Below are 55,367 nucleotides of genomic sequence, written 5' to 3' on the forward strand. Positions count from 1 at the left end.
GCGGCGTGCTCTGCCTGCCGGGCACGCATAGCAAATGGGCCCGGATCGCGGATGGCGCCGTCGCCCGCTTCGCCACCTTCATGACCGGAGAGCTTTTCGCCCTGCTCGCCCGGCAATCCGTGCTGCGCCTGACCCTGGCCGAAGCCACGCCCGACGCCCAGGCGCTGACCCAGGCCGGGGCGCAGGCGCTGGCCGACCCCGCCTCTGTCCCGGCCGGGCTTTTCGCCCTGCGCGCCGGGGCGCTGCTGCACGGGCTGGCGCCGGAACAGGCGGCCGGGCGGCTTTCCGGCCTGCTGATCGGCGCCGAACTGGCCGCCGCCCGCCCGTTCTGGACCGGGGCCGAGGTCGTTCTGATCGGCGCCCCCGACTTGACGACGCATTACGAAACGCTCTTGCTGGCACAGGGCGCCCGGGTCCGGCGACAGGACGGCGCTGCGCTGGTCCTGGCCGGGCTGACCGCCGCCCACCGGCTTCTGCACGAGGACCCATGACCCAGCCCATCATCGCCATCCTGCGCGGCCTGACCCCGCCCGAGGCCCTGCCGGTCGCCCGCGCCCTGATCGAATCCGGCATCACCCGCATCGAGGTGCCGCTGAACTCGCCCGACCCGCTGGAGAACATCCGGCTGATGGCGGCGGCCTTCGGCGGCCAGGCCACGCTGGGCGCCGGCACCGTGTTGACGCCGGAGCAGGTCGGCCGCGTCGCCGATGCCGGCGGCCGCATGATCGTCTCGCCCAATGCCGACCCGGCGGTGATCCGCGAGACCCGGGCGCGCGGCTTGGAAAGCTGGCCCGGCGTCTTTACCGCCACGGAATGCTTCGCCGCCATCGCCGCCGGTGCCACCGGGCTGAAGCTGTTCCCCGCCGACCAGGCCGGCCCGGCGGCGCTGAAGGCGCTGCGCGCCGTCCTGCCGCCCGAGATCCCGGTCTATGCCGTGGGCGGCGCCGGCCCGCAAAATTTCGCCGAATGGCACGCCGCCGGGGCGCAGGGCTTCGGCATCGGCACGGCGCTCTACAAGCCCGGCGATGCCCCCGAAACCGTCGCCACCCGCGCCCGCGAGATCATCGCCGCCATGCAGGCCCTGGCATGAGCGCCGCGGTCTTCGACCCGCGCATCTGCGAACTGGGCGAAGGCGCCTTCTGGCACCCCGAGCGCGCGCAGCCCTTCTGGTTCGACATCCTCGGCCGGCGGCTGATGTCGCAGCTGGACGGTGCACCGCTGGAATGGCAGTTCGACGAGATGGTCTCGGCCTGCGGCTGGATCGACCGCGACCACCTGCTGATCGCCAGCGAGACCGCGCTCTTGCGCTTCGACCTGAGGAATGGCGAGGCTAGGCGGCTGGTGGCGCTGGAGCCCGACCGCCCCGGCAACCGCTCGAACGACGGCCGCGCCGACCCGCAAGGCGGCTTCTGGATCGGCACCATGTCGCGCAGCGCCGAAACCGGCCAGGGCGCGATCTACCGCTTTTTCCGGGGGGAATTGCGCCAGCTTCGCGCCGGGCTCTCGATCCCGAACGCGATCTGCTTTTCGCCGGACGGGCGGCTGGCCTATTTCGCCGATACCGCCGCGCAGACGGTATGGAGCCAGCCGCTGGACCCGGACGGCTGGCCCATGGGGCAGGCGCGGGTCTTTCTCGACCTCGCCGGCACCGACCAGTTCCCCGACGGCGCGGTGACCGACGACCAGGGCCGGTTCTGGAACGCGCGCTGGGGCAGCGGCTCGGTCGCCTGCCATGCGCCGGACGGGCGGCTGCTCAGCCGCCTGACCCTGCTGGCGAGCCAGCCCAGCTGTCCCTGCTTCGCCGGCCGCGACCTGTCGCGGCTGATCGTCACCAGCGCCGCCGAGGGCCGCCACGGCCCGCAGGACGGCCGCACCTGGCAGCTCGACCCCGGCCCCGCGCGCGGCCGCCCCGAGCCGCGGGTTCTGGCATGATGCGCGCGGCCTTCGGCACGCTGCCCGATGGCCGGGCGGTGACGCGGGCGGTGATCTCGGACCACGGGCTGACCGCCTCGATCATGACTCTCGGCGCCTCGCTGCAGGATCTGCGGCTCGCGGGCGTGGCGCATCCGCTGGTGCTGGGCTATCCGCAGCTCGACCCCTATCTGGACGAGGGCCGCTATTTCGGCGCCATCGTCGGTCGCTATGCCAACCGCATCGGCCAGGCCCGCGCGGCTCTCGACGGGCAAGAGCTGCAGCTTGACCGCAACCAGGACGGGCGCCACATCCTGCATGGCGGCAGCGACGGCAGCGGCACCCGCAACTGGATCCTGGCCGAGCAGACCGAGGACATGGTCACGCTGATCGACCTGCTGCCCGATGGTCACATGGGCTTTCCCGGCACCATGCTGGTGCGCGCGACCTATCGCATCCTGCCCGGGCCCACGCTGTCGCTGACCATCCTCGCCACCTCGGACGCGCCGACGCTGTGCAATTTCGCCCAGCACAGCTATTTCAACCTCGACGGCCGCGACAGCGTGGCCGAGCATCGCCTGAGCGTCCCTGCCCGGGACTACCTGCCCGTCGACGCCGACCTCATCCCGCTCGGACCCCCGGCCCCGGTGCGCGGCACGGCGCTGGACTTCCGCCGCCCGGTGCGGCTGGGCGAGCGGCTGGCGGGACCGGCCATCGACCATAACCTGTGCCTCGCCCCGGCCCGCCACGCCAGGCCGCGCCAAGCCGCGGTGCTGCAGGCCGCAGGCCTGCGCCTGACCCTGCGCTCGACCGAGCCGGGGCTGCAGGTCTATACCGCCAATCACCTCGGCCCCGGCGCCCCCGGGCTTGCCGGCCGGCCCTATGGCCGCCACGCCGGAATCGCGCTGGAATCGCAGCTCTGGCCCGATGCGCCGAACCGGCCCGGCTATCCATCCGCCCGGCTGGAGCCGGGTCAGCTCTACCATCAGCAGACCATGATGCGCTTTCAGCGGGCGCGAACGGTTGACGTGGAGTAAATTAACCAATTACAGCGAAGCAGGGGTAAGAGATGAATCCTGCATCGACCATGGCGGCGCCGGTCCCGGCGCCTTTCGCGGCCCAGCTGCACGCCCGGCTGCGCCAGCGCATCGTCGGCTGCGAACTGTCCCCCGGCACCCGGCTTTCGGAACAGGAGATCGCCGACCAGTACCAGCTGTCGCGCCAGCCGGTGCGCGAGGCCTTCATCCGCCTGACCGGCGACGGGCTGATCGAGGTTCGCCCGCAGCGCGGCACCTTCGTCACCCGCATCGACCTGGAATGGGTGCTCTGCACCCGCTTCATCCGCGAATCGGTCGAGGCCGACCTGGCCCGCCGCGCCGCCCGTCGCGCCACGCCGGCCCAGCTGCAGGCGCTGTTCGCCCAGATCGCGCAGCAGGAACAGGCCGCCGATACCGCGCAGCTCGCCCGCTTGGACGAGGAGTTCCACGCCCAACTCGCCGCCATCGCCGGCAAGGCGATGGTCTGGACGCATCTGCAGCAGATCAAGATCCACCTCGACCGCGCCCGCCACCTGCTGACGGCGCTGATCGCCCGCGACGCCATCATCGCGCAGCATCGCGCCGTGGCCGAGGCGGTGGCCTCGGGCGATCCCGACCGGGCCGAGGCGGCGATCCGGCTGCACCTGCGCCGGGTGCTGCGCGACCTGCCCGCGCTGCTCGACCTGTCGCCGGACTATTTCACCAAGACCGCGCTGCTGGCCGAATACCTGGAAGCCGAGGGCTGAGCCCGGCCTTCACTGTTTCACAAATACTCCTGCGACGGCGCGCGCGACGCGATGCCTCAGCCGCGCCCCACCAAGGGCATGTTGGTCGCCATCACCGTCATGTGCAGCACGTTCGCGCCCTCGGGCAGGCTCGCCATGTGGAACACCGCATCCGCGACATGGGCCGCGTCCATCAGCGGCTCGGCCCGGATCTGGCCATCGGCCTGCGGCGCACCGACGTGGCCCACCGCCGAGATCATCCCGGTCGCGGCATTGCCGGCGTCGATCTGGCCGCAGGCGATGTTGAAGGGTCGGCCGTCCAGCGCCAGCGTGCGCGTCAGCCCGGTCACCGCATGTTTCGACATCGTATAGGGCACCGAGCCGGGACGCGGCGCCTCGGCCGCGATCGAGCCATTGTTGATGATGCGCCCGCCCATCGGATCCTGCCGCCGCATCTGGCGAAAGGCGGCGCGGGCGCACAGGAACATGCCGTCGATGTTGACGCGCGCCACGCCCTGCCAGTCCTCCCAGGAAATCTCGTCGATCAGGCGCGAGATCAGGATGGCGCCCGCGTTGTTGAACAGCACGTCCAGCCGGCCCCATTCCGCCACCGCCCCGGCAAAAGCCGCATCCACCGCCTGCGGGTCGGTCACGTCGCAGGGCAGGATCAACGCCCGGGCATCGCCCGCCGCCGTTTCGGCCAAGGCCGATTCGCGCCGGCCGATCAGCCCGACCCGCCAGCCGGCATCAAGGAAACGGCGTGCGGTCAGCCGGCCGATGCCGCTGCCGCCGCCGGTGATCAGGATGGTCTTCATGGTATTCCCCCTTGTCCCGGCGGATGCTAGCGCCGCGCCGGGACAAGGGCCAGCATCACGCTTCGGGATCCCAGCCGCTGATCTGCTTGCTGTCCATGAACTCCTCGAGCCCCCAGACGCCGCCCTCGCGCGCCCGGCCCGAGGCCTTGACCCCGCCGAAGGCCGAGCCGCGTCCGCGCGACTGGCCATTCGTCTCGACCATGCCGGCGCGCAGCTGCCGGGCCAGCCGGTTGCGGCGCTTGCCGTCCTGGGTCTGGACGTAGTTCGTCAGCCCATAGATCGTGTCATTGGCGATGGCGACGGCTTCCTCTTCGCTGTCGAAGGGGATGATCGACAGCACCGGGCCAAAGATCTCCTGCCTTGCGATGGTCATGTCGTTCGTCACATCGGCAAAGACCGTCGGGCGCACGAAATAGCCGCGGTTGACGCCCTCGGGCAGGCCGGGACCGCCAGCGACCAGGCGGGCGCCCTCGTCGATGCCCTTCTGGATCAGGTCCTGGATCTTGTCCCATTGCTGCTTGCTGACCACCGGGCCGATATGCCTGCCGGGCTGGTGCGCGGTGGCGACCGGGGTCTCCTCGGCCACCTTCCTGGCCTGCTCGACGGCGGTGTCGTAGAAGCTGCGCTCGACCAGCATCCGGGTCGGCGCGTTGCAGCTTTGGCCAGAGTTGTAGAAGCAATGCCGCGCGCCGCGCGCCACGGCCTTTTCATCGGCATCGGCAAAGACCAGGTTCGCGCCCTTGCCGCCCAGCTCCAGCACCACCTTCTTGACCGTATCGGCGGCGGCCTTGGTGATGGCGATGCCGGCGCGGGTCGAGCCGGTGAAGCTGATCATCTCGACGTCGGGATGCACCGAAAGCTGGGTGCCGACGCCGACCCCGTCGCCATTCACCATGTTGTAGACGCCCTTGGGCAACCCGGCCTCGTCGATGATCTCGCTCCAGACCACCGAGCTCAGCGGCGCGATCTCGCTGGGCTTCAGCACCACGGTATTGCCGGCCAGGATGGCGGGGATCACCTTCAGCGTGACCTGGTTCATCGGCCAGTTCCAGGGCGTGATCAGCCCGACGACGCCGACCGGCTCCCATGCGACCATGCTGGTGGGCGTGTCGGGATGCAGCGGGCGGATGAATTCGAAGGTGCGGAAGGCGTCGATGAAGGTCTGGATGTGATAGGTGCCGACGCCGACCTGATCCTCCAGCGCCATGTCCTGCGGCGCGCCCATCTCGGCGGTGATGGCATCGGCCATGTCCTGCGCCCGGCGCTTGTAGACCGCGAGGATGTTTTCGACATGGGCCAGCCGTTCCGCCGGCGGCACCGCCGACCAGCCCGGGAAGGCGGCCTTGGCGGCGGCCACGGCGGCATCGGTATCGGGCTGGTCGCCCAGCGAGATCACCGCCACCGGCTCTTCGGTCGAGGGGTCGATGACCTCGAGGTCGCGCGGCGCGGCCGGCTCGACCCAGGCGCCGTCGATGTAGAATTTCCGCTTGTCTGCAATCGCGCTCATGAGCGGCTCCTTTCGGTTTATGGCCGCTAACGTGGCACCGCCGGCCGGGCTTCGCAAGCGGCTCGGGGTGCAGGCCGGCATAACACGACTTGTAAGGTCGTGTTGGCAATCCTTCGCGCATTGCCTATGTTGGGCGGCGAAGCAACTGAAAGGACGGACCCATGTCCCTGCGCATCAACGACATCGCCCCCGATTTCACCGCCAATTCCACCGAGGGAGAGATCCGCTTCCACGACTGGATCGGCGACAGCTATGCGATCCTGTTCTCGCATCCGCGCGATTTCACCCCGGTCTGCACCACCGAATTCGGCGCCGTGGCCCAACTGGTGCCGGAATTCGAGCAGCGCGGCACCAAGGTCCTGGGCGTCTCGGTCGATTCGGTCGAGGACCATGGCAAGTGGAAATCCGACATCGAAAAAGTGGCGGGCGTGCCGGCGAATTTCGCCATCATCGACGACAGCGACCTGACCGTCGCCAAGGCCTATGACATGCTGCCGGCCGACTATTACCTGCCGACCGAGGGCCGCACCCCGGCGCATTCGGCGACAGTGCGCACGGTCTTCATCATCGGGCCGGACAAGAAGGTGCGGCTGACGATGACCTATCCGATGTCGGTGGGCCGCAACTTCGCCGAGATCCTGCGCGCGCTGGACGCGGTGCAGAAGACCGACGGCGTGCCGCTGGCGACGCCGGCGAACTGGGTGCCCGGCCAGGACGTGATCGTGGCGCTGGCGCTGGACGACGCGGCGGCCGAGGCGAAATACGGCGCGCTCGACAAGAAGCTGCCCTATCTGCGCTTCGCGAAGGACCCGGCGTAAGGCCGGGCGACGCCGCGCCTTTCGGGCGCGGCTTTTCACAGGGCAGTCCTGGCGTCTTGCCGCTCGCCGGCGGCAAGCGCGGCGGATGTCGCTGCAATGTTGCCCGGAATGGAAAAGTCCCATATCACGGACCAGTCCCGACCCGGAACGAACGGAGCCCTCGTTGACGACGCCGCCCCGCACGGTCAAGGTTGCCTATGTCACCGACCGCGGCTTTCTCAGGCCGACCCTGGTTTCCGTCTGGAGCCTGCTGCAGCATCTGAAGGGCCCGGCCGAGTTGCACGTCTGGGGCGACGGGTTGCAGGCCGCGGACTGGGCCGATGTCGAAAAGGTCGCTGCGGAAAACCCCCGGGTCGCGCTGCATCGCAGGGACATCGGTAGCGGCTATCTTGATGGCGCGCATGGTCCGCAAAGCTATATCTCGGCCGCCACCATGGGCCGCCTGTTCATTCCGCGCCTCATCGACGGCTATGTGCTCTATATCGACGGCGACACGCTGGTGACCGGCGATGTGTCCGAACTGTTCCGGCTCGACCTGGGCAGGGCCTATGCCGGGGTGGTGCGGGATTACACGGTCGCGCACTGGCTGTCCGATCAGGGTGGACGATCAGGCTCGCGCGAGGAGCGCCTTTCCGAAATCCGGCAGCTGATGGATCCGGCCCCGGTTCAGGATTACTTCAACGCCGGGGTGCTCTTGCTGAATTGCGACGCCCTTCGCGCGGAACCGGCCGTGCTGGAGCGGGTCGCGGATGTCGTCGCCGCCTCCGCCTGCAGCCATGGCGACCAGGACCACCTGAACGCCCTGTTCCGCGGCAATGTCGTCCAGCTGGACCTGGGATGGAACGCATCCTGGGGCCGCATTCGGAAACACCGCGCACATCTGTCGCGCAACGGCACGCCGGCAACCGGCGCCCTGCCCGGCAGGGGATCAGTCATCCTGCACTATCATGGGCCGGAAAAGCCTTGGCGGGCTGCGGGCTGGGATATCTGGTCTTCTCGTGGTCGGGCGACCAGGATCTACAAACGCGCCCTGCGCCGTTTTCTGCGCAGGCATCCCGATCTGCGCCCGACCTGATCGAGACGACACGCATCACGCGCCGCAGAGGCAGGCTTCAGGAGCTGGATTTGACGCAAGACCATCGCCTCCCTTCGCAAGGCAGCCCCGCCCGCGCGCTTCTGGTGGGGCATCTTTCCACCGTGGGCGACGTCGAGGTCCTGCGGCAGATCGAGCGGCGACTCGATGCCCTGGGCATGGATTACGACGTCTCCCCCTATACCGATGCCCGGCTGACCGTGGACCGGTCCTGGCTGGACAAGCACAGGCTGGACCCGCGGCGCTATACGCATCTGATCGTGATCTGCGGGCCCTTCACGCCCCAGATGGCCGTGCAGCACGACAGCATCTTCGGCCGGTTCCAGCATTGCGTGCATATCGGCGTCAACCTGACCATGGTTGAGGGGCTTCAGGACTTCAATCCGTTCGAAGTCCTGCTGGAACGCGACAGCGACAGGACCGTGCGCGCCGACCTGAGCTTCCTTGAAACCCCGGAGCCGATGCCGGTCGTTGGCCTGTGCCTTGCCAGCCCGCAGCGCGAATATGGCGCGCGTCGCCGTGGCGATCTGGCAGCCCAGAGGCTGCGCCGCCTGATCCGGGATGCCGGCGTGGCCTTCATCGAGCTGGACACGTCCGTGCCCGTCGAAACCAACCGCTTCGGCCTGTCCAGCGGCGCCGAGTTCGAGGCGATCTGCCGCCGGCTTGATGCCATGCTGACGACAAGGCTTCATGGCATGGTGCTGGCGCTCAAGAACGGCATTCCGACGCTGGCGATCGACCCGGTGGCCGGGGGCGACAAGGTCACACGCCAGGCGCAGGAACTGGGCTGGCCCGAGGTATTCGACGCTGACGCCGCAAGCGATGACGATCTCGCGGCCGCGCTTGCGCGTTGCCTTTCCCCGGAAGCCCGCGAAAGGGCGGCGCGCATCCGGGACGCGGCGGTTGCGTCGCTTGCGGATTTCGACGCGCAGTTTGCCGCTGCGCTGACGGCTCCCGCCGATCCGGCGCTGCGTGCGGATCTCGTGCCGCCGGTCGGCCGGATGCAGGCCTGGCGCAAGCGGTTCAAGGCCTGGAAGCGCGCGCGAAGAAACCGGCGTCCCTAGGCTCCGATCCGTTCCATTGCGGGCGCAGCGCCGGCAGCAATGAAAAAGGCCCCGCAAACGCGGGGCCTTTTCGGAACCGCCGGCCGATCACTCGGCCTGCGCGTCCTCTTTCTTCTCGGGGGCGATTTCCTCGCCGGTCTCCTGGTCGACCATCTTCATGCCCAGGCGGACCTTGCCGCGGTCGTCGAAGCCCAGCAGCTTGACCTTGACCTCCTGGCCTTCCTTCAGGATCTCGTTCGGATGGTTCAGGCGCTTAGAGGCGATCTGGGACACATGCACCAGGCCGTCGCGCTTGCCGAAGAAGTTCACGAAGGCGCCGAAATCGACCAGCTTGACGACCTTGCCGGTGTAGATCTTGCCCTCTTCCGGCTCGGCCACGATCGAATAGATCATGTCATAGGCCTTCTTGATCGAATCGGCATTGGCCGAAGCGATCTTGATGACGCCGTCGTCGTTGATGTCGACCTTGGCGCCGGAAACCTCGACGATCTCGCGGATGACCTTGCCGCCCGAGCCGATCACTTCGCGGATCTTGTCGGTCGGGATGGTCATGGTCTCGATGCGCGGGGCATGGGCGCTGAACTCGCGCCGGCCTTCGGTCAGGGCCTTCGACATCTCGCCCAGGATGTGCATCCGGCCGTCCTTGGCTTGCGCCAGGGCCTGCTCCATGATCGCCGGGGTGATGCCCGCGACCTTGATGTCCATCTGCAGCGAGGTGATGCCGTTTTCGGTGCCGGCGACCTTGAAGTCCATGTCGCCAAGGTGATCCTCATCGCCCAGGATGTCGGTCAGCACGGCATAGCGGCCGTCGTCTTCCAGGATCAGGCCCATGGCGACGCCGGCGACCGGCGCCTTCAGCGGCACGCCCGCATCCATCATCGACAGCGAGCCGCCGCAGACCGAAGCCATCGAGGACGAGCCGTTCGATTCGGTGATCTCGCTGACCACGCGGATGGTATAGGGGAAGTCGGTCGCGGCCGGCAGCACGGCTTGCAGCGCGCGCCAGGCGAGCTTGCCATGGCCGATCTCGCGGCGGCCCGGGCTGCCGACGCGGCCAACCTCGCCCACCGAATAGGGCGGGAAGTTGTAGTGCAGCAGGAAGTTCGAGCGCGAGTTGCCGTGCAGCGCGTCGATGATCTGTTCGTCGTCGCCGGTGCCCAGCGTGGTCACGACCAGCGCCTGGGTCTCGCCGCGGGTGAACAGCGCCGAGCCATGGGTGCGCGGCAGGATGCCGACTTCGCTGTCGATGGCGCGCACGGTCTTGTTGTCGCGGCCGTCGATGCGGGCGCCGCCGTTGATGATGTCACCGCGCAGGATGCCCGATTCCAGCTTCTTCAGCGCCGAGCCCAGGTTCGGGTCCAGCAGCTCTTCCTCGGTCAGGCCGGCCTTGATCGCGGCCTTGCTGGCCTCGATGGCGTCGTGGCGGTCGCCCTTGTCGCGGATGGCATAGGCGGCGCGCATCTGGTCCTCGCCCAGCGACTTCACGCGGGCGTAAAGCGCGCTGTAGTCCGGCGACTGGAAGTCGAAGGGCTCTTTCGCGGCCACTTCGGCCAGCGCGATGATCAGGTCGATGACCGGCTGCATCTGCTCATGGCCGAATTTCACCGCGCCGAGCATCTCTTCCTCGGTCAGCTCATAGGCTTCCGATTCGACCATCATCACGGCGTCTTTCGTGCCGGCGACGACCAGGTCCAGGCGCTGCTCGGGGTTCGAGCGCAGGTGGTCCATGTCCTGAACCTCGGGGTTCAGCACGTATTCGCCATTGGCGAAACCGACGCGCGCGGCGCCGATCGGACCCATGAACGGCACGCCCGAGATGGTCAGCGCGGCCGAGGCGGCGATCATCGCCACGATGTCCGGATCGTTGACCAGGTCATGCGACAGCACGGTGCACATCACCAGGACTTCGTTCTTGAAGCCGGGGGCGAACAGCGGGCGGCAGGGGCGGTCGATCAGGCGCGCGGTCAGCGTCTCTTTCTCGCTCGGGCGCGCCTCGCGCTTGAAGAAGCCGCCCGGGATCTTGCCGGCGGCGTAGTATTTTTCCTGGTAGTGCACCGTCAGCGGGAAGAAGTCCTGCCCGGGTTTCGGTTCCTTCGCGAAGGTCACGTTGGCCATGACGCTGGTTTCGCCCAGGGTGGCGATGACCGAGCCGTCGGCCTGGCGGGCAACCTTGCCCGTTTCCAGCGTCAGCGTTTCCTGACCCCACTGGATGGATTTCTTGACTTCGTCAAAATGCATCTGATTTCCTCTGGGAGCGACCGGCCCTCCGGCCTCCCGTGTCTATGGCGGCCCCATTGCCGCCCGCCCCTATCCTTGCGCATGTGCCCCGGGGCTGGGGGCGTCACGTCACAGATGGGGCCCCATACAGGAAAACAGGGGCTGTGAAAAGTGTTTTGGCGGGGTCCGCCCGCACCGGCCGTGCCATGGCGGCCCGCCGCCCAGGGCGCTGCGTCCCACCCGGCGCCGGGCGGGACGCGCCGGATCATGCGACCAGCAGCGCGGGGCGCGTGCTGGCTTCGGCGGTCGCTTCGGCGGTCTCGGCGCGCTTTTCGGCCTGAACGGTGGCGTGCTTCTCTGCCGCCTCGGTCAGGGTGGAGGCGAGGTTGAGCATCCGCTCCTGCTGCAACGCCTTGATCGCCATGGCGCGGGCATGGTCCTCATCCGACCAGGCATCCGCGGCCTGCGTGACCAAGCCGCTGTCGGCGGCCTGGGCGGCTTCCGCCGACGCAGAGCCGGCGCTGGTCCCGGACCGGCCGGTCGAGGCAGGTAGGGTCTGCGCGGTCGAGCCCGCGGCGACGGCCGACGCATCCGCGGCCTGCGACGCCGTGTCGAGCTGTGCCTTGGTGCCGGCAGCCGCGTTCGTCCCAGCGGCCGCTTCCTGCTCGGCGACAAGAACCACGGCCGCCGTGGCAGGCGCGGGCTCGGCTTCCACCATCGCCGCCGGCACGTCCGGTATCGCGGCCGGCGGGGGCGGCGGCGGATAGGCAGCCACCGGCGGCGCGGCATCTGCCGCTTTTTCCGGGTCGTTCAGGTCGATGCGGTCCTGGCTGACATCCGTGATCGGCGTGCTGCCTTGCGGCGCCGGCGCCTGGTTCTGCGGGCTGTTCTGGGCCGTGCTTTGGTCGGTGCGCACGCCCGTCAGCCCGGTGAGCGTGGAATTCAAGACACTCGTCAATAATCCTAACGGCATTGGCCATTCTCCTGTTTACGCAGGATTAGCCAATATCGAAATCAGGTCAGCTTCCAGAAGGAACTATGGCGAATTTTATCCTTCGGCCGTTCGGCTCGACTGGCCCCAGCCACAAAGAAAAACGCCCGCGGCATGGCCCCGGGCGTCCGTCTGTCAGCTGCGAGAGACGCCTTAGCGGCGCAGGCCGAGCTTGCCGATCAGGTCGGTATAGCGGGCTTCGTCCTTGCGCTTCAGATAGTCCAGCAGCTTGCGGCGCTGCGCGACCAGCTTCAGCAGACCACGACGCGAATGGTTGTCTTTCTTGTGGGTCTTGAAGTGCTCGGTCAGGGTGGCGATGCGCGACGACAGGATGGCGACCTGGACCTCGGGCGAGCCGGTGTCGCCTTTCTTGGTCGCGAATTCGCTCATCACGCGGTTCTTTTCCTCGACGGTGATCGACATCGGGGTCTCCTTTCGAAGTCAAAGGGTTATGGCTCCGGCCGGGATGTCGTCCAGCGCAGGCCCATGGAGAGATCCACCGGATTCGGTCCAGCGGATGCGCGGCTATAGGCGGAATCGGCGGGAAAGGAAAGGCTTTTCTCGGCCCTGCCGGTCAGGCGGCGGGCCGGATCGCCGTCAGGGTGATGTCGCCGACCCGCAGTCCCTGCACCCCCAGCAGCTTGCCCACGGCCAGCCCGTCCATGCGCACCAGGGTCGAGCCGTCCGGGTGCAGGTCCAGCGTCACCTCGGGCGGGATGCCGTCGCCGTCATCCTCATAGCGCAGTTCAAGCCGGTCCTGGTCCGGGTCGAAGTCGCCGATCACCGGCACGGTCTCGCCCGGATCCTCCAGCGCCGGATCGGGGGCGTCCAGCTGGAACAGGTCCTCGCCCTCGCCGCCCTCGGCGAAATCGCCGGCGCCGGCCATCAGCGTGTCATGGCCGGCGCCGCCATGCAGCCAGGCCGCGTCGGGACGGGCCGAGCCGATCAGCAGGTCGTCGCCCTCGCCGCCGTCCAGGTCGTCGGTGCCGCGGCCGGCGACCAGCGTGTCGTTGCCGGCATTGCCGGTGATCCAGTCGTCGCCCTCGCCGCCGGTCAGGCTGTCGTCACCCTCGCCGCCGAAGATCGTGTCGTCGCCGGCGCCGCCATGCACGGTGTCATGGCCGCCCTGGCCGGCCAGGGAATCGTCGCCGGCGCCGCCTTCGATCGAATCGTCGCCGCCCTCGCCATAATCGCCGTCGCCATAGATCCAGTCGGTGCCGTCGCCGCCCAGCAGCGTGTCGTCGCCCAGGCCGCCGTGCAGGTCGTCATTGCCGCCGAAGCCGCTGAGCCGGTCGTCGTATTCGCTGCCGGCGAGCCAGTCCGAACCCTCGGTGCCCTCGGTCTCGACGCCCTCGGGGTCGTCATCCGGATCCGGCTCGACGGGGCCGGGAGTGTCGGGATCTTCCTCGCCCGGCTCGGGCCGGGTCGAACTGACATCGACCGCCAGCCCGACCACGAGCATGCTCAACAGACTTCCAAGAAGCAACATGGCGGCACCAGACAACCGAATCATACAACCTTTACGGGCAGAGTAGCGGCTGACACCTGGCTCCGCATCCTGTTTGTTAAGAGAGGGTTAATTCCACGCCGCCGCCGTCGCCAATGCGGCCATGGCGCGGGCGCGGCCCGGTCCGGCAACCGCCTCTCGGGAAGCCTTGAACGCAGAGCGCGGCGGATGCTGGCGCAGGGCCATCGGGCGCCGCCGGCCCAGGCGAGCCGATTCACGGACCGCGTGCGTCCAGACCCAGGCGCGGGTCCGGATCTCGCAGCGCAATCGTTTCGGCGCTGGAGAGCGTTCCAGGGAGGCGCCGGCGATGCAACCGCGCGGGCTGCATATGCAGGCCAATGAGCCGCGGAAAGCCGCGCTCGCGTTGGCGGCAGATGAGGCGCGGCTCAGCCGTAGTCGCGCGCGCCGAAGATCGCGCTGCCGACGCGGACATGGGTGGCGCCCTCGGCGATGGCGGTTTCGAAATCGGCGCTCATGCCCATCGAGAGGCCGCCCAGCCCGTTCCGCGCCGCGATGGCGCGCAGCGCGCGGAAATGCGGGGTGGCGTCCTGATCCTCGGGCGGGATGCACATCAGGCCTTGAACGTCCAGGTCCAGCGCCCGGCAGTCGGCGATGAACCCGTCTGCCGCGTCGGGCAGGATGCCGGCCTTTTGCGGCTCGGAGCCGGTGTTCACCTGCACGAAAAGCTGCGGACAGCGCCCGGCCGCCTGCACCTGCCGCGCCAGCTTCTGCGCCAGCGAGGGGCGATCGAGCGTATGGATGGCGTCGAAAAGCTGCAGCGCCGGCTTCAGCTTGTTGGTCTGCAAGGGCCCGATCATGTGCAGCTCGACCCCAGGGAAACGGTCGCGCCAGGCGGGCCATTTTCCTGCCGCCTCCTGCACGTAATTCTCGCCGAAGACGCGCTGGCCGGCAGCCAGCACGGCCTCGACCCGCTCGGGCGGCTGCACCTTGCTGACGGCGATCAGCGTCACCGCGCCCGGCGTGCGGCCGGCGGCGGATTCGGCCGCGGCGATGCGGCGCCTGATGTTATCCAGTCCCATGGGCGGCATGATTCGCAAAAGAAAAGAGCGGGCGCAAGGCCCGCTCTTTCGCATTCCGGTTCTGACGGATCAGAACTTAAACTTCACACCGATGTCGGCGACCGTGTCGTCCAGGTAGTCGGTGTCGATGATGCCACCGGCCAGAACGGCACCGCCGCCCAGGTCGTAGTCGGCGCCGATGCCAAACGAGTCATAGCTCTCGCTGCCGCCACCGATCAGGTCGTATTTGTCTTTGCGGTAGAAGCCCTCGACCAGGATGGCGTCCATTTGATAGGTAGCACCCAGACCGATGGTCTCTTCCAGAGTGGCGTCGACCGCGAAGCCACCGACGATGAACTCGTCGTCGCCCAGAACGGGCCCGCTGACGAAGCGATCATCATACTTCAGGTAGGTCGCCATGACCGAGAAGTTGTTGAAGCTCGCACCACCAGCCAGAGCGAGTTCGCTGGCCGAAGCGGTCACCGAGGTGCTGGTCGGATCGAGGTCGTACACGTCAGCTTCCGAGTACGACAGAGCGGCCCACCAGTTGCTGCCTTCGTATTTCACGGCCAGCGAGTACGCAACGCTGTCCGAAGGGACGTCTTCGCCTTCGTCCGAACCCGCCACGCCGTAGGTGCTGTTATTCGAGCCGTCGGTGGCCGAAGCGAAGAACGAGATGTTGTTGACGGTGTATTCGTACAGGATCGTCGGACCCTGGTCTTCGTTCTCACCGTCACCGACGAGGTAGTTGATTTCCTCGATGTCGCCACCGAATTCGCCGTCGGTGTAGCCGACCTCGGGCAGGTCGCCGATCGCGGCTTCCGCAGCGCCGACCACGTCGCCCATCGACAGTTTGCCATAGGTGCCGGAAATCCAGACCGCACCAGCGGTGCCGCGCGCAGCCGAACGCTCCGACCCAGCGTAGCCAGCGGTGTAGTCGCTTTCCTGGTCAACGCGGAAGGCGCCGCCGAAGGACAGGCCGGCATCCGATTCACCGGTCAGGGTGAAGGTCACGCGGGCACGGCTGCTGAACTGCGCGTCGTTGCCGTCATAGATCATACCCATGCGGCCGTCGCCCGAAACGGCGACTTCGGCAGCGGCAACACCGGCGGTCATGACCAGCGCGGTGGTGGCGAAAAGAACCTTTTTCATGGTTTTCCCTCTTGTCTCTCTCGTGTGCCCCAGCCAGAGAACCGACCGAGGTATAGGCAGTTGTGTCGCCCTTTCCCCCCTGCATTGCAACGGAATCGCATCGGCTTAGCCCGTTTCGGGCCTGCTGTGATGCACAAGGGCCACAGTCCGTTGCAGCCCGGGCAAGCGCGTCCGCAAGGCCGCGCCGGCACGGTTTTCGCAGCCCCTACGCGCGCGTGCCATATCACCCGCCTTGCGGCTCGCGGCACGACCCGGCGGGCGGCGGCGCGGCCTCTCTTGTGGCAAGGGGCGGAATTGCGCTATGGCTCGGCCAAGACGATCCGGGGGACACCAGATGACCAGACGCGCCGCACGGCTGACCGCCGCCCTGCTTCTTTCGGCCGGGCTTGCCGCTTGTTCCGGCGGTGGATCGGGCTCGGCCGGATCCGCGACCTCGGGGCCGGGCGGGAACCGGCCGGCGCAGGCCGCGCAGCCGCAGCGGCAATCGACGATCTGGGACCTGTTCTCGAATCGCCGCAATCCGAACGACACGGTGGCGGTGAACAAGTATCTGTGGAACGCCAGCCTCGAGGTGCTGAACTTCCTGCCCATCCAGTCCATCGACCCGTTCACCGGCGTCATCGTCACCGGCTATGGCACGCCTCCGGGCGGCGGGCGGTCCTATCGCGCCACGGTCAACATCACCGACCCGGCGCTGGACGCCCGGGCGCTGAAGCTGTCCTTGCAGGGCGCCGGCGGCGCGGCGGTCGCCCCCGACACCGTGCGCGCGGTCGAGGATGCGATCCTGACCCGCGCCCGGCAGATGCGCGTGCGGGACGGCAAGCTCTAAGCCTTCTGGACCTGCGCACGCGCAAGGGATATGACCCTGCGGGCAATCTGACGCCCGGAGGTTTCCATGCCCTATGATCCCGCAATCAGCGAGCCGCGCTGGCAAAAGGCGTGGGACGACGCGGAGACCTTCCGCGCGGTGCGGGACGAACGGCCCAAGTATTACGTGCTGGAAATGTTCCCCTATCCTTCGGGGCGCATCCACATGGGCCATGTGCGCAACTACACGATGGGCGACGTGGTGGCGCGGTTCAAGCGCGCGCAGGGCTTTTCCGTGCTGCACCCGATGGGCTGGGACGCCTTCGGCATGCCGGCCGAGAACGCGGCGATGGAGCAGGGCGGCCATCCGCGCGACTGGACCTATGGCAATATCGCCACCATGCGCGGCCAGCTGAAGCCCTTGGGCCTGTCCATCGACTGGAGCCGCGAATTCGCCACCTGCGACGACGCCTATGTCGCCCAGCAGCAGGCGCTGTTCCTGGACATGCTGGAGGCCGGGCTGATCACCCGAAAATCGGCGCAGGTGAACTGGGACCCGGTGGACATGACCGTGCTGGCGAACGAGCAGGTGATCGACGGCAAGGGCTGGCGATCCGGCGCTGTGGTCGAGCGCAAGGAACTGACGCAGTGGTTCTTCAAGATCTCTGATTATTCGGACGAGCTGCTGGCGGCGCTGGACGGGCTGGAGGGCTGGCCGGAAAAGGTGCGGCTGATGCAGGCCAACTGGATCGGCAAGTCGCGCGGGCTGCAATTCCGCTTTGATACCGTGGACAGCCCCGATTTCCCGCAGATCGAGGTCTATACCACCCGCCCCGACACGCTGATGGGCGCGAGCTTCGTCGCCCTGTCGCCGGATCATCCGCTGGTCAAGGCGCTGGCGGCCAAGGACACGGCCGTCGCGGCTTTCGTCGAGGAATGCCGCAAGATCGGCACCACCGAGGAAGCCATCGAGACCGCGCCGAAGCTGGGCTTCGACACCGGGCTGACCGTGCGCCACCCGCTGGACCCGGATTGGCAATTGCCGATCTGGATCGCGAATTTCGTGCTGATGGATTACGGCACCGGCGCGATCTTCGGCTCTCCGGCGCATGACGAGCGCGACCACGAGTTTGCGACCAAATACCGGCTGCCGATCCGCGCCACCTTCGGCGAAAAGGGCATGACGCTGGAACAGGCCGACGCGCTGGTCGCGGCGGCGCCGTTCGTGCCGCTGAAATCCGAAATCGTGACCTATGTCCGCGGCTTTGCAGGCCACGCCGACCAGACCGGCGAGGCGGCGGTGGATGCCGCCATCGCCCATGCCGAGGCCGCCGGCTATGGCGAGGGCGTGACGAAATTCCGCCTGCGCGACTGGGGCATCTCGCGGCAGCGCTATTGGGGCTGCCCGATCCCGGTGGTGCATTGCGAAAAATGCGGCACCGTGCCCGAGGCCAAGGCGAACCTGCCGGTGCTGCTGCCGCAGGACGTCAGCTTCGACGTGCCCGGCAACCCGCTGGACCGGCATCCGACCTGGCGCAGCGCCACCTGCCCGCAATGCGGCGGCCCGGCCCGGCGCGAGACGGATACCATGGACACTTTTGTCGATTCGTCCTGGTATTACGCCCGCTTCACCTCGCCCCACGCAGCGGTGCCGACCGACCGGCCCGAGACCGATTATTGGATGAACGTGGACCAGTATATCGGCGGCATCGAGCACGCGATCCTGCACCTGCTCTATTCGCGCTTCTTCGCCCGCGCCATGGTCAAGACCGGCCACCTGGCCGAAAGCGCCAAGGAGCCGTTCGACGCGCTCTTCACCCAGGGCATGGTCACGCATGAGATCTACATGACCCGCGACGCGCGCGGCCGCCCGGTCTATCACCTGCCCGAGGACGTGGTGGACGGCAAGCTGGCCGACGGCACCGCGGTCGAGGTGATCCCCTCGGCCAAGATGTCGAAATCCAAGAAGAACGTCGTCGATCCGGTGAACATCGTCGCCAATTTCGGCGCCGATACGGCGCGCTGGTTCATGCTCTCGGACAGCCCGCCCGAGCGGGACGTGGAATGGACCGCCGCCGGGGCCGAGGCGGCGAACCGCTTTCTTGCCCGGGTCTGGCGGCTGGCCGACGAGATCCCCGAGGGCGGCGACGACCCCGATCTGCTGCGCGCCGCGCATCGCGCCATCGACGAGGTGACGAAATCCATCGAGGGCTTCGCCTTCAACAAGGCCGTGGCCAAGCTCTATGAGCTGGCCAATACCATCGGCAAATCCAAGGCCGGCGGCGACAGCCGGCGCGCGGCGCTGCGCATCCTGGCGCAGCTGCTGGCGCCGATGGTGCCGCACCTGGCCGAAGAGGTCTGGGCCAAGGCCGGCGGCCAGGGCATGGTCGTCGATGCGCCCTGGCCCAAGGCGGACCCGGCGCTGCTGGTCTCGGATTCGGTGGTGCTGCCGATCCAGATCAACGGCAAGCGCCGGGCCGAGATCGAGGTGCCGAAGGACATGCCGAAAGAGCAGATCGAGGCGCTGGTCATGGCCGACGAGACCGTGCTGCGCTTCATGGAGGGCGCGCCGGTCAAGAAGCTGATCGTGGTGCCGGGGCGGATCGTCAATGTCGTGGTCTAGGCGCAGCGTGATCCTGGCCGCCCTGCCGCTGGCCGCCTGCGGCTTTTCCCCGGTCTATGGGCCCGAGGGCGTGGGCGGCAAGCTGTTCGGCCAGGTCCGCACCGCCGACCCAAAGACGCCGGACGATTTCAGCTTTGCCGGTCGCATCGCCGAGCGGCTGGGACCGGACAGCAACCCGCGCTTCGCGCTGGATTACCGGCTGCGCATCGCCGTGGTGCCGCAGGCCATCACCCCGGACGAGATCACCACGCGCTATGCGCTGAACGGCAGCGCGGATTTCGTGCTGACCGAGCAGGCTTCGGGCAAGGTGGTGACGCGGGGGCAGGTCAGCAGCTTCACCTCCTACTCCACCACCGGCACCACCATCGCCACCATGGCGGCGGAACAGGACGCGCATGAGCGGCTGGCGCGGATGCTGGCCGACCAGGTGGTGACGCGGCTGATGGCCGTGGACCCGGCCGCAGTTCCATGATGCTTGTCCCGTGATCCTGAAGGGCGCCGAGATCGGACGCTACCTGGCGCGGCCCGATCCGACGCGGCCGGCGCTGCTGGTCTATGGCCAGGACGCCATGCGCGTGGCGCTGAAGCGGGCCGAGGCGGTCAAGGCCCTGGTCGGGCCCGGCGCCGAGGAGGAGATGCGCCTGACCCGCATCCCCGGCGCCGATCTGCGCAAGGACCCGGCGGCGCTGCTGGATGCGGTCAAGGCGGTGGGTTTCTTTCCGGGCCAGCGCGTGGTGCTGGTAGATGACACGCCCGACGCGGCTGCGCCGGCGGTGGCCTCGGCGCTGGGCGAATGGCGCGCGGGCGATGCGGTGATCGTGGTGGCGGCGGGGGCCTTGGGGAAATCCTCGGCGCTGAGGAAGCTCTTCGAGCCGCATCCGGCGGCGGTGACCGCGCCGATCTATGACGATCCGCCCGGCGAGGAGGAAATCGAACGCTGGCTGCGCGACGCCGGCCTGCGCGAGGTGCCGCGCGACGCCATGCGCGACCTGATGGCGCTGTCGCGCGCGCTGGACCCCGGCGATTTTCGCCAGACGGTCGAGAAGATCGGGCTTTACAAACATGGCGACGATACGCCCCTGCGCCCGGCCGAAATCGCGCTCTTGGCCCCCGCCACCATCGAGGCCGAGGTGGACGAGCTGATCGACTGCGTCGCCGAGGGCCGGGCCAAGGACTTCGGCCTGCTGATGCGCCGGATCGAGGGCCAGGGCACGGCACCGGTCACCCTGTGCATCGCGGCGCTGCGGCATTTCCGGGCGCTGCATGCCGGCGCCTCGGACCCCGGCGGGCCGGGGGCGGGGATGGCGCGGCTGCGGCCGCCGGTGTTTGGCCCGCGCCGCGACCGGATGATCCGGCAGGCGCAGGACTGGGGCATGCGGGCGCTGGAGGACTCGATCCACCAGCTGATCGAGACCGACCTGCAGCTGCGGTCCTCGTCCAAGGCGCCGGCGATGGCGGTGATGGAGCGGATGCTGCTGCGGCTGTGCATGATGCCGCGCGGCGGGCGCTGATGCAGGCGCTGGTGATCGGCGGCGGCCCGGCCGGGCTGATGGCGGCCGAGGTGCTGGCCGGCAGCGGCGCGCGGGTCGTGGTGGCCGAAGCGATGCCGACCCCGGCGAGGAAATTCCTGATGGCGGGGAAATCCGGGCTGAACCTGACCAGGGCCGAGCCGTTCGCGGATTTTGCGGCGCATTATGGGGGCTCTGCCCCCGTCCTGCGGACTCCCCCGGGGTATTTGCAGAGCAAAGAAATCGGGCCCGAGGCGGTGATGGCCTGGGCGCGCGGGTTGGGGGTGGAGCTGTTCACCGGCTCGACCGGGCGGGTGTTTCCGGTCGGGATGAAGGCCTCGCCGCTGCTGCGGGCCTGGCTGGCGCAGCTGGCGGGCGCAGGCGTCGAGCTGCGGACGCGCTGGCGCTGGAGCGGCTTCGACGGCGACGGCTGGCGCTTCCAGACGCCGGGCGGGGTCGCGGTCTTGCGGCCGCAGGTCGTCGTGCTGGCGCTTGGCGGGGCGAGCTGGCCGCGGCTTGGTTCGGACGCGGCCTGGGTGCCGTGGCTGGCGGCGCGGGGCGTCGCGGTGGCGCCGTTCCGGCCGGCGAACATGGGCTTCCGCGTCGCCTGGTCGGCGCAGATGGCGCGGCATTTCGGCCAGGCAGTCAAGGGCGTGGCGCTGCATGTCGGCGGCCAGGTCGGGCGCGGCGAATGGGTGATCGCCCGGCATGGCATCGAGGGCGGCGGCGTCTATGAGGTCGCGGCCTTGATGCGCGACGGGGCCGAGGCCTTCGTCGACCTGGCGCCCGACGTGGCGGTCGAGGAATTGGCGCGGCGTTTCGTCAGGGCGCCGGCGAAGCTGTCGGTGGGCAACCGGCTGCGGCGGGTGCTGGGCGATCCCTTGCGGGCGGCGCTGCTGATGGAATGGGGCCAGCCGCTGCCGGCCGGGCCCGAGCGGCTGGCCGCCCGCGCCAAGGCGCTGCGGCTGCGCCACGACGGGCCGATGGGGCTGGAGCGGGCGATTTCGTCAGCAGGCGGCATCACCGGCGCGAGCCTGACCGAGCGGCTGGAGCTGCGCGCCCTGCCCGGCGTCTTTGCCGCCGGCGAGATGCTGGACTGGGAGGCGCCGACCGGCGGCTATCTGCTGACCGGCTGCCTGGCCAGCGGCCGGCTGGCGGGCCAGGGCGCCGCCGCCTATCTGGCCGAGGCGCGAAGGTAGCCGGGCCGCGCCCGCATCCGGTCCAGGTAATCCGTCAGCCGGTGCTCGACGATCGGAAAGCGCGCCGTCAGCGCCCAGGTCAGGCAATGCGCCAGGATGATGTCGGGCACGGTCATGCGCTCGCCCATCAGGAAGCCGTCTTCGGCCATGCGATGCACCAGGGTCTTCTGGCTGCGTTCGAATTCCCAGCGCAGCGTGTTCTTGATCGCCGCCAGCCGCATCTCTTCGGGCAGGATGAAGCTGTGCCGCGCCGCGAGCCACAGCGCCGCGTCGAATTCGTCCAGCACGAATTGCGTCAGGCTGTCCTGGCGCGCCCGGTCCAGCGTGCCGGCGGGATGGGTCAGCGCGCCGTGCTTGTCGGCGAGATAGGTCAGGATCGCCGTCGAATCGGTGATCGGCGTGCCATCCGCCACCAGCACCGGCACCTTGCCGGCCGGGTTGAAGGGCGTGACCCTTTCGCTATGCGGGTTCACCGCCAGGTGGTCGTAGGGCTGGCCCAGTTCCTCGAGCATCCACAGCACGCGCAGGGCGCGGCTTTGTGCGGTTCCAATGACTTGATACATGGCGGCCTTTTCGCGATCCCGGAACTTCACCATCCCTTCTCCAAACCTATCGCCCGCCGGCCCGCCAGGCAATGAGCGGCATTGACGCCGCCCCCGGCCCGGCGCAGGAATGGCGGGCTGCAAAGGGGGGCGCCATGTCCGCAAGCACATCCGCAAGCGCGCGCGCGCCGCTCTTCACCGCCGTCCTGGTCGGCGGGTCCATCATCCTGCTGATCAACTTCGCGCTGCGCGCCAGCTTCGGCGTCTTCCAGATCCCCATCGCGCAGGAATTCGACTGGCCGCGCGCCGAGTTCAGCCTGGCCATCGCCATCCAGAACCTGGCCTGGGGCATCGGCCAGCCGATCTTCGGTGCCCTGGCCGAACGCTGGGGCGACCGCTGGTCGGTCATCATCGGCGCCTTCCTCTATTCCGCCGGGCTGATCCTGACCTCTTACGCCAGCGATCCGCTGACCATGCAGCTTCTTGAGGTGATGGTCGGCTTCGGCATCGCCGGCACCGGCTTCGGCGTCATCCTGGCGGTGATCGGCCGCGCCGCCAGCGACGAGAATCGCAGCCTCGCCCTGGGGATCGGCACCGCCGCCGGCTCGGCCGGGCAGGTCTTCGGCGCGCCCTTGGCCGAGGTGCTGCTGCTGCATTACCCGTGGCAGTCGGTGTTCGTGATCTTCGGCGTCATCGTCTTGGCCTGCCTGTTCTTCCTGCCGCTGCTAAGCGGCGGCAAGCCCGCCAGCCGCAGCGAGCTCGAAGAGAGCATGGGCGCGGTCTTGAGGCGCGCCTTCACCGACCCGTCCTATCTGATGATCTTTGCCGGCTTCTTTTCCTGCGGCTACCAGCTCGCCTTCATCACCGCGCATTTCCCGGCCATGGTGACCGAGATGTGCGGCCCGATCGCGCCGGGCGGCATGCTGTCGGGCATTGGCATCACCACGACCTCGACGCTGGGCGCGGCGGCGATCTCATTGATCGGGCTGGCGAATATCGCCGGCTCGATCTTCGCCGGCTGGCTTGGCAAGCGCTACAGCAAGAAATACCTGCTGGCCGGGATCTATACCCTGCGCACCATCGCCGCCGCCGCCTTCATCCTGATGCCGATCACCCCCGGCAGCGTCATCGTCTTCTCGCTGGTCATGGGCGCGCTGTGGCTGGCGACGGTGCCGCTGACCTCGGGGCTGGTCGCCTATATCTACGGGCTGCGCTACATGGGCACGCTCTATGGCTTCGTGTTCCTGTCGCATCAGCTCGGCTCGTTCCTGGGCGTCTGGCTGGGCGGCAAGATGTATGACATCTATGGCGATTATACCCTGGTCTGGTGGGTGGGCGTCGGCGTCGGCGCCTTCAGCGCGCTGATCCACCTGCCGGTGCGCGAGGCACCGGCCCGGCTGGCGGCGGCCTGATTTTGTTTGACGGGTCAATCAACAAAAATTAGCCTCTCCGGTCAGGCGCAGAAAGCGCCGTCATGAACGGGGAGTTTTCCATGTCTCATCCTCTTGCCCGCCTGGTGCCGGGCGTGCTGTCCCTTGTCCTGCTGGCCCCGGCCGCCATGGCGCAGGACGCCGTGTCCCAGGACACCATGGCGCAGGACGCGGCGCAAATGCCGCAATGCCAGGTCCGCGAATTCGCCATGGGCCTGCGCTATCAGCAGCAATCGGCCGAGGTGCGGGCGCTGCAATTGCAGGCCTATGCCCTGGCCAAGGCCAATCTGGAAGCCGCCATCGCCAAGGCCGAGGATCCGGGGAAGCTGGCCATTGTCACCGACCTGGACGAAACCGCCATCGACAACAGCGCGCTACTGGTGCGCGACATGCAGGAATGCCACGTCTACGACACCTGGGACACCTGGGGCGACTGGGAGTTGAAGGGCCATCCAACCCCGATTCCCGGCGCGCTGGCGTTCTTCGACTTCGCCGACAAGGCCGGCGTGGCGATCTATTACATCTCGGACCGTTTCGGCGAGCCCGAGAACAAGGCCGCGACCATCGCCACGCTGAAGGAGCTGGGCTTCCCGCAGGTCAGCGACGACACCGTGCTGCTTTACGGCACCAGCAAGGCCGAGCGCCGCGCCGTGGCCGCCAAGGATCACCAGATCGTGCTGCTGCTGGGCGACACGCTGGCCGATTTCGACGCCGCCTTCCGCAAGGTGCCGCTGGACGTCAAGCGCGCCGCTGTGGACAGCAACGCCGCGCATTTCGGCGCCGACTGGATCGTCTTCCCGAACGCCACCTATGGCGACTGGAGCGAGGCGCCGTTGCAGGCCTGGGACTCGCCCCTGGTCACGCAATAAGGCCGGGTTGAACTTTCCGGCGGCGTGACGCAGCTTCGCCGGCGCAAAGGGGGAACCATGCGCTGGATCATGTCGCCGGGACTGATGTCCCTCGTGCTGGGCTATACGCTCAGCCAGTTCTATCGCGCCTGCCTCGCGGTGCTGTCGCCGACGCTGCATGCCGAGCTGGCGGCGGGGCCGGCCGATCTCGCGCTGTCCTCGGGGCTTTGGTACATCGCCTTCGCCGCCATGCAGATCCCGGTCGGCTGGGCGCTGGACCGCTGGGGCCCGCGCGAGACCGTTTCGGTGCTGCTGGCGCTTGGCGGCGGCGGCGGGGCGGCGGTCTTTGCCCTGGCGCAGGCGCCCTGGCACCTGCATGTCGCCATGGCGCTGTTGGGCGTCGGCTGCGCGCCGGTGATGATGGGCAGCTTCTTCATCTTCGCCCGCACCCTGCCCCCTGCCTCGATGAGCGCGGCGGGCGGCGCGGTGGTCGGGCTGGGCTCGCTGGGCAACATGCTGGGCGCCGCGCCGCTGGTCTGGGTGGTGAACGGCATCGGCTGGCGCGAGACGCTGGCCATCCTGGCCCTGATCACCCTGGCGGTCTCGGCCACGATCTATGCCTGCGTCAAGAACCCGCCCCGACCCGAGGGCACGCATCCGACCGGCTCGCTACGCGCCCTGCTGAAGGTGCGCGAACTCTGGGCGATCCTGCCGCTGCTGGGCATCACCTATGCCGCCTCGGCCTGCATCCGCGGGCTCTGGGCCGGACCCTACATGGCCGAGGTCTTTGGCGCCAGCGACTACCTGATCGGCTGGGTCACGCTGGGCATGGGTTTGGCCATGGTCACGGCCAACCTGTCGGTGGGGCGGGCGGTGCGCCTGCTCGGCTCGGACAAGCGCACCTCGCTGGCGAACACGCTGCTGCTATGCGCGGTGCTGGCAAGCCTGTGGCTGGCGCCCGGGCTCAGCCTCGGGCTGTCCTCGGTGCTGCTGGTCATGGTCTGCATCTCGGACAGCAACTATTCGCTGATCATGTCGCATGGCCGGGCCTTCCTGCCGCCGCATCTGGTCGGGCGCGGCATCACCTTCATGAACATGGTTTCGATCTCGGGCGTGGGGGTGATGCAGTTCCTGTCGCGGCCGGTGTATCTGTCGGCCTCGGCCAGCCAGCCGCCGGCCACGGCTTACGGTTACATCTTCCTGTTCTTCCTGATACCGCTGGTCATCGGATTGCTTGTCTATCTGTTCAGTCCGGAGGATCGCCATGGCTGAGATCGAGGTCGTCGCCCCCAACCTGAAGCGCCGCCTGTCGGGCGTCACGGCGACCGTGGTGCGGCTGATCCCGGTGCAGGCGCGGATGATCGGCATCGTCACGACCGGGCCGGGGCTGCCGCCCGAGCTGCCGCACATCCCGCTGCGCGGCGCCGCCACCCTGCCCCGCGACCGCTGGCGGGTCTGGCACGCCCGCCGCAATACCGAGATGGCGCTGGGGCTGATCCTGCGCCGGATCCTGCGCCGTAAATACAAACTCTTGTTTACCTCAGCCGCGCAAAGACAACATACGGGGTTCACCCGCTGGCTGATCCGGCAGCAGGACGCGCTGATCGCCACCTCGCCGCAGGCCGCCGGCTATCTGGAACGCCCGGCGACGGTGATCCTGCATGGTGTCGATCTGTCGGTCTTCCACCCCGCTCCCGACCGCGCGGCGCTGCGGGCGGACTTAGGCTTTGCACCCGAGGACATCGTCATCGGCTGCTTCGGCCGCGTCCGGGCGCAAAAGGGCGTGGACCTGCTGGTCGAGGCGGCGCTGCGCCTGTTCCCGACCCGGCCGCGCGCCCGGCTGATCTTCACCGGCCGCGTCACCGCCGACAACCAGACCTTCACCGACGATCTGCGATCCCGCATCGCCGCCGCCTGCCTGTCGGACCGCATCCGGTTCCTGGGCGAGGTGCCGTGGGCGCAGGTCGTGCGCAACTATCAGGCCATCGACCTGTTCGCCGCCCCGGCGCGATGGGAGGGCTTCGGCCTGACCCCGCTGGAGGCCGCGGCCTGCGGCGTCCCCACCGTCGCCGCCCGCGTGGGCGCCTATGAGACACTGATCCGCGACGGCGAAACCGGCAGCCTGGTGGCGCGCGAGGACGTGGACGCGCTGACCGACGCTCTGGCGCGCTGGCTTGATGACGACACCGGCCGCCAGGCCGCCGGCAATGCCGCCCGCGCCCATGTCGCCGCTAACCATGCCATCGAGGGCGAGGCCCGCGCCATCGTCGAGGTCTATCGCAGGCTGCTGGCGTGACCCGCTTCGGCTTCCTGATCGCCCGCACCCTGCGCGACGAATCCGCGCTGCAACGCCTGTCGGTGCCGCAATCCGCGCTGCTGGCGGATCTTGCGGGCAAGCGCATCGCGCTGATCGGCAATGCCCGGGCGCTGGCGCAGACCGATCACGGCACCGCCATCGACGCCGCCGAGCTGGTGATCCGCATCAACCGCGCGCCGATGCCCGCGGCCGCCAGCCACGGCACCCGCACCGACTGGCTGGCACTGGCCACGCGCCTGCCTGACGCGGACCGCGCCCGCATCGCCCCCGCCCGCATCCTGTGGATGTCACCCAAGCGCAAGCGGCTGGACTGGCGGACAGCGACCAGCCCCGGCTTCTATCTGCATCCGCTGGCCGACTATCGGGCGCTGAAGGGCCGGCTGGGCGCGCCCCCGACCACCGGCGCCATGATGATCGACCTGATCGCGCGATCGGACATGGCGCGCCTCGACCTCTACGGCTTCGATTTCTTCGCCTCGCTGTCGCTGTCGGGCCGGCGAAGCGCCGAACAGGTTCCCCATGATTTTTCGGGGGAATCCCGCTGGGTCCAGGAACTGGAACGGGCAGATCGCCGGATTCATCGGCATTAAGACGAAATTCTGCCATATCATCAGTCGTTTCGCCGAAATCTCGCTTTCCCTTTGCCGGGAAACGCCCTATATCGCGGCGTCCTTTAGAAGGAGACCCCCAATGGGCTACAAGGTCGTTGTCGCCGGCGCCACGGGGAACGTGGGCCGTGAAATGCTGAACATTCTCGCCGAGCGCGAGTTCCCTGCCGATGAGGTTGTCGCTCTGGCTTCGCGCCGGAGCATTGGCACTGAGGTCAGCTATGGCGACAAGACCTTGAAATGCAAGGATATCGAGGGTTTCGACTTTACCGGCTACGACATCGCGCTGTTCGCCATCGGCTCGGACGCGACCAAGACCTATGCCCCCATCGCGGCCAGCCAGGGCTGCGTGGTGATCGACAACTCGTCGCTTTACCGCTACGACCCGCAAATCCCGCTGATCGTGCCCGAGGTGAACGCCGACGCGATCGAGGATTACCGCAACAAGATGATCATCGCGAACCCCAACTGCTCGACCGCGCAGATGGTGGTGGCGCTGAAGCCGCTGCATGACCGTGCCCGGATCAAGCGCGTCGTCGTCTCGACCTACCAGTCGGTCTCGGGCGCCGGGAAAGAGGGCATGGACGAGCTCTGGAACCAGACCAAGGGCATGTATGTCCCGGGGCAGGAGGTCGAGCCGAAGAAGTTCCAGAAGCAGATCGCCTTCAACGTGATCCCGCAGATCGACGTCTTCCTGGACAGCGGCGACACCAAGGAAGAATGGAAGATGGTGGCCGAGACCAAGAAGATCCTCGACCCCGCGATCAAGGTCACCGCGACCTGCGTGCGCGTGCCGGTCTTCGTCGGCCATTCCGAGGCGGTCAACATCGAGACCGAGGATTTCCTGGACGAGGACGAGGCCCGCGACATCCTGCGCGAGGCGCCGGGCATCCTGGTCGTCGACAAGCGCGAGCCGGGCGGCTACACGACGCCGATCGAATGCGTCGGCGATTTCGCCACCTATATCAGCCGCATCCGCCAGGACGTCACCGTGGAAAACGGCCTGAACCTGTGGTGCGTCAGCGACAACCTGCGCAAGGGCGCGGCGCTGAACGCGGTGCAGATCGCCGAGCTTCTGGGCAATCGCATCCTGAAAAAAGGCTGAGATGCCGATGCGGGCGCCTTGGGGCGCCCTCTTGCATTTCGCGCCCGCGTCGCGGACCCTGTCGGCCGTTATCAACGAGGGGTCCGATGCGTCATCTTCTGCTTTCCACCGCCATCCTGTTCGCCGGCCCCGCGCTTGCCGACCGCATCGAGACCACGGCCCGCGTGACCGATGTCACCGTCTACCCCTGGGGCGCCGGCGTCACCCGCGAGGCGGCGCTCGACCTGCCCGCCGGCGCGCATGAGCTGGTCATCCCCGGCATCCCCGAGGGCGTGGCCCCGGAAAGCCTGCGCATCAGCGGCGAAGGCGCGGTGATCGGCGCCGTCGGCTTCCAGCAGGAACGCGCCCTGCCCGAAACGCCGGCGAAATCGCCCGAGCTCGCCGCGGCCGAGGACCGGGTCCGGCAGCTGAAATCCGAGCTTTCGGCGCACGCATCCCGCGTCGCCGGCATCAAGGCCCAGGGCGAGGCGGCCGAGGACCTGATCGAATTCCTGATGAAGCTGGCGGAATCCGATGGCATGGCCGGCAATGACATCGCCGCCCTGTCGGGCACGGTCGGCCAGCAATTGCTGCAGGCGCGCCAGACCGCGATCCGCGCCGAGGCCGAGGCCGAAGCCGCCGACCAGGGCCGCGAGGACCTGGAGGAGCGGCTGGAGACCGCCGAGGCCCGGCTCGAGGCGCTGCGCGGCCCGGAATCGGCGCGCGGCGCGCTGGTCGTCGCGGTTCAGGGCCAGGGTCAGCCCGCGCGCATCCGCATCACCAGCCTGACTGGCGACGCCAGCTGGCAGCCGGTCTATGACCTGTCGCTGGCCCGCAAGGAGAGCAAGCTGCGCCTGGATCGCGGCCTTTTGGTGCGGCAGAACACCGGCGAGGATTGGTCCGGCGTGCATCTGCTTCTCTCGACGGCACGGCCGATGGACCAGTCGGCGCCCAGCGAATTGCAGCCGCAATTCCCCCGCATCGGCGAGAACGAGGCCAGGCTCTACAGCCGCTCGGCCGCGCCGATGGCCGAGGCGGCGATGGACTCCGCCGAACGCTACGAGGTCGAGTCGGTGGTGCTGGACGAATCCGGCGTCGCCGGATCGGCCCTGGCGGGCGTGGTCGGCGAGACGGTGGTCTATGACTACCCGACTCCGGTCACGCTGCGCGACGGCGCCGATGCGCTGCGCCTGCCGCTGGATTCGCATGAGCTGACCCCCGAGGTGGTGGCCGAGGCGGTGCCGCGCCGCGACGACACCGCCTATCTGGTGGCCGATACGGTGAATTCGACCGGCGCGGTGATCCTGCCCGGCAGCGCCAGCTTTTACGCGGACGGCGCGCTGGTCGGGCGCGGCGGGCTGGAACTGACCGCCGCCGGCGACAAGATGAAACTGGGTTTCGGCCCGCTGACCGGCATCAAGCTGGAACACCGCACCCCCGACGAGACCGAGGGCGCGCGCGGGCTGATCTCGAAATCCTCGGAACGCCAGGAGGTGGCCGAGCTGCGCATCCGCAACCTGACCGCCGAGGAATGGCCGCTGCGGGTGATCGACCGGGTGCCGGTCTCGACCCAGAAGGACCTGCGCATCGACTGGCGCGCCGACCCCGCGCCCGACGCCACCGACCCCGACGGCAAGCGCGGGCTGCTGGTCTGGAACCGCAGCATCGCCGCCGGAGAGGAGCAGGTCATCACGCTGAGCACCACGCTGCGCTGGCCCGAGGGCCAGATGCTGGTCGGTGCCGACGACTGACCCAGGCGAATCCCGGCGCCTGAATCGCGGCATCGTCGCCCGAGAGGCAGCCACCGCGCGGCGTGCTCTGGGCAAGGTCTTGGCCGTGCCGGCGCCGCGACCAGGTCCAGCACGGGGTCGGCGGCAAACGCGACGCCGCTGCAGCCGGCCAGGGCCAGCGCCAGCGTGCTCCCAGGTGTCATGCGAGCATTTTTAACTCCCGTTGATGCGAGGCGGCGTCTGGGCGGTACGACTTGGTCTGGCGGCAGCACCGCTGGGTGATCCCATTGCGCTGCGCCTCGCGCCGATCGCGAGCCCGGTGCGGATCGGGCCCGAGGACAGGCGATGGCCCCGGCAAATCCGAGGCGTCTGGAGCCGCGGTGAGGAACCCGGCTATCGCCTGGCATTCGGTCATGGGCCAGCCGAGCGACGGACGGCACAAGCTGCGCCAAGGCAAGCGCCCGTCTGCACGTCAGCAGCACCGCTGGGGGGCGCCTTGCGCCAATCACTAGCCCCGGCTCGGCGCTGACGGCTGGCGCAGGACGAGCGCCCGGACTGCAATGCGCGGCGCCTCCGCCCTGCGGAATGAGAGGAGCCCAACGCGGCCACCGCTTGGAGGCCCGGGACCAGCTGTTTGCCGGCGCCGCAAGAGGGCGCGGTAGGCGTTCGGCGAGGTCGCGACACCGCCCGGTGACCCATGCGCACCGTCTTCCGCCCCGGTGCTGGCCGACGCCAAGGACTAGGCGTCGGTCGCCGGCAGCACCAGCGCACCCGAGGCCAGCGCCTCGCCCAGCCGATCCACGGCCTCGGCCAGGTTTTCATCGACGAGATGCAGATATTGCGTCCAGTCGGACAGCTGGCGCAGCTCCTCGGCCCCGTCCGAGATGCCGCGCAGGCCGATCAGCGGCAGGCCGAAGCGCTGGCAGGCCCGCAGCACCGCATAGCTCTCCATGTCGACCATCTGCGCCGTGACCGCGTCATAGCCCGCGCCGCTGACGATGCTGGCCCCGGTGGCGAGGCTCGCCTCGGCAAGGCCGGGGATGCGATGCGGCAGCGGCTGGCGGGCGGGCAGGCCCAGAAGCGGCGTCTCGCCGCGCGCGAAGCCCAGGGGCGAGGCATCCATGTCGCGATATTCCAGCGCCGAGACCTGATAGACCCGCAGCTGTTCCAGCTGGCGCGAGCCGGCCGAACCCAGCGAGACCACCAGTTCGGGCAAAGCGCCCCGGGCCTCGAGCCGCGCAAGCGCGGTGCTCAGCACGACCGCGGCCTCGACCGGGCCGACGCCGGTCATCAAGGGCGCGATGCGGGCCCGCAGCTGCCGCCCGTATTCGGAGTCGAGCGCCATCACGAACAGCACGCGGCGCCCGGCCAGGATGTCGGGGACCACCGGCCGGCTGCCATCCTGTCGCGCCTTATCCATCATGCCCAGCCTCCTGCGATCCGGCGCAGGGAAGCGCAGGGCGGGTCCGGAGGCAAGGGAGATTTCATCCGCTCATGCTGCGGCGCAGCCGCGCCGTCTCGGCCGGATCCGCCAGCGCGGTCCTGGCCGGCGGCTCGACCGCAAGGGGCGGCGTCGGCATCGGCGCGGCAAAGCTCAGAAGCAGCCGCCCGCCCGACAGGCCGCGCAGCCCCCAGGACAACAGCCCCCCCGCCGGGCCGGCCATCGCGCCGCGCACCGGCTGGTCGGGCAGCGCGGCATGCAGCGCCTCGCGCAGCGCGGCAAGGCCGGGGCTTTGCCCGCAGGCCTGGGTCCAGACCGCGATATGGTCGTCCAGCGTCGCCGGCGCGGCGGCACCCCAAAGCTCGCCATAGCGGCGGTTCGAGATCAGCAGCTCGCCATTCGCGGCAAAGACCACCACCGCGTCCTCGAGCGAATCCAGCACCTCGGCGCCCAGCGACAGGTCGGCGCGGAACTTGCGGGTCAGCGAGATTTCCGAGGTGATGTCCTCGAACAGGAAGGCCACCGCGCCGTCGGGATGCGGCCGGCCGGTGACGCGATAGGTCTGGCCGCCGGGCAGCGACCACATCTCGACATGATGCCCCGACGACGCCGCCGCTTCCAGCGAGGCCATCTGGTTGCGCCAGCTGCGGTAATCCTTAGGCTCGGGCACCATGCGCGCCTCGCGCAGGCGATCCAGAAAGGCGTAAAGCGTCGGGCGCGCGGTCAGGAAGCCGGTGGCGAGCCCGGTCAGGTCGATCAGCGCCGGGTTGAACAGCTGCAGATTGCGGTCGCGGTCGAAGATCGCCAGCCCGATGGGCAGGTCGGCAAAGGTCTTGGTCAGGGTCTGGACGAATTCGCGCAGCGCCCGCTCGGCCCGGACGGCGGCATCGGCGGGCAGAGCGATGGCGACGGTCTGCTCGGCAACCTCGTGCACGTGGCAATCGTACCAGCGGCTCTGCCCGTCATGGTCGACCTGGATGCGCCGGGCGCCGCCGCCGCTGGCCGGGCGCGCGCTGAGGTCGACGATCTGCGGCAGGGGCCATTGCGTCTGGTCGGGCAGCCGGGCATCGGCCAGGTCCATATAGGCCGAGTTCGCCCAGGTGACCTGGCCCTGGCGGTCCTGGCGCCAGGCCAGCATCGGCGAATGGTCCATGGTGCTGCGCAGGATCTCGAGCTCTTGCTCCATGACGCCCAGCGACAGCGAATCGACCAGGATGCCGGCATTCTCGGCCGCCGGATCGGCCAGCGTCAGGCGGATCACGCCTTCGCCCAGATCCTCGGCCAGCAGGCGCAGCGGATGCCCTTCGGCGCGTTCCTTGAACTCCAGCCGCGCGGCGCCGGAAAGATCGGGCAGCAGCGCGCCGAAATCCGGCAGGCGCATCGCCAGCCAGCTGGCCAGGCCCTGCCAGTCGCCCTGGCCGGGCAGCGTCGCCAGCAGCGCCCGGGCCGGGCCGGTGGCATCGATCAGCACCTGGTTGCGGAACAGGAAGACGATCGGCTCGATCCCGCGTTCCAGGCCACGCGCCGGACCGGCGCCGCCGAAGCGCCGCTCAAGCTGCCGCATCAGCAGCAGCGCCAGGCCGACGGCCAGCGCCGCGGCAGCAAAGGCGATCAGGAAATGCGCAACCATCGCAACAACCCATCATGGACCCACCCGTTCAACTATAGCGCGATATTTTAAGAAGTGGTTAACGGGCGCCGAATTCAGCCGAGAATTTCGGGGTTTCGCCCCAGGGCGCCGCGGTTGTCGGTCTCGATCAGCTCGCGCGGCCAGATCACCGTGACCTCGGCGCCCTGCGCGCCATTGCCGAAGCGCAGCCGCGCGCCCGAGCGTTCCAGCAGCGCCTTGGCGATGAACAGGCCCAAGCCCATGCCCTCGTAGCTGCGGCCGTCCTCGGCGCGGGGGCGGGTGGTCAGAAAGGGGCTGCCGATGCGCGGCAGCAGCGTCGGGGGAAAGCCCGGGCCGTCGTCGCTGATGCGCAGCCAGATCTCGCGCCGGTCGGCGCCGGTGCGCACGGTGACGCGCTCGGCCGCGAAATCGACGGCGTTCTGGATCAGGTTGCGCAGCCCGTGGATGACCGCGGCGTCGCGATGCACGATCGGGTCGGCCGCGGCGCTGTCCAGCACGATCTGCGCGCGCCGGTCGCGATGCGGGGCGGCGGCCTCGGCCAGCACCTCGGACAGCGGCGCCGAGCGGATCAAGAGGTCGTCGCGGCCCGAGGCGCCCATGGATTTCAGGATGTCGCGGCAGCGGTCGGCGGATTGGCGCAGCAGCGCCAGATCCTCGGCCAGGTCGTCGCGATCGGGCAGCGCCTCGGCCAGCTCGTCCGAAAGCTCGGCGCTGACCAGCTTGATCGTGGCCAAGGGCGTGCCCAGCTCATGCGCGGCGGCGGCGACGACACCGCCCAGGGTCTGCAGCTTCTGTTCCCGCTCCAGCGCCATGCGCGCGGCGAAAAGCGCGTCCGAGGTGGCGCTGACCTCGGCCGCGACCAGCCGCGCATAGGCCGCGAAGAACAGCGCGCCGATGACGATGGCGAACCAATGCCCGACCAGCAGCGGATATTGCAGCGCAAGCCGGGTCGGGCGAAAGGTCAGCGGCTGGGCAAAGACCGCCGCCAGCGTCACCATGACGAAGGTGGCCACGCCCAGGGCCAGCAGGTGCCGGCCCGGCAGGGCGGTCGCGGTGATGGTGACGGGCGCCAGCAGCAACAGCGCAAAGGGGTTTTCCAGCCCGCCGGTCAGCGCCAGCAGCGCCGCGATCTGCGCCAGGTCGAAGCCCAGCTGCCAGGCCGCTTCGCGCGCGGTGATGCGCCGGCCGGGGCGCAGCGACAGCGCCAGGTTCAGCGCGATGGCAAGGCCGATCACCGCCAGGACCGCCGGCAGCAAGAATTTCGCCCCGATCGCCAGCGCCGCGCCCACCGCGGCCAATTGCCCGGCGATGGCGACCCAGCGCAGCAGGATCAGGGTGCGCAGCCGGATCGGCTCGGGTCCCGGCTGGCCGGGTAAAAGATCGATGCGGCGGGAAACGAGGCCAAGGGGCACGCAGGGTCTCCGGTTTCGGGGGCTTCGACCTTGATAGGGCGGCGACCGGCGGCAAGCAATGCACGGACCGGGCATGAATTGGCGCCATGTTTGACCAGGCCTGAAAAACCGCCTAAGCAAATCCAAAATCAAAGGCGAAAGCGATATGGCCGAGGAATACCAGATCGGACCGGACCCCAGCCTGCTGCTGGTCGACGATGACGAGATCTTTCTGACCCGGCTGGCCCGGGCCATGGAAAAGCGCGGCTTTGCCGTCAGCCGGGCCGGCTCGGTCGCCGAGGCGCGCGCGCTTCTGGCCGAAAAGGCGCCGGCCTTTGCGGTGGTTGACCTGCGGCTGGAAGATGGCAACGGGCTGGACGTGGTCGATGCGATCCGCGAAACCCGCGCCGATGCCCGCATCGTCGTGCTGACCGGATACGGCGCCATCGCCACCGCGGTCGCGGCGGTGAAAATGGGCGCCACGGATTATCTGTCGAAACCCGCCGACGCCGATGACGTCACCCGCGCCCTGCTGGCGCGCGGCGAAACGCTGCCGCCGCCGCCGGAAATGCCGATGTCGGCCGACCGGGTGCGCTGGGAGCATATTCAGCGCGTCTATGAACAATGCGACCGCAATGTCAGCGAAACCGCCCGGCGGCTGCATATGCATCGCCGCACATTGCAGCGGATTTTGGCCAAGCGCAGCCCGCGTTAATAACGGCGCCCTCGAAAACATTTGCAATTCCGAGCGGAATGCAAATATTGGGGGCACAACAAAACCGGGATGCCGATATGACCGTTGATCTGGACGCAATGTCCCTGAAAGAACTGCGTGAACTGCGCAACAAGCTGGACCGCGCCATTTCCACCTTCGAGGATCGCCGCAAACGCGAGGCGCTGGCCGCCGTCGAAAGCGCGGCGCGTGAATTCGGCTTCAATCTGGCCGAACTGACCGCCGCCCGGCCGGCGCGCAGCAAGGTGGCGGCAAAATATGCCAATCCCCAGGATCCCTCGGCGACCTGGACCGGGCGCGGACGCAAGCCGCGCTGGGTGCAGGAAGCGCTGGACAGCGGCAAAAAGCTGGAAGACCTGGAAATCTGAACCTGAAACCCCGCGGAAAACCGCGGGGTTTTTTAATGCCCCGACTGGTCGATTTCCGCGAGCAATTCGTCAAATCGCGCCAGATAGGCGGCACGGGTTTCACGCGGCGGCCGCAGCCTTATCTCCAGCCCCTGCAACAGGCCGGGATCGGGAACCGGAAACAGCCGATCCGCCTCGGTTCGGGAAAAACCGGCAATCTGAATGGCTTCCAGCCAGGCCGAGATCCGGTCGGCGCGCTTGATGGCGCGCTTGACCGGCGCCGGCAATTGCGCCGGCAATCCGAAGCGCCGATGGATCGCCGCCGCCAGGCGCGAGTCCATTTCACCATATTCGCGTCCCAGCGCCGCCTTCACCGGCGAAATCATGTCGCCGATGACATATTCCGGCGCGTCATGCAGCAGCGCCGCCAGGCGCCAGCGGGGCTCGGCCTCGGGTTCGGCCCGGGCGTGGATCTGCTCGACCAGCAGCGAATGTTCGGCGACGCTATAGGCCCAGTCGCCATGGGTCTGGCCGTTCCAGCGCGCGACAAAGGCCAGTCCATGCGCGATGTCGGCGATCTCGATATCCATCGGCGTCGGGTCCAGGAGGTCCAGCCGACGCCCCGAGAGCATCCGCTGCCAGGCCCGTTTCGCGGCTTTCGCCATCGCTCTTTCTCCGGTTGCGGCACGAAGAAGGGCCCGCGACGCCTCCGCCACGGACCCGGGATCACGCAGAAGTGAACACGCTCAGGACAGCGGCTGGTCGGCCGGCCGTTCAGCCTGCATGCGGCGGGCGATCTCCTGGCGATACAGCGCCACGAAGTCGATCGGGTCCATGTTGAAGGGCGGGAAGCCGCCGTCGCGGGTCATGTCCGAGACGATGCGCCGCACAAAGGGAAACAGCATGCGCGGGCATTCGATCATCAGGAACGGGTGCAGCTGGTCCTCGGGCACGCCCTCGACGTGGAAGATGCCGCCATAGTCCAGCTCGCACAGGAAGATCGGCGACTTGTCGGCGGCATTGGTCGATTGCACGCGGAACTTGCTGATCACCTCGTACTGGTGATCGGCCGGACGCTTGCGGGCGTCGAGGCTGACCTGGACGCTGATCTCGGGCTGCACCTCGCCCGAGGGCAGGCCCTTCTGCGCGACGGCGTTTTCAAACGACAGGTCGCGGATGTATTGCGTCAGCACTTGCAGCCGCACGCCGGCTTGGGCCTCGGGCGCCTGGCCGTCGGGCGCGGCGGCATTATTGGTCTCGTCGCTCATTGCGTTCTCCTCGGATTTGCCGGGGTTCTAGCACCCCGGCGCCGGGCGCTCAATGCCGCGTCCAGCCCGAGGTGCCGGGGCGTTTCGGCGCAGTCTGGTCGGTCAGACCTTCGCGCACCGGCGCGGGCGGGTCGTCCTGCACGGAATATTCGCCGTCGATCACGCCCTCGTCGGGCCAGCCGCGGGCCGGGCGAAACCCGGCCGGATCGGCACCCAGGTCGGCGTCGGGAAAGCGCGGCGGATAGCCGAAGCCGGCCGAGGCCACCGTGACCCGCCGGCCCATCCAGCGCAGAAGCAGCGCCCGCACCCAAGGGATCAGCAGCAAAAGCCCGATGGCGCTGGTCAGCAGGCCGGGCACCATCAGCAGCAGGCCGGCGATCATCACCAGCGCGCCATGCGCCATCGGCCGGGCCGGGTCGCGGAACTCCTGCATCGCCTGCTGCAGGTCCAGCATGGCGCGGGCGCCCTGGCGGCGCATCACCGCCGCGCCCAGCACCGCCGAGCCCAGCACCAGCGCCAGCGTCGGCAGCACGCCGATCAGGCCGCCCACCTGGATGAACAGCGCGATCTCGACGATCGGCAGGATCACGAAAGGCAACAGCAGCCACATGCGAAACTCTCTCCCAAGTCTTCCATTTTCCGGCGCCAAACTGGACTTGGGCCGGTGCTCACCCTACATAAGCATCCAAACCGCCGTTACAAAGATTGTCAGGCCGCCCATGTCGAACCCCCTGCTGCAACTGCTCGTCCTGGGCGCGATCGCCGTCTTCCTGATCCTGCGCCTGCGCGGCGTCCTGGGCACGCGCGACGGGTTCGAGACGCCGAGCCTTCCCGAGGAGCCGGCACCGCGCAAGCGCTTCGACGTGATCGAGGGCACGGCCGAGCCCGGCGACAGCGACATCGCCGACCATGCCGAACCGGGCAGCCCGACCGCCCAGGCGCTGGCGCAGATGAAACGTGCCGAGCCCGACTTTGCCGTCGGCCCGTTCCTGGCCGGCGCGAAATCGGCCTATGAGATGATCCTGATGGCCTTCGAGCGCGGCGACATCGCCGAGGTGCGCGGCTTTCTCGCGCCGCAGGTGGCCGAGGCCTTCGACAGCGTCATCGCCGACCGCAAGGCGCGCGGGCTGACCACCGAAGCGCAGTTCCTCGGCACCCGCGAAACCGCGCTGGCCAGCGCCGAGTTTACCCCCGCCAGCGGCATGGCCGAGCTTTCGGTCCGCTTCGTCGGCGAGATGATCGTCGCCACCCGCGACGCCCAGGGCAATGTCGTCGACGGCGACCCGAAATCGGCCCGCAAGCAGCGCGACATCTGGACCTTTGCCCGGCGCATGGGCGAGGACGATCCGAACTGGCAACTGGTCGCCACGGCCTGAGCCATGGCAAGGAGGCGGCGCGGACTCTCGGCCGAGGACAAGGCCCTGTGGTCGCGCGTCGCGGCCAGCGCCGTGCCCATGCATCCCGGCCGCAAGCCCGAGCCGCCGCTGCCCGAAACCCTGGCCCCGCCGCCGCAAGCCCCCCGCGCGGTCGCGCCCCCGCCGCCGCCGCTTGCGCTCCATGACCTGCGCATCGGCAAGCTGGCGGCCGCGCCCGCAAGCCGCGTCGCGCTGTCGCCTTCGCCGCCGGCCATGGTCCATGCCCAGCCGCTGCGCATGGACCACAAGACCCATCGCCAGATGACCCGCGGCAAGCTCGCCCCCGAGGCGCGCATCGACCTGCATGGCATGACGCTGAACATCGCCCAGCCGGCGCTGACTCGCTTCATCCTGCAGGCCCGGGCCGAGGGGCGGCGGCTGGTGCTGGTCATCACTGGCAAGGGCCGCGAGGGCGGGCCCGACGCCCCCCTGCCCGTCCGCCCCGGCGCCCTGCGCCACAACGTGCCGCATTGGCTGCACATGCCGCCGCTGAACCAGGTGGTGCTGCAGATCCGCCCCGCGCATCGCCGCCATGGCGGCGAGGGCGCCTATTACGTCTATCTGCGCCGCTAGAAGCCGGGCGAGATCACGACCTGCGCCGCCCGCTCGACCCGCAGCGCGGTTTGGGTCAGCGGCCCGACCCCACCCGCCACATCCGACGAGAATACGGTGTTCAGCTCTCGCGCCTGGCTCAGGATCCGCATCAGCGCGGGCGAGGTGGCGACGTTGAAATGCCCGTCGCCGCTGCTGAAGGCGCCGACGTCGACCAGGGTCACCGGCAGATCCGCCACCGCCCGCGCATCGGTCAGGTTGCCCAGCCGCACCGGCTCGGCCGAGATCAGCGCCGACAGGTTCAGCGCCCGGTCGCGGCCCGAGGTGAAGATGATGAAAGGTTGCGGCAGCCTGCCGATGGCGCGGGCCTGGCTGCGGAACACGCCGACGTCGATGTCGGGCGACAGCAGCACAACCGCGCCGATCCGGTCCAGCGTGCGCCGGTCGCCGGCGATGGCCATCTGGCGCAGGCTCTCCATCATTAGCAGCGCGCCCATGGAATGCGCGACCAGGATCGTCTTGCCGCCGCCCGCCTCGGTCGCGATCTGGATGCTGCGCGCCAGCCCGTCACGGGAATAAAGCACGCTGTCGCGGTCCCCCGCATAGGCCAGCGGCTGCCCGCGCGACGGCCACGAGAAATGCATCGGCACCCCCGGCAGCTTCAGGTCACGCTCGATCTGGGCAAAGCGATACAGGCCCTCGGCGAAGGTGTTGTTGTAGCCATGCACGAACAACACAACATCTCGATCCCCGCGCGGCCTTTCCGCCACGGCGCGCCGCAGGTCGGCGCGGAAATCCTCGGGCCGGGCGAACCGCCGATAGTCCGAGACCAGGAAATCCGTCTGCGGATCGGGCGTCGCGCCCTTTTTCGGATAGGTGATGGTCCCCGGCCGGCGTTGCGGCGGGACCGAGACATCGATCCGGCCAAAGCTGACCCTTTCTTGCCGGCTGTCCTGCAAGGTCCGGCTGCTGGCGACATAGATCCGCTCGACCGTGCCGATCCCGGCGGCCTCGGGCGCCAAGGTGATCGCGCCGCGCGGCGCGCAGGCCGCCACGGCCAGCACCAGTCCGATCATCAGCCGCCTCGGCATGCCCGTCCCCCTGTCGATCCGGGGGCAACATGCCATCACGCGGGCGGGTCGAAAAGCCCTAGCCGTATTTTGCCTTGGGTCCGGCCAGCCACCAGATGATCAGCCCGACCACCGGCAGGATGGCGACCAGCGCGATCCAGATCAGCTTGGTCGTGGTCGTCTCGTTGGTGTTGATGATCGAGGCGATCGCCCAGACATCCAAAGCGAAGATGATGATGCCGAGAATATAGCTCATGGGGCGCCCTCGTCCGTTATCCGCCAGCACAACGGCGAAAGCGCCCGCCGGTTCCGCTAGAGCACATAGCGCGACAGATCGGTCGAGCGCGCAAGATCGCCCAGATGCGTCTCGACGAAGCCGGCATCGACCAGCACGGTCTCGCCCGAGCGGTCGGGGGCGCTGAAGGACAGCTCCTCGAACACCCGCTCGATCACCGTGTAAAGCCGCCGCGCGCCGATGTTCTCGACCGAGCCGTTGACCTCGGCCGCGATCCGCGCCAGCGCCCGCACACCGTCCTCGGCAAAGGTGACGGTGACGCCCTCGGTCGCCATCAGCGCGGTATATTGCCGGGTCAGGGCATTGTCGGTCTCGGTCAGGATGCGGATGAAATCCTCCTCGGTCAGGGCGCGCAGCTCGACCCGGATCGGCAGCCGCCCCTGCAATTCCGGCAGCAGGTCCGAGGGCTTGGCGATGTGGAACGCGCCCGAGGCGATGAACAGGATATGGTCGGTCTTCACCGGCCCGTATTTGGTGCTGACGGTGGTGCCCTCGATCAAGGGCAGCAGGTCGCGCTGCACCCCCTCGCGCGAGACGTCGCCGCCGCGCGCATCGGTCCGCGTCGCCACCTTGTCGATCTCGTCGATGAAGACGATGCCGTTTTCCTGGACCGATTCCAGCGCGGCGGCCTTCACCGCCTCGTCGTCCAAGAGCTTGTCCGCCTCCTCGGCGATCAGCAGCTCGTAGCTTTCCGAGACGGTGACCTTGCGCCGCACGCGCCGGCCGCCAAAGGCCTTCATCAGCCCCGACAGGTCCATCATGCCGCCCATCGGCTGGCCGGGCTGGCCCGGCACCTCCATCATGCCGAAGGGGTTGGAATTGTCCTGCACCTCCAGCTCGATCACGGTATCGTCCAGCTCGCCGCGCTTCAGCTTGTCGCGAAACATCTGCTTGGTCTGCTCGCGCGCGCCCTCGCCGGCCAGGGCCGCGACCACACGATCCTCGGCCGACTTGTGGGCGCGGGCCTTGACCTCCTCGCGCATGCGCTCGCGGGTCTCGACGATGGCGGCATCGGCCAGGTCGCGGATGATCTGCTCGACGTCGCGGCCGACATAGCCGACCTCGGTGAACTTGGTCGCCTCGACCTTCAGGAAGGGCGCCCGGGCCAGCTTGGCCAGCCGGCGGCTGATCTCGGTCTTGCCGACGCCGGTCGGGCCGATCATCAGGATGTTCTTGGGATAGACCTCGTCCCGCAGGTCATCGCCCAACTGCCGGCGCCGCCAGCGGTTGCGCAGCGCCACGGCCACGGCGCGCTTGGCGTCCTTCTGGCCAATAATGAACCGGTCCAGCTCGGACACGATCTCGCGCGGGGTCAGGTCACTCATCTTCTGCCTTTCTGTCTTGGACAAGGGCTTCTTTCTTGCCCAAATATCCCGGGGGAGTCCGAAGGACGGGGGCAGAGCCCCCTCAGCCCAGAACCTCGACCGTCAGGTTGCCATTGGTATAGACGCAGATGTCGGCGGCGATGGCCATGGCGCGCCGCGCCACTTGCTCGGCATCCAGCTCGCTCTCCATCAGCCCGCGCGCCGCGGCCAGGGCATAGTTCCCGCCCGAGCCGATGGCGGCCACGTCATGCTCGGGCTCCAGCACGTCGCCGGCGCCGGTCACCACGAAGATCTCGCGCCCGTCGGTGACGATCAGCATGGCCTCGAGATTGCGCAGGTACTTGTCCATGCGCCAGTCCTTGGCCAGGTCGACGCAGGCCCGCGCCAGCTGTCCCGGCGCCGCCTCCAGCTTCTTCTCCAGCCGCTCGAGCAGGGTGAAGGCATCGGCGGTCGAGCCGGCGAAGCCCACCACCACGTCATGCCCGCCGGGCTTCAGCCGCCGCACCTTGCGCGCCGTGCCCTTCATCACCGTCTGGCCGACGCTGACCTGGCCGTCGCCGGCCACCACGACCTTGCCGCCGCGCCGCACCGCCAGGATGGTGGTGCCGTGCCAGCCGGGAAACTTGTCATCAGACATCGTGCTCTCCGCCTTCTGTTGCGGCTCAGATATGACCGGCCCGCCTCTTTCGCAACCCGCACGGCACCGCTAGCCTGCCGGCCATGACACACGCCCCGATCCTGCGCGTCTACCTGGAGGGCCCGCTGCTGCATATGACGCGGGCGGGCAATATGAATTTCCTGAACGTGCTGAAGGCCGCCGTGGAATCGCGTGGCTGGCGCGTCGAATGGCACGAGACCGGCCCCGAGGCGCGCCGCACCGCCCCGCGCCGTGACGGCTATGCGCTGTTTCACATGCAGCCGCCGACGCATGACCGGGCGCTGAGCTTTCGCCGCACCTATCACTATCCGTTCTGGCGCATTGAGACCACGCAGCAGCGCTGGCGCTTCCGGGTGGCGCAGGCCCGCTTCGACCCGGCGACGGTGGACCCCGCCCCGGCCGAGGCATTCGCCCGCGCCCTGCGCGAACGGGTGCTGCCCGGCCCGCCGCCCAGGCGGACGGGGCCGGTGCTGGTGCCGCTGCAGGGGCATATCCGCCGCTGCCGGTCGTTCCAGACCATGAGCCCGGTCCAGATGCTGGAGCATGTCGCCGCCAGCGGCCGGCCCACCGTCGCGACCCTGCATCCCAGGGAAAGCTACGATGCCGCCGACCATGCCGCGCTGGCCCGGCTGGCCAGGCGCCACCCGAACCTGCGCATCGGCGGCGACACGGGCCAGCTCTTGCGCGACTGCGCCTTCGTCGCGACGCAGAACAGCGGCGTCGGTTTCGACGGCTATATCCTCGGCAAGCCGGCGGTGCTGTTCGGGCAGATCGACTTTCACCATATCGGCCTGAACGTGGCCGATCTCGGCGCCGATACGGCGCTGGCGGCGGCCGGAAGTCACGCCCCGGATTACGCCCGCTATCTGTGGTGGTTCCTGCAAGAGCAGTCGATCAACGCCAGCCGCCCCGAGGCGCCGGAGCGTATCCTGGCCGCCATGCGAAAGGGCGGCTGGCCGATCTGACCCGCCGCCCTTTGCGAAAATCCGTTCTGATCAGATCGAATCGTCGATCCAGGCCTTCAGCGCGGCCTTGGGCGCGGCGCCGATCTTGTTCGAGACCACCTGGCCGTCCTTGAACAGGAACAGTGCCGGAATGCCGCGCACGCCCAGGGCGGCCGGGCTTTCCGGGTTCTCGTCCACGTTCACCTTGACGATCTTGACGCGGCCTTGATACTCGGCCGCCAGCTCTTCCAGCGAGGGGCCGATCTGCCGGCAGGGGCCGCACCACTCCGCCCAGAAATCCACGACGACGGGGGTCGCGGACTGGCGCACTTCGCTGTCGAAATCGGCGTCGGTAACGGCTTGGGTATTGGCCATGGGATGCTCCTGCGCAATGCCGGAGGGATCCGGCAGGAATGTATCCAAGAGCTAGGCACCCGCGGCACCGGGGTCAAGGGCCGCGAGCACCGCATCCAGCTGCGCATCGGGCAGCGGCATCAGGCTGCGCGTCGCCGTCCACAGCACCGCCATCTCGACCCGGTGCCCGGGCCAGATCGCCCGCAGCGCGGCGCGATAGGCGGCCATCTGGCGCAGGATGCCCAGCGGCACCTCCCCGGGACCGGCCGGCACCTCGCGGTTCGACTTGTAGTCCACCGCCAGCAGCCGGTCCTTTGTGATCACAAGCCGGTCGATCTGGCCCAGCACCATGCCGAGGCCCGGCACCGGCGCGGCCAGCGCCAGCTCGCGGAAAAGCTCTGCGCCTTCGGGCAGCGCGAAGACCTGGGAAAGCTTGGGCGCCTCGGTCACGGCCCGGGCCTCGGAGAGAAGCTGCGCCAGCGCGTCCGGGCCGGGCAGCCCGCCCTCGGCATCGGCCAGCAGGTCGCGGGCCAGCGCCGGCCATTCGGCGGGGTCGCGGCCAGGCAGATGCTCCAGAAGCAGGTGCAGCCGGGTGCCGAACAGCATCGCCGCCTCGGCGTCCCCTGCCCCGCCGCCGATCACCTTGGCGCCGCCCAGACCCGAGGCCGACACCGGGCGCTGCTTGGCCGGAACCGGCGGCAGCGGCGCCGACAGCCAGTCGGGCAACTCGGCCACGGGCCGGGTCCGGGGCGGGCTGTCGGGCGCCGCCTCGGGCCAGTCGCCCCATTCCAGGCGCCGGATCTCGCCCCAGAGCGACGGGATGCGGCGCTCAGCCAGGGTGCTGCGGGCAAAGCCGGCCTCGACCATGCCATGCCAGCTTTCGGCATCGGTTTCGCCCGCCGCGGCGACGATGAGCCAGCTTTCGGCGCGGGTCAGGCCGACATAGAGCAGGCGCTTCCTTTCCTCGAGCTGGCGGCGGGTCTGTTCCTCGGCCAGCGCCTCGACCGGGTCCGGCCGCTCGCCCTTGCGGCCGCGCCACAGCGCCAGGCCATCCGCGCCCGGCAGCACCGGCGCCTCGCGCGGGGCGCGGCGCCTGGCGCAATCGGGCATGATGACGATGGGGCTTTCCAGCCCCTTCGAGCCGTGCACGGTCATCACCCGGATCAGCCCCTCGCCATCGCCGGCGCTGCCAGGCTGGCGGCGCACCTCGATCTCGTCGCCGGCCAGCCAGACCAGGAAGCCGGTCAGCGAGGGCGTCTCGCTGGCCTCATAGCGCAGCGCCTGCGACAGCAGCTCGTCGATGCCGTCCTGCGCCTCGGGGCCCAGCCGGGCGATCAGCCGCGCGCGGCCGCCATGGCGGATCAGCAGGCGTTGGATCAGGTCGTAGGGGCGCAGGAAGCCGGTCTGGCCCATCAGGTCCGACAGGATCTCGACCGCCTCGCGATGGCCCGAATCGCGCAGCCGCCGCCACAGGTATTCGCCGCGCTTGCGGCCCCGGGCCAGCCGGTAAAGCTGTTCCTCGCTAAGGCCGAACAGCGGCGAGCGCAGGATGGCGGCCAGCGACAGGTCGTCCTCGGGCGTGGCCAGCACCGAGAGCAGCGCGCGGATGTCCTGCACCGCGATCTCGCCGCCCAGCTTCAGCCGGTCGGCGCCGGCGACCGGCAGGCCGGCGGATTTCAGCGCCGCGATGATCTCCTGGAACAGGTCCGAGCGGCGCTGCACCAGGATCAGCACATCGCCGGCCCGGATGCGGCGCACCGCGCCGGTCTTGCCGTCCAGGATCGGCTCGCCCAGCATCTGGGCGATGCCTTCGGCAATGGCGCGGGCCAGCTGCGTGGTTTCCGCGTTCTCGGCCGGCTTGTCCACCGGATCGGTCCAGTCGCCGGGCGCGGGCTTCTCGGGCTTGGGGATCGCCGGCCACAGGTCCACCCGGCCGGGCATGGCGGCGCGAAAGGCGCGGTGCTGCGGCGGATCGCCCAGCCCCCGCGCGGCATCGCCGGCAAAAACCTGGTCAACCAGCGCCAGGATCGCGGGCGAGCTGCGGAAGGAATGGCGCAGTTCCAGCACCTGCATCGGCTGCTCGACCGCCGCGAAACCGGCGGCGAAACCGGCGCGGCGGGCCTCGAAGACGGCGATATCGGCGCCCTGGAAGCTGTAGATCGACTGTTTCGGGTCGCCGACGACGAAAAGGCTGCGCGTGTGATCCCGCGCGCCCTGCCCGGCGGTGAATTCGTCGGTCAGGCGCTGGATCACCTGCCATTGCGCCGGGCTGGTGTCCTGCGCCTCGTCGACCAGGATGTGGTCGATGCCGCCGTCCAGCCGGAACAGCACCCATCGCGCCATGCTGCCTTCGGACAGAAGCCGCGCCGTGCGCTCGATCAGGTCGTCGAAATCCAGATGGCCGCCCGCCGCCTTCTGCGCGCGATAGCGGGACAGGAAGGCGTGGCCGAAACGGTGCAGCGCCAGGCACTTCTGGGCATGGGCCAGGGCGATGCGCGGCAGGCGGGCATCGGCCACCCGCTCCATCAGGATCGCCAGGTCGTCCATCAGCCCGGCGCAGGGGCCGCTGCGCAGCGCCTTGGTCGGAAAGCTGTCGTATTTCGGCGCAAAGGGCTCCTTGGCCCCTGCCCCATTCAGCAGCACCGATTCCAGGATCGCGAGTTCCGCCGCGCCCGGCTGCACCCAGTCGCCGGCCGCCAGCCGCACCGCCGCCTTCTGGTCGTTAGGCCCCGATTTCAGCAGATGCGGGATCAGCGCCGGGATCACCCGCGCGCCGTCGGCAAAGGTCTGGGCCAGCAGCCCGGCCATGTCGGCGCCCGGGGCCAGACCGCAGGCCGCCCAGAGCGCGTCCCGGTCCGCGGGGGCATCGAACCCCCGCAGACCGGCCAGGAAAGCGTCGAGCTTCTCGCCCGAATGCAGCGCCAGCAGGTCTTGCAAGGCGGGATGATCGTCATGCGCCATGTCCTCGATGATCTCGGCGCGGATCAGCGCGGCGCTGCGGTCGTCGAGCTCGGTGAAGCCATGCGGCACGCCGGCCTCAATCGGAAAGCGGCGCAGCACGCCGGCGCAGAAGCTGTGGATGGTCTGCACCTTCAGCCCGCCCGGGGTCTCGATGGCCCGCGCGAACAGCCGGCGCGCGGCGGGCAGGTCGGGGGCGGCGCTCTCGCCCAGCCGGGCGAGTTCGGCGCGCAGCGCGGGCTCGGGCAGCATGGCCCATTCGCCCAAGCGCTTCAGCAGGCGGTTCTGCATCTCGCTGGCGGCGGCCTTGGTATAGGTCAGGCACAGGATGCGCTCGGGCGCCGTCCCGGCCAGCAGAAGCCGCGCCGCCCGGTCGGTCAGCACCCGGGTCTTGCCCGAGCCCGCGTTGGCGGTGAGCCAGGTCGAGCGCAGGGGTTCCGCCGCCCGCACCTGCGCCAGGGTGGCCTCATCCATCGGCAAACCTCTCGGGCGTCGCGGGGTCGGTCGCGTCCCATTCGCCGTGCCGCGACAGGTGGTCGTAATCGCTGGCATGGTCGCTGCGCTCCATCGCCAGGCGGGCGGTAAAGCCGCGCTCGCCGCGCAGGTAAAGCCCGATCAGCGCGATAAAACCCTGCCAGGTTTCAAGGGCCTGGCCGGGGCCGAAGTCGCGCGGCTCGGTCCTGCCCTCGCCACCCAGCTGGATATAGCTGATACCGGCGACCTCGGCCGGGCCAAGGCGCGGAAAGCCGCCCAGCTCGACCATCGCCGCTTCCAGCGGCAGCTGCTTGTCGAAATGCGCGACCTGCTTGTCGGTCGGCGGCTTGCCGGACTTGTAGTCATAGACCTGCACCCGGCCATCCGTCAGCCGGTCCAGCCGGTCGGGCCGCGCGGTCAGGCGGAAATCGGCACCGGGCACGGCCAGCGCGCCGCGGTCCTCGACCAGCACCGGGCGGCCCTGTTGCAGCCGCGCCGCCTCGTCCGCCATCAGCCGATCCGCGACGCCACTGATGCGCGCGCGCCAGAACAGCCGGGCCGAGGGCCAGGGCACCTGTTCGGCCAGCACCGCGTCTGTGATCACAAGCAGGCGGTCGCGCATCACCTCGGGGGTTTCCGGCAGGTCGGGCAGGCCGCGCAGGAAGCGGTCCATGATCGCGTGCAGCGCATTGCCGCGGTCGGCGGCGTCGGGTTCGGGGCGCAAGGGCTCCAGCGCCCGCAGCCCCAGCACGCGGCGGGCATAGACGGCATAGGGGTCGCGGATCAGCGTCCGGACCTCGGTCACCGACATTTCCGCCAGCGCCGGGGCGGGCGGGATCGGCGAGGGGCGCGCGGCGCGGGGCAGGTGCTGCGCCGGCCGGGCCTGGGCCTCGGCCAGGTCCAGCCAGAACAGGCCGCGCGCGCGCATCTCGGCCAGGGCGCGGGGGCCGTCCTGCGCGGGCAGGCCGCCCAGCAGGTTGGTCAGCCGGTTCAGCCAGCGCGCCGGGATGGTCTCGGCCTCGGCATCGCGGCGGGCGCGGGTCAGGATCACCTGCGCGGCGCCGGCGGCCTGCTGGAAGTCATGCGCCGACAGGCCCACGCGCCGCTCGGGCAGGGTCAGGCCGGCCGCCAGCCGCATCGGCCGCGACAGCCACGGGTCCGGGGGCAGGGCCTGCGGCCAGCCGCCCTCGTTCAGGCCGGCCAGGATGACCTGGCCCACCGCCTCGGAGCGCGCCTCGCGCGGGCCGCGGAAGCGGACCAGCGGATGCGCGGCCACGTCCTGGCGCACCGCCTGGGCCTGCAATTCGCCATGCAGCAGGTCGCGGAATTCGCCGGGGCGCAGGTCGTGGCCAAGCGCAGCATGGGCGGCCAGATGGTCCAGCACGCCGCGCGCCAGGCCGCCGGCGGCCTTGCCCCAAAGCTCGGAGGCATCGGCGCTGCCGCCCGGGCCGGCGGCCAGATCCTCGGCCAGGGCGCGCAATTCGGAGAGCCGCGCCGCCAGCGGGCGCGGCGCGCGGTCGCGGGCCAAGGGCACGATCCGGTCCAGCAGGCCGGCCAGCCACAGCGCCCAGGGCTTGCTTTTCTCGTCACCGCGCTCGGCCCATTGGCGCAGGGCCGCGCCATCGGGAAAGGCCGGGCCGTCGCGGCGCAGCGCCAGTTCCAGGTCGCGGCTGTGGCGGTTGTGATCACGGCGGTATTCCGCGCCCAGCCCTGTCGCGGTGACCGGATGCTTCAGCAGCACCAAGAGGCCGTCGATCATCAGCTCGGCCCCGTTGAGATCGGCGACATGGCGCAGGAACAGGCCCGGCGCGGTCAGCGGCAGCGGCTGGCCGGCCGAATCGTCCGGGATGATGCCCCAGCGGTCCAGCGCCGATTGCACGCGCCGGGTCAGCATGCGGTCGGCAGCGATCAGCGTGACGGGCTCGGCGCGCTCGACCGCTTGGCGGATGATCAGGGCGATGGCCTCGGCCTCGTGGCCCGGCTGCTCGGCCTCGATCAGGGTCAGGTTCGCGGTGGCGGGCGGCAAGGGGCCCAAGGCCGGGCCCTCGGTGATCCATTGGTCGGTGACCGGGGCAGGGCGCAGGGCCAGGGAAATCAGGCGGTTGCGCGCCGGGTCGGGGGCTGCATCCGGCAGCCAGTCGCGCGGCGGGCCGAACTCGGCCAGGAAGGGGGCATAGCGGGCCTGCGGGTGATCCTCGGCCCGGGCGTCGAGGCTGTCCCAGACCGGCTGCGGCAGGTCGGGGTCGAAGCCGGGCAGCACCACGGCGCCCATCGGCAGCCGGGCGACGGCGCGCATGAAGTCCCGCGTCGCGCCATGCGAGCCGGTCGAGCCGGCGACCAGCACCGGCCCCTCGGGCAGCAACTCGCCCCGCGCCCAGGCGGCCGCCAGCCGCTCGGCCGCGGCGCGCTGCCGGCTCTCGCGATCCTGCGGCGGGTCGGTCAGGTAATAGCCGGCGGCGATCTTCAGGAAGGCCAGCGCCCGACCCCAGTGCTGGGCGTGCTCGCTGGCGTCGATGCGGTCCAGCGCCGTGGCGTCCAGCCCTTCCAGCTGCATCTCGGCCATCAGCCCGGCCAGCGAGGCCGCGAGTTCCGGCACCGACTGGCCCTGCGCCAGGTCGGGCTGGGCGCGCAGCGCGGCGTCGATCAGCCGGCCCAGCTCCAGCCGCCGGGCCAAGGGCGCGGTCGCCGCGCCGCCGCCGATGTCGCCGATCAGCCGCAACTGCGGCAGCACCAGCGGCCCGCGCCAGACCAGCGCATCGCGCAGCGCCAGCAGCGACTGGCCCGCGTTGGCATAGACCGTCACCCGCGCCATGTCCTGCGGCGGGCGGTGGCGCATCCGCGCGATCAACCCCTCGGCAAAGGCGCCGGCGAAATCGGCGCCGCAGGGCAGGGCGTAAAGGCCGCCTTGCCAGTCAGCCACCGAGCAGCTCCTCGGCCAGCGGGATGCAGTCGGGCCGGCCGACGTCGCACCATGCGCCGGCATGGATCAGGCCAAAGGCGCGGCCCTCGGCGATCAGCCGGTCCCAGAGCAGGTTCAGCGAGAACACCGTCTCGGGGATCTCCTCCAGCCGGTCGGGGCGGATGATCTGCGCGCCGCCATAGACCAGATCGCCCTTGCGGATCAGGTGGTTGTCGGGGCCGAGGCTGAAATCGCCGCCGCCCTGGCGGCCATGCGTCCGGGCGATGGGCACCAGCATCAAGAGCGCGTCCATATCCTCGCGCCAACCCGCAAGCAGCGCGCGGATCGGGTTCGGGCCGGTCCAGATCACATCGGGGTTCATTGTGATCACAGGACCGGCGCCCAGCAGCGGCAAGGCCTTGCGCAGGCCGCCGCCGGTGTCCAGCAGCAGGTCGGTTTCATCGGAAATCGCCGCCTGCGCGCCGATGTGATCACGGACCTGGTGGCCGAGATGGTGGATATTGACCACCACCGGCCCGACCCCTGCCGCGCGACCCAGATCCAGCGCCCGGTCCAGCAGGGTGCGGCCGGCAACCGGGATCAAGGGTTTCGGCACGGTATCGGTCAACGGTGCCATGCGGGTGCCCTTGCCCGCGGCAAAGATCATCAGCGGCAGGCTCATCCGGCGATCCTTTCGATCACCTCGGGCGTGGGCGCGGGGATGCCCGCCATGGCCTCGGCCAGCGGCGCCAGCGCCGGATGGGCCAGGTCGCGCCGGATGGCGTCCCAGACCCGGGGCATGAAGGCGAGGTAACGCCGCTTGCCCTCGCGCTGCGCCAGCCGGGTGAAGATGCCCAGGATGCGCAGGTTCCTCTGCGCGCCCAGAAGCGCATAGGCGGCGCGGAAGCGCGCGCCATCGACCCCGGCCGCGGCGATATAGCGGTCGATCTGCGCCTGTTCGACCTGGGGCGCCACGTCGCGGCGGGCGTCCTGCAGGGCCGAGACCAGGTCATAGGCCGGATGCACGGCCACCGCGTCCTGGAAATCCAGCAGGCCCAGGGGCGCGTCGCCCCGCCAGACCAGGTTCTCGGCGTGAAAGTCGCGCAGCCCCAGCACCGCCGGCGCATCGGCACAAAGCCCGCCATGCAGCGCCTCGATGGCCGGCGCGATCCCGGCGCCGAAGCCCGGCGTGCCGGCGGCGGCGGGGTAATATTCGGCGAAAAGCCCGACCTGCCGCGCCAGCTCCGGCCCGTCGAGGCGCAGGACGAAATCCGGCGGCTGATGGCGATGCAGCGCGACCAGCAGGTCGGTCATGCGGTCATAGACCCGCGGCGCCAGTGCCGGCTCGGCCGCGAGCACCCGGGCCACCAGGTCGTCGCCCAGGTCTTCCAGCAGCAAAAGCCCCTCGTGCTGGTCGGCGGCCAGGATCTCGGGCGCGTGGAAATCGCGATGCCGCAGCCATTGCGTCATGGCGACATAGCCGTCGGTGGTGCCGGGCGCGGCATCCATCAGCACGGCGCTGCGGTCCCCGTCGATCAGCCGGAAATAGCGCCGCGACGAGGCGTCGCCTGCCAGCGGGACCAGCCGCGCATTCGCCCAGCCGGCGCGGTGGATCAGCCGGGCGAGGCCGGGCAGGCGGGCGGCAAAGCCCCAGCGCGGCTCGGCGCCCGAAAGCGTGATCCGGCGCAGGTCGGGGTCGTCGGCATCGGGGTCGAGGCCGATGGTCAGCGGGTCGGGCAGGGCGGTGCCATGGTCGGGCCATTCGACCAGAACGATGCCGCCCTGCATCGCCTCGTCCAGGCCCAGCTCGGCCAGCTCCTCGGGATGGGTCAGGCGATAAAGGTCGGCGTGCCAGATCTCGGTCCCCAAGGGGTCGGCATAGGTCTGGACCAGGGTGAAGGTCGGGCTGGGCACATCCTCGGCCGCCTCGCCCTGGCGGGCACGGATGAAGGCGCGGGCGAAATGCGTCTTGCCGGCGCCGACCGGGCCTTGCAGGGCGACCACGTCGCCGGGTTTCAGGACCGCAGCCATCACCCGCGCCAGGCAGGCGGTCAGATCGGCATCGGCAAGATCAAGCGTCGCAAGCAGGGTCATGGCCTGAACCTAAGCGCCCCGGCGTCAGAGGCCAAGCACATCCGCCATGTCATATTCGCCCGGCCCCTTGTCCTGGCCCCACAGCGCCGCCCTGAGCGCGCCACGGGCAAAGATGGCGCGGTCGGTGGCAAGATGGCGCAGCACCACGCGCTCGCCCGCCGTGGCGAAGATCACGTCATGCTCGCCCACCACGTCGCCGCCGCGGATGGCGGCAAAACCGATGCTGCCGGGCGCGCGGGCGCCGGTGATGCCCTCGCGCGCCGGGGTGCGCAATTCGTCCAGGCTGCGGCCGCGCCCCTCGGCGGCGGCCTCGCCCAGCATCAGGGCGGTGCCCGAGGGCGCGTCCACCTTGCGGTTGTGATGCGCCTCGACCACCTCGACGTCCCAATCCTCGCCCAGGGCGGCCGCGACCTTGCGGGTCAGCCCGACCAGCAGGTTGACGCCCAGGCTCATGTTGCCGGCGCGGATGATCGGGGCGTGGCGGGCGGCGGGTTTCAGCGCGGCCAGCTGCTCGGGGGAAAAGCCGGTGGTGCCGATAACATGCACGGCGCGGGCCTGCGCGGCCAGCTCGGCGAAAGCCAGCGTCGCCTCGGGCGTGGTGAAGTCGATCACCGCCTGCGCCTTGGCGATGGCCTCGACCGGATCGTCGGTGACCGTGATCCCCAGGGCGGGACCGCCCATTACCTCGCCCAGGTCGCGGCCGATCCAGGGGCTGCCGGGCCGCTCGATGGCGCCGACCAGCCGGGCCTGATCCGATTCCAGCACCGTGCGCACCAGCATCTGCCCCATGCGCCCCGAGGCGCCCGTAATCGCGATTCCCGGTCTATTCATGCGTCATCCCCCGTTTGCGCCCGTTCTATCCCGTTGCGGCCCGGCCCGCGACCCCCTACATCCGCGCCATGGCACAGAACCGCTTTCATTCCGGCAATGGTCCCTCGCAGCGCCAGCTGCGCGTGGGCGAATTGATCCGCCGCACGCTTTCCGATGTCCTGGCCCGGGCGGATGTCCACGACCCGGACCTGAACCGGCACTCGATCACCGTGGGCGAGGTGAAGACCTCGCCCGACCTCAAGGTCGCGACGGCCTATGTGCTGCCGCTGGGCGGCCGCGATGCCGAAGAGGCGCTGGCCGCCCTGCGCCGCAACGCGCCCGAGCTGCGCCACCTGATCGCCAAGGCGATGACGCTGAAATACGCGCCGCAGCTGCGCTTCGTTCTGGACGAGACCTTCGACCGCATGGACGACACCCGCCGCATGTTCGCCGACGAGCGCGTGCGCCGCGATGTGGAACACGACGAAGACGATGAGGACTGACCTGAAGCGCCGGCTGGGCCTGGCGATCGGCGCGCTGATCGCCATGACCCTGCCCGCCGTGGCCGGGATCTGCGAAAAGCGCGATTTCGACGGCCAGGGCTATGTCGTCTGCACGCTCGACGCCGCGCAGGAGCCGGGGCTGAAGCTGTGGCTGAACGGGCCGGACGGCAAGGTCCTGGGCGATTTCACCGCCGTCCGCCGCACGCTGGCGCCGGGCGAAACCTTGGCTTTCGCCATGAACGCCGGCATGTATCACGCCGATTACACCCCGGTCGGGCTTTACCTCAGCAATGGCGACAAGGCGCATGACCTGGTCACCGGCGGCAGCAACGACAATTTCGGCATGCTGCCGAACGGCGTCTTCTGCACCGGCGGCGCGCGCCCCTATCAGGTGATCGAAAGCCGCGCCTTCGCCAAGGCGCCGCCGCAATGCCGCCTTGCCACGCAATCCGGGCCGATGCTGGTGATCGACGGCGCGCTGCACCCGCGCTTCCTGGTCGATTCGGACAGCCGCTATATCCGGAACGGCGTCGGCGTCTCGCCCGATGGCCAGATGGCCTGGTTCGCGATCTCGGACCGCGCGGTCACCTTCCACGAATTCGGCCGGCTGTTCCGCGACGGGCTGGGCGCCCGCGATGCGCTTTACTTTGACGGCTCGATCTCCAGGCTGTATGCCCCCGCGCTCAACCGCGCCGATTTCGGGCGCCGGCTGGGACCGATCATCGGCTATACGGAACAGGAATAATGGCACGGAAAAAAGGGCGCGAGATCCACGGTTGGCTGATCGTGGACAAGCCCGCGGGCGTGGGCTCGACCGACGTAGTGGGCAAGGTCCGCTGGGCGCTGGACGCGAAGAAGGCCGGCCATGCCGGCACGCTGGACCCGGATGCGACCGGGGTGCTGGCCATCGCACTGGGCGAGGCGACCAAGACCGTGCCGATCCTGACCGAGGCGCTGAAGGCCTATGACTTCACCGTCAACTGGGGCGCCGAGACCGCAAGCGACGACGCCTCGGGCGCGGTGCTGAAGACTAGCGACAACCGCCCGGACGCGGCCGCGATCCGCGCCGCCCTGCCGGCCTTCACCGGCGAGATCATGCAGGTGCCGCCCGATGTCTCGGCCGTCAAGGTCGATGGCGCGCGCGCCTATGACCTCGCCCGCGAAGGCGAGTCGGTCGCGCTTGCCGCCCGGCCGCTCTGGGTGGAATCGCTGGAACTGCTGGGCAGCACGCCCGACACGGCCGAGTTGCGCATGGTCTGCGGCAAGGGCGGCTATGTCCGCAGCATCGCCCGCGACCTCGGGCGGGCCCTGGGCTGCTTGGGCCATGTCGCCCGGCTGCGGCGGATCTGGTCCGGCCCCTTCGACGCCGATGAGGGCATCGGTTTCGACCGCATCGACCGCGCCAACCAGGCCGAGATCGAGGCGGCGCTCTTGCCCCTGCAAGCTGCGCTGGCCGACCTGCCGCAGCTTCAGGCGACCGATCTCGGCGCCACGCGCATCCTGAACGGCAACCCCGGCCAGGTGCTGGGCCATGCCGAATTCGGCGAGGAAGTGTGGGTCAGCCGCGCGGGCCGCGCGCTGTGCATCGGCCGCTACATGGGCGGCGAGGTGCACCCCAGCCGGGTCTTCAACCTTCAGCCGAACTGATACGTCG

54 protein-coding genes (2 of these 54 running past the window's edge) are annotated in these 55,367 nt (G+C 69.4%); 28 read left to right on the forward strand and 26 right to left on the reverse strand.

The annotated features are described in order from the left end of the window. The 5 genes in view from E3D03_RS01490 to E3D03_RS01510 are tightly spaced (at most 32 nt apart) and all read left to right on the forward strand, a layout consistent with a single transcriptional unit that may run on beyond the window. Positions 1-491: the 3' portion of a 2-dehydro-3-deoxygalactonokinase gene (locus E3D03_RS01490; protein ID WP_263565499.1), read on the forward strand. It extends 412 nt beyond the left edge of the window; 491 of the gene's 903 nt are visible here — the last part of the coding sequence; the start codon falls outside the window, past its left edge; the stop codon is at positions 489-491. Beyond that, the gene (locus E3D03_RS01495; protein ID WP_263565500.1) at positions 488-1,090 is read left to right on the forward strand and encodes a 2-dehydro-3-deoxy-6-phosphogalactonate aldolase; all 603 of its coding nucleotides are present in this window, start codon (positions 488-490) and stop codon (positions 1,088-1,090) included. Before E3D03_RS01490 ends, E3D03_RS01495 begins: the two co-directional genes overlap by 4 nt. Further along, positions 1,087-1,932 (forward strand): SMP-30/gluconolactonase/LRE family protein, encoded by an 846-nt coding sequence (locus E3D03_RS01500; protein WP_263565501.1) that lies wholly within the window; start codon positions 1,087-1,089, stop codon positions 1,930-1,932. The genes E3D03_RS01495 and E3D03_RS01500 overlap by 4 nt, the downstream gene beginning before the upstream one ends. Next, positions 1,929-2,948, forward strand: a complete 1,020-nt coding sequence (locus E3D03_RS01505) for an aldose epimerase family protein (protein ID WP_263565502.1) — start codon at positions 1,929-1,931, stop codon at positions 2,946-2,948. Before E3D03_RS01500 ends, E3D03_RS01505 begins: the two co-directional genes overlap by 4 nt. 32 nt (positions 2,949-2,980) lie before the next feature. After that, positions 2,981-3,694: a GntR family transcriptional regulator gene (locus E3D03_RS01510; protein ID WP_263565503.1), complete on the forward strand. Its 714-nt coding sequence runs from the start codon at positions 2,981-2,983 to the stop codon at positions 3,692-3,694. Positions 3,695-3,750: 56 nt separating this feature from the next. On the opposite strand, the gene E3D03_RS01515 is transcribed toward E3D03_RS01510, so the two are convergent. Together E3D03_RS01515 and E3D03_RS01520 are read right to left on the reverse strand one after the other, a co-directional pair. Continuing rightward, on the reverse strand, positions 3,751-4,488 hold the full coding sequence (locus tag E3D03_RS01515) for an SDR family oxidoreductase (RefSeq protein ID WP_263565504.1): 738 nt from the start codon (positions 4,486-4,488) through the stop codon (positions 3,751-3,753). Between the two features lie 55 nt (positions 4,489-4,543). Continuing rightward, complete coding sequence (locus E3D03_RS01520) at positions 4,544-5,986, reverse strand: aldehyde dehydrogenase family protein (protein WP_263565621.1); 1,443 nt, start codon at positions 5,984-5,986, stop codon at positions 4,544-4,546. 170 nt (positions 5,987-6,156) lie between these two features. Here E3D03_RS01520 and E3D03_RS01525 point away from each other — a divergent pair, with 170 nt between their 5' ends. The 3 genes from E3D03_RS01525 to E3D03_RS01535 all read left to right on the forward strand — a co-directional run bounded on the left by E3D03_RS01525 (position 6,157) and on the right by E3D03_RS01535 (position 8,970). Beyond that, positions 6,157-6,813 carry a peroxiredoxin gene (locus tag E3D03_RS01525; protein ID WP_263565505.1) on the forward strand — a complete coding sequence of 219 codons (657 nt, stop codon included), beginning with the start codon at positions 6,157-6,159 and terminating at the stop codon, positions 6,811-6,813. Between the two features lie 163 nt (positions 6,814-6,976). Next, a complete protein-coding gene (locus E3D03_RS01530; protein ID WP_263565506.1) occupies positions 6,977-7,888 on the forward strand; it encodes a glycosyltransferase family 8 protein in 912 nt (303 codons plus the stop codon). Continuing rightward, entirely contained in the window at positions 7,777-8,970 is a 1,194-nt protein-coding gene (locus tag E3D03_RS01535) for a polysaccharide pyruvyl transferase family protein (RefSeq protein ID WP_263565507.1), read from the forward strand. The genes E3D03_RS01530 and E3D03_RS01535 overlap by 112 nt, the downstream gene beginning before the upstream one ends. A gap of 87 nt (positions 8,971-9,057) precedes the next feature. Here the strand turns inward: E3D03_RS01535 and pnp are convergent, their stop codons facing one another. From pnp to E3D03_RS01565, 6 genes are all read right to left on the reverse strand, one after another. Next, positions 9,058-11,208, reverse strand: coding sequence for a polyribonucleotide nucleotidyltransferase (gene pnp / locus E3D03_RS01540; protein WP_017999131.1), 2,151 nt, complete (start codon positions 11,206-11,208; stop codon positions 9,058-9,060). A 244-nt stretch (positions 11,209-11,452) separates the two neighbouring features. Next, positions 11,453-12,133 (reverse strand): hypothetical protein, encoded by a 681-nt coding sequence (locus E3D03_RS01545; RefSeq protein ID WP_263565508.1) that lies wholly within the window; start codon positions 12,131-12,133, stop codon positions 11,453-11,455. A gap of 198 nt (positions 12,134-12,331) precedes the next feature. After that, positions 12,332-12,601: a 30S ribosomal protein S15 gene (rpsO, locus tag E3D03_RS01550; RefSeq protein ID WP_017999129.1), complete on the reverse strand. Its 270-nt coding sequence runs from the start codon at positions 12,599-12,601 to the stop codon at positions 12,332-12,334. Between the two features lie 151 nt (positions 12,602-12,752). After that, positions 12,753-13,640: a calcium-binding protein gene (locus E3D03_RS01555; protein ID WP_263565622.1), complete on the reverse strand. Its 888-nt coding sequence runs from the start codon at positions 13,638-13,640 to the stop codon at positions 12,753-12,755. A 431-nt stretch (positions 13,641-14,071) separates the two neighbouring features. After that, positions 14,072-14,725, reverse strand: a complete 654-nt coding sequence (locus E3D03_RS01560; RefSeq protein ID WP_263565509.1) for a YggS family pyridoxal phosphate-dependent enzyme — start codon at positions 14,723-14,725, stop codon at positions 14,072-14,074. Positions 14,726-14,794: 69 nt separating this feature from the next. After that, positions 14,795-15,856 (reverse strand): porin, encoded by a 1,062-nt coding sequence (locus tag E3D03_RS01565; protein WP_263565510.1) that lies wholly within the window; start codon positions 15,854-15,856, stop codon positions 14,795-14,797. Positions 15,857-16,190: 334 nt separating this feature from the next. Here E3D03_RS01565 and E3D03_RS01570 point away from each other — a divergent pair, with 334 nt between their 5' ends. The 5 genes from E3D03_RS01570 to E3D03_RS01590 all read left to right on the forward strand — a co-directional run bounded on the left by E3D03_RS01570 (position 16,191) and on the right by E3D03_RS01590 (position 21,993). Further along, positions 16,191-16,685: a DUF3576 domain-containing protein gene (locus tag E3D03_RS01570; RefSeq protein WP_263565511.1), complete on the forward strand. Its 495-nt coding sequence runs from the start codon at positions 16,191-16,193 to the stop codon at positions 16,683-16,685. A gap of 66 nt (positions 16,686-16,751) precedes the next feature. Next, entirely contained in the window at positions 16,752-19,286 is a 2,535-nt protein-coding gene (gene leuS, locus E3D03_RS01575; protein ID WP_263565512.1) for a leucine--tRNA ligase, read from the forward strand. Then, complete coding sequence (lptE, locus tag E3D03_RS01580; protein ID WP_263565513.1) at positions 19,273-19,758, forward strand: LPS assembly lipoprotein LptE; 486 nt, start codon at positions 19,273-19,275, stop codon at positions 19,756-19,758. The genes leuS and lptE overlap by 14 nt, the downstream gene beginning before the upstream one ends. A gap of 10 nt (positions 19,759-19,768) precedes the next feature. Next, positions 19,769-20,797 (forward strand): DNA polymerase III subunit delta, encoded by a 1,029-nt coding sequence (holA, locus tag E3D03_RS01585; RefSeq protein ID WP_263565514.1) that lies wholly within the window; start codon positions 19,769-19,771, stop codon positions 20,795-20,797. Next, entirely contained in the window at positions 20,797-21,993 is a 1,197-nt protein-coding gene (locus tag E3D03_RS01590; protein WP_263565515.1) for an NAD(P)/FAD-dependent oxidoreductase, read from the forward strand. Before holA ends, E3D03_RS01590 begins: the two co-directional genes overlap by 1 nt. On the opposite strand, the gene E3D03_RS01595 is transcribed toward E3D03_RS01590, so the two are convergent. After that, the gene (locus tag E3D03_RS01595; RefSeq protein WP_062562285.1) at positions 21,969-22,556 is read right to left on the reverse strand and encodes a glutathione S-transferase family protein; all 588 of its coding nucleotides are present in this window, start codon (positions 22,554-22,556) and stop codon (positions 21,969-21,971) included. The two genes, E3D03_RS01590 and E3D03_RS01595, sit on opposite strands and share 25 nt — an antisense overlap. 134 nt (positions 22,557-22,690) lie before the next feature. Between E3D03_RS01595 and E3D03_RS01600 the strand changes: the two genes are divergently transcribed. From E3D03_RS01600 to E3D03_RS01630, 7 genes are all read left to right on the forward strand, one after another. Continuing rightward, the gene (locus tag E3D03_RS01600; protein WP_263565516.1) at positions 22,691-23,947 is read left to right on the forward strand and encodes an MFS transporter; all 1,257 of its coding nucleotides are present in this window, start codon (positions 22,691-22,693) and stop codon (positions 23,945-23,947) included. 80 nt (positions 23,948-24,027) lie between these two features. Beyond that, the gene (locus E3D03_RS01605) at positions 24,028-24,834 is read left to right on the forward strand and encodes a 5'-nucleotidase, lipoprotein e(P4) family (RefSeq protein WP_263565517.1); all 807 of its coding nucleotides are present in this window, start codon (positions 24,028-24,030) and stop codon (positions 24,832-24,834) included. A gap of 57 nt (positions 24,835-24,891) precedes the next feature. After that, entirely contained in the window at positions 24,892-26,085 is a 1,194-nt protein-coding gene (locus E3D03_RS01610; RefSeq protein WP_263565518.1) for an MFS transporter, read from the forward strand. Further along, positions 26,078-27,109 (forward strand): glycosyltransferase family 4 protein, encoded by a 1,032-nt coding sequence (locus tag E3D03_RS01615; protein WP_263565519.1) that lies wholly within the window; start codon positions 26,078-26,080, stop codon positions 27,107-27,109. The genes E3D03_RS01610 and E3D03_RS01615 overlap by 8 nt, the downstream gene beginning before the upstream one ends. After that, on the forward strand, positions 27,106-27,720 hold the full coding sequence (locus E3D03_RS01620; RefSeq protein WP_263565520.1) for a glycosyltransferase family 29 protein: 615 nt from the start codon (positions 27,106-27,108) through the stop codon (positions 27,718-27,720). Before E3D03_RS01615 ends, E3D03_RS01620 begins: the two co-directional genes overlap by 4 nt. A gap of 100 nt (positions 27,721-27,820) precedes the next feature. Further along, positions 27,821-28,843, forward strand: a complete 1,023-nt coding sequence (locus tag E3D03_RS01625) for an aspartate-semialdehyde dehydrogenase (RefSeq protein WP_062561568.1) — start codon at positions 27,821-27,823, stop codon at positions 28,841-28,843. Between the two features lie 86 nt (positions 28,844-28,929). Further along, positions 28,930-30,573, forward strand: a complete 1,644-nt coding sequence (locus E3D03_RS01630; RefSeq protein ID WP_263565521.1) for a DUF4139 domain-containing protein — start codon at positions 28,930-28,932, stop codon at positions 30,571-30,573. 718 nt (positions 30,574-31,291) lie between these two features. Here E3D03_RS01630 and E3D03_RS01635 read toward each other — a convergent pair. The 3 genes from E3D03_RS01635 to E3D03_RS01645 form a co-directional block, all read right to left on the reverse strand. Next, on the reverse strand, positions 31,292-31,975 hold the full coding sequence (locus tag E3D03_RS01635; protein WP_263565522.1) for a 5'-methylthioadenosine/S-adenosylhomocysteine nucleosidase: 684 nt from the start codon (positions 31,973-31,975) through the stop codon (positions 31,292-31,294). Positions 31,976-32,036: 61 nt separating this feature from the next. Continuing rightward, positions 32,037-33,623, reverse strand: coding sequence for a PAS-domain containing protein (locus tag E3D03_RS01640; protein WP_263565523.1), 1,587 nt, complete (start codon positions 33,621-33,623; stop codon positions 32,037-32,039). Between the two features lie 74 nt (positions 33,624-33,697). Further along, positions 33,698-35,035: an ActS/PrrB/RegB family redox-sensitive histidine kinase gene (locus E3D03_RS01645; protein WP_263565524.1), complete on the reverse strand. Its 1,338-nt coding sequence runs from the start codon at positions 35,033-35,035 to the stop codon at positions 33,698-33,700. A gap of 145 nt (positions 35,036-35,180) precedes the next feature. Here E3D03_RS01645 and E3D03_RS01650 point away from each other — a divergent pair, with 145 nt between their 5' ends. Both E3D03_RS01650 and E3D03_RS01655 read left to right on the forward strand, forming a co-directional pair. Beyond that, positions 35,181-35,729, forward strand: a complete 549-nt coding sequence (locus tag E3D03_RS01650) for an ActR/PrrA/RegA family redox response regulator transcription factor (protein WP_263565525.1) — start codon at positions 35,181-35,183, stop codon at positions 35,727-35,729. A gap of 77 nt (positions 35,730-35,806) precedes the next feature. Then, a complete protein-coding gene (locus E3D03_RS01655; protein WP_062561573.1) occupies positions 35,807-36,115 on the forward strand; it encodes an H-NS family nucleoid-associated regulatory protein in 309 nt (102 codons plus the stop codon). A 32-nt stretch (positions 36,116-36,147) separates the two neighbouring features. Here E3D03_RS01655 and E3D03_RS01660 read toward each other — a convergent pair whose 3' ends face one another. The 3 genes from E3D03_RS01660 to E3D03_RS01670 all read right to left on the reverse strand — a co-directional run bounded on the left by E3D03_RS01660 (position 36,148) and on the right by E3D03_RS01670 (position 37,972). Further along, the gene (locus E3D03_RS01660) at positions 36,148-36,759 is read right to left on the reverse strand and encodes an HD family hydrolase (protein ID WP_263565526.1); all 612 of its coding nucleotides are present in this window, start codon (positions 36,757-36,759) and stop codon (positions 36,148-36,150) included. Positions 36,760-36,840: 81 nt separating this feature from the next. Further along, a complete protein-coding gene (gene secB, locus E3D03_RS01665) occupies positions 36,841-37,362 on the reverse strand; it encodes a protein-export chaperone SecB (protein WP_263565527.1) in 522 nt (173 codons plus the stop codon). Positions 37,363-37,411: 49 nt separating this feature from the next. Further along, positions 37,412-37,972: an FxsA family protein gene (locus tag E3D03_RS01670; RefSeq protein WP_263565528.1), complete on the reverse strand. Its 561-nt coding sequence runs from the start codon at positions 37,970-37,972 to the stop codon at positions 37,412-37,414. 109 nt (positions 37,973-38,081) lie between these two features. Between E3D03_RS01670 and E3D03_RS01675 the strand changes: the two genes are divergently transcribed. Both E3D03_RS01675 and E3D03_RS01680 read left to right on the forward strand, forming a co-directional pair. After that, the gene (locus E3D03_RS01675) at positions 38,082-38,738 is read left to right on the forward strand and encodes a Tim44/TimA family putative adaptor protein (protein WP_263565529.1); all 657 of its coding nucleotides are present in this window, start codon (positions 38,082-38,084) and stop codon (positions 38,736-38,738) included. Between the two features lie 3 nt (positions 38,739-38,741). Next, positions 38,742-39,350, forward strand: coding sequence for a Smr/MutS family protein (locus tag E3D03_RS01680; RefSeq protein ID WP_263565530.1), 609 nt, complete (start codon positions 38,742-38,744; stop codon positions 39,348-39,350). On the opposite strand, the gene E3D03_RS01685 is transcribed toward E3D03_RS01680, so the two are convergent. From E3D03_RS01685 to hslV, 4 genes are all read right to left on the reverse strand, one after another. After that, positions 39,347-40,420 carry an alpha/beta hydrolase gene (locus E3D03_RS01685; RefSeq protein WP_263565531.1) on the reverse strand — a complete coding sequence of 358 codons (1,074 nt, stop codon included), beginning with the start codon at positions 40,418-40,420 and terminating at the stop codon, positions 39,347-39,349. The genes E3D03_RS01680 and E3D03_RS01685 overlap by 4 nt on opposite strands. A 58-nt stretch (positions 40,421-40,478) precedes the next feature. Then, positions 40,479-40,655 carry a PLDc N-terminal domain-containing protein gene (locus E3D03_RS01690; RefSeq protein WP_082724765.1) on the reverse strand — a complete coding sequence of 59 codons (177 nt, stop codon included), beginning with the start codon at positions 40,653-40,655 and terminating at the stop codon, positions 40,479-40,481. A 56-nt stretch (positions 40,656-40,711) separates the two neighbouring features. Further along, entirely contained in the window at positions 40,712-42,019 is a 1,308-nt protein-coding gene (gene hslU, locus E3D03_RS01695) for an ATP-dependent protease ATPase subunit HslU (protein WP_263565532.1), read from the reverse strand. 82 nt (positions 42,020-42,101) lie between these two features. Continuing rightward, the gene (gene hslV, locus E3D03_RS01700) at positions 42,102-42,656 is read right to left on the reverse strand and encodes an ATP-dependent protease subunit HslV (protein ID WP_263565533.1); all 555 of its coding nucleotides are present in this window, start codon (positions 42,654-42,656) and stop codon (positions 42,102-42,104) included. An 83-nt stretch (positions 42,657-42,739) separates the two neighbouring features. Between hslV and E3D03_RS01705 the strand changes: the two genes are divergently transcribed. Further along, positions 42,740-43,642: a hypothetical protein gene (locus E3D03_RS01705; protein ID WP_263565534.1), complete on the forward strand. Its 903-nt coding sequence runs from the start codon at positions 42,740-42,742 to the stop codon at positions 43,640-43,642. A gap of 30 nt (positions 43,643-43,672) precedes the next feature. On the opposite strand, the gene trxA is transcribed toward E3D03_RS01705, so the two are convergent. From trxA to dapB, 6 genes are read right to left on the reverse strand one after another with little or no spacing between them, the layout of a single operon-like run. After that, positions 43,673-43,996 carry a thioredoxin gene (gene trxA, locus E3D03_RS01710; RefSeq protein WP_062561584.1) on the reverse strand — a complete coding sequence of 108 codons (324 nt, stop codon included), beginning with the start codon at positions 43,994-43,996 and terminating at the stop codon, positions 43,673-43,675. A 51-nt stretch (positions 43,997-44,047) separates the two neighbouring features. Continuing rightward, positions 44,048-47,407: a double-strand break repair helicase AddA gene (gene addA, locus E3D03_RS01715; protein WP_263565535.1), complete on the reverse strand. Its 3,360-nt coding sequence runs from the start codon at positions 47,405-47,407 to the stop codon at positions 44,048-44,050. Next, a complete protein-coding gene (addB, locus tag E3D03_RS01720; protein WP_263565536.1) occupies positions 47,400-50,327 on the reverse strand; it encodes a double-strand break repair protein AddB in 2,928 nt (975 codons plus the stop codon). Before addB ends, addA begins: the two co-directional genes overlap by 8 nt. Beyond that, positions 50,320-50,988, reverse strand: a complete 669-nt coding sequence (locus E3D03_RS01725; protein ID WP_263565537.1) for a nucleotidyltransferase family protein — start codon at positions 50,986-50,988, stop codon at positions 50,320-50,322. Before E3D03_RS01725 ends, addB begins: the two co-directional genes overlap by 8 nt. Continuing rightward, positions 50,985-52,400: a tRNA (adenosine(37)-N6)-threonylcarbamoyltransferase complex ATPase subunit type 1 TsaE gene (gene tsaE / locus E3D03_RS01730; RefSeq protein WP_263565538.1), complete on the reverse strand. Its 1,416-nt coding sequence runs from the start codon at positions 52,398-52,400 to the stop codon at positions 50,985-50,987. Before tsaE ends, E3D03_RS01725 begins: the two co-directional genes overlap by 4 nt. Before the next feature lie 24 nt (positions 52,401-52,424). Further along, on the reverse strand, positions 52,425-53,231 hold the full coding sequence (gene dapB / locus E3D03_RS01735; protein WP_263565539.1) for a 4-hydroxy-tetrahydrodipicolinate reductase: 807 nt from the start codon (positions 53,229-53,231) through the stop codon (positions 52,425-52,427). 68 nt (positions 53,232-53,299) lie between these two features. Between dapB and rbfA the strand changes: the two genes are divergently transcribed. The 3 genes from rbfA to truB are packed head-to-tail and all read left to right on the forward strand — an operon-like array spanning position 53,300 to position 55,360. Then, entirely contained in the window at positions 53,300-53,713 is a 414-nt protein-coding gene (rbfA, locus tag E3D03_RS01740; RefSeq protein WP_263565540.1) for a 30S ribosome-binding factor RbfA, read from the forward strand. Further along, positions 53,703-54,458 (forward strand): phosphodiester glycosidase family protein, encoded by a 756-nt coding sequence (locus E3D03_RS01745; protein ID WP_263565541.1) that lies wholly within the window; start codon positions 53,703-53,705, stop codon positions 54,456-54,458. The genes rbfA and E3D03_RS01745 overlap by 11 nt, the downstream gene beginning before the upstream one ends. Beyond that, the gene (gene truB, locus E3D03_RS01750; protein ID WP_263565542.1) at positions 54,458-55,360 is read left to right on the forward strand and encodes a tRNA pseudouridine(55) synthase TruB; all 903 of its coding nucleotides are present in this window, start codon (positions 54,458-54,460) and stop codon (positions 55,358-55,360) included. The genes E3D03_RS01745 and truB overlap by 1 nt, the downstream gene beginning before the upstream one ends. On the opposite strand, the gene E3D03_RS01755 is transcribed toward truB, so the two are convergent. Beyond that, positions 55,348-55,367 carry the 3' portion of an MBL fold metallo-hydrolase gene (locus tag E3D03_RS01755; RefSeq protein WP_263565543.1) on the reverse strand. 913 nt of this gene lie beyond the right edge of the window, so only the last 20 of its 933 coding nucleotides appear in the window; the start codon falls outside the window, past its right edge — the gene reads right to left on this strand; the stop codon is at positions 55,348-55,350. The genes truB and E3D03_RS01755 overlap by 13 nt on opposite strands.

The organism is Paracoccus sp. DMF (assembly GCF_004407025.1).
Classification (GTDB): Bacteria; Pseudomonadota; Alphaproteobacteria; order Rhodobacterales; family Rhodobacteraceae; genus Paracoccus; species Paracoccus aminovorans_B.

Bases quoted from the DNA above. Each gene is read 5' to 3' on its own strand.
- E3D03_RS01675 (WP_263565529.1), top strand. From the start codon at position 38,082: ATGTCGAACCCCCTGCTGCAACTGCTCGTCCTGGGCGCGATCGCCGTC.
- secB (WP_263565527.1), bottom strand. From the start codon at position 37,362: ATGAGCGACGAGACCAATAATGCCGCCGCGCCCGACGGCCAGGCGCCC.
- hslU (WP_263565532.1), bottom strand. From the start codon at position 42,019: ATGAGTGACCTGACCCCGCGCGAGATCGTGTCCGAGCTGGACCGGTTC.
- E3D03_RS01725 (WP_263565537.1), bottom strand. From the start codon at position 50,988: ATGAGCCTGCCGCTGATGATCTTTGCCGCGGGCAAGGGCACCCGCATG.
- E3D03_RS01565 (WP_263565510.1), bottom strand. From the start codon at position 15,856: ATGAAAAAGGTTCTTTTCGCCACCACCGCGCTGGTCATGACCGCCGGT.
- E3D03_RS01625 (WP_062561568.1), top strand. From the start codon at position 27,821: ATGGGCTACAAGGTCGTTGTCGCCGGCGCCACGGGGAACGTGGGCCGT.
- dapB (WP_263565539.1), bottom strand. From the start codon at position 53,231: ATGAATAGACCGGGAATCGCGATTACGGGCGCCTCGGGGCGCATGGGG.
- E3D03_RS01505 (WP_263565502.1), top strand. From the start codon at position 1,929: ATGATGCGCGCGGCCTTCGGCACGCTGCCCGATGGCCGGGCGGTGACG.
- E3D03_RS01605 (WP_263565517.1), top strand. From the start codon at position 24,028: ATGTCTCATCCTCTTGCCCGCCTGGTGCCGGGCGTGCTGTCCCTTGTC.
- E3D03_RS01555 (WP_263565622.1), bottom strand. From the start codon at position 13,640: ATGCTCGTGGTCGGGCTGGCGGTCGATGTCAGTTCGACCCGGCCCGAG.
- E3D03_RS01610 (WP_263565518.1), top strand. From the start codon at position 24,892: ATGCGCTGGATCATGTCGCCGGGACTGATGTCCCTCGTGCTGGGCTAT.
- rpsO (WP_017999129.1), bottom strand. From the start codon at position 12,601: ATGTCGATCACCGTCGAGGAAAAGAACCGCGTGATGAGCGAATTCGCG.
- E3D03_RS01660 (WP_263565526.1), bottom strand. From the start codon at position 36,759: ATGGCGAAAGCCGCGAAACGGGCCTGGCAGCGGATGCTCTCGGGGCGT.
- E3D03_RS01615 (WP_263565519.1), top strand. From the start codon at position 26,078: ATGGCTGAGATCGAGGTCGTCGCCCCCAACCTGAAGCGCCGCCTGTCG.
- E3D03_RS01640 (WP_263565523.1), bottom strand. From the start codon at position 33,623: ATGGTTGCGCATTTCCTGATCGCCTTTGCTGCCGCGGCGCTGGCCGTC.
- hslV (WP_263565533.1), bottom strand. From the start codon at position 42,656: ATGTCTGATGACAAGTTTCCCGGCTGGCACGGCACCACCATCCTGGCG.
- E3D03_RS01495 (WP_263565500.1), top strand. From the start codon at position 488: ATGACCCAGCCCATCATCGCCATCCTGCGCGGCCTGACCCCGCCCGAG.
- lptE (WP_263565513.1), top strand. From the start codon at position 19,273: ATGTCGTGGTCTAGGCGCAGCGTGATCCTGGCCGCCCTGCCGCTGGCC.
- pnp (WP_017999131.1), bottom strand. From the start codon at position 11,208: ATGCATTTTGACGAAGTCAAGAAATCCATCCAGTGGGGTCAGGAAACG.
- E3D03_RS01705 (WP_263565534.1), top strand. From the start codon at position 42,740: ATGACACACGCCCCGATCCTGCGCGTCTACCTGGAGGGCCCGCTGCTG.
- E3D03_RS01655 (WP_062561573.1), top strand. From the start codon at position 35,807: ATGACCGTTGATCTGGACGCAATGTCCCTGAAAGAACTGCGTGAACTG.
- addA (WP_263565535.1), bottom strand. From the start codon at position 47,407: ATGGATGAGGCCACCCTGGCGCAGGTGCGGGCGGCGGAACCCCTGCGC.
- E3D03_RS01525 (WP_263565505.1), top strand. From the start codon at position 6,157: ATGTCCCTGCGCATCAACGACATCGCCCCCGATTTCACCGCCAATTCC.
- E3D03_RS01670 (WP_263565528.1), bottom strand. From the start codon at position 37,972: ATGTGGCTGCTGTTGCCTTTCGTGATCCTGCCGATCGTCGAGATCGCG.
- E3D03_RS01630 (WP_263565521.1), top strand. From the start codon at position 28,930: ATGCGTCATCTTCTGCTTTCCACCGCCATCCTGTTCGCCGGCCCCGCG.
- leuS (WP_263565512.1), top strand. From the start codon at position 16,752: ATGCCCTATGATCCCGCAATCAGCGAGCCGCGCTGGCAAAAGGCGTGG.
- rbfA (WP_263565540.1), top strand. From the start codon at position 53,300: ATGGCACAGAACCGCTTTCATTCCGGCAATGGTCCCTCGCAGCGCCAG.
- E3D03_RS01500 (WP_263565501.1), top strand. From the start codon at position 1,087: ATGAGCGCCGCGGTCTTCGACCCGCGCATCTGCGAACTGGGCGAAGGC.
- E3D03_RS01635 (WP_263565522.1), bottom strand. From the start codon at position 31,975: ATGATGGATAAGGCGCGACAGGATGGCAGCCGGCCGGTGGTCCCCGAC.
- E3D03_RS01595 (WP_062562285.1), bottom strand. From the start codon at position 22,556: ATGTATCAAGTCATTGGAACCGCACAAAGCCGCGCCCTGCGCGTGCTG.
- E3D03_RS01690 (WP_082724765.1), bottom strand. From the start codon at position 40,655: ATGAGCTATATTCTCGGCATCATCATCTTCGCTTTGGATGTCTGGGCG.
- E3D03_RS01570 (WP_263565511.1), top strand. From the start codon at position 16,191: ATGACCAGACGCGCCGCACGGCTGACCGCCGCCCTGCTTCTTTCGGCC.
- E3D03_RS01745 (WP_263565541.1), top strand. From the start codon at position 53,703: ATGAGGACTGACCTGAAGCGCCGGCTGGGCCTGGCGATCGGCGCGCTG.
- E3D03_RS01680 (WP_263565530.1), top strand. From the start codon at position 38,742: ATGGCAAGGAGGCGGCGCGGACTCTCGGCCGAGGACAAGGCCCTGTGG.
- tsaE (WP_263565538.1), bottom strand. From the start codon at position 52,400: ATGACCCTGCTTGCGACGCTTGATCTTGCCGATGCCGATCTGACCGCC.
- E3D03_RS01515 (WP_263565504.1), bottom strand. From the start codon at position 4,488: ATGAAGACCATCCTGATCACCGGCGGCGGCAGCGGCATCGGCCGGCTG.
- E3D03_RS01590 (WP_263565515.1), top strand. From the start codon at position 20,797: ATGCAGGCGCTGGTGATCGGCGGCGGCCCGGCCGGGCTGATGGCGGCC.
- E3D03_RS01510 (WP_263565503.1), top strand. From the start codon at position 2,981: ATGAATCCTGCATCGACCATGGCGGCGCCGGTCCCGGCGCCTTTCGCG.
- E3D03_RS01560 (WP_263565509.1), bottom strand. From the start codon at position 14,725: ATGGGACTGGATAACATCAGGCGCCGCATCGCCGCGGCCGAATCCGCC.
- truB (WP_263565542.1), top strand. From the start codon at position 54,458: ATGGCACGGAAAAAAGGGCGCGAGATCCACGGTTGGCTGATCGTGGAC.
- E3D03_RS01600 (WP_263565516.1), top strand. From the start codon at position 22,691: ATGTCCGCAAGCACATCCGCAAGCGCGCGCGCGCCGCTCTTCACCGCC.
- E3D03_RS01685 (WP_263565531.1), bottom strand. From the start codon at position 40,420: ATGCCGAGGCGGCTGATGATCGGACTGGTGCTGGCCGTGGCGGCCTGC.
- E3D03_RS01650 (WP_263565525.1), top strand. From the start codon at position 35,181: ATGGCCGAGGAATACCAGATCGGACCGGACCCCAGCCTGCTGCTGGTC.
- trxA (WP_062561584.1), bottom strand. From the start codon at position 43,996: ATGGCCAATACCCAAGCCGTTACCGACGCCGATTTCGACAGCGAAGTG.